This window comes from Acidiphilium rubrum, from assembly GCF_900156265.1.
Taxonomy (GTDB): Bacteria; Pseudomonadota; Alphaproteobacteria; order Acetobacterales; family Acetobacteraceae; genus Acidiphilium; species Acidiphilium rubrum.
The window spans coordinates 1-57671 of sequence record NZ_FTNE01000020.1 but is presented as its reverse complement, the minus strand read 5'-3'; the positions used below and the strand labels follow the sequence as shown (position 1 = coordinate 57671).

Genomic DNA, 57671 nt, shown 5'->3' with positions numbered 1-57671 from the left:
CGGGCAGATCGAGCAGAATGTCCAGCCGCTGGGCGATGGCGATCGGAAATCGCGATCCGCCGATCGGGAGCACCGCATGGCCATCGACCGCGACGACCGTGCCGTGCAGCGCGCCGAGGTCGATCCAGAACTGGCTCGATGACGCGCCGTTGATGACCCGCAGGCGGAGGCGGCCGCCGCGGTTGACCGGGATGATGGCGGGATCGGCCAGGGTGCGGTCGTTGGCGAGGAAGGCGTCGTAGCGGATATCGTTCGAATCCATCGACATGCCGCTCATGCCGCCGGACTGCATGCCGCTCATGCCGCTCATGCCGCTCATCGACATCGGTGACGCGGGCTGGGCCTCACTGGCGCGGCTCATCGCGTGGGCCGCGGCTTGCGTCTGGCCGGTCAGGCCGGCGAGCAATTCGTCCGGCGTCTTGAAGCTGAAATCGTGCAGCATCAGCACGATCTCCTGGCGGTCTTCACGCAGGGTCGCGGCGTCGTGCACGATCAGCGGTGCGGTCATCAGGCGCTGTTCCTGCATGCCCTGGTGCGAGTGCATCCAATACGTGCCGGCAATGGGATTATAGTCATATGATTTGACCGAATGCGGGGTCAGGGGCGGGGTTTGCGGCCAGGGAAATCCATCCTGCGTCCAGGGCGGCAACTGGCCGTGCCAATGGATGATGGTGGGTTCGTCGAGCGCGTTGGTCAGGGCGACGTGGAACGCTTCGCCGGGAGCGAGGCTGAGGCCGTTCTGCCCGGCGGCGTTGCTGAGGCGAAAGACTTTGGCGGCGCGGCCGTCGACCTCGATGATCCGGCTGCCGGCGGTCAGGCGCTGCGGCGCCGATGCGGGTCGCGATGCGGCGATCGCCGAGCGGTCGAGCAGCGGCAGCATCGCGATAGCGCCCCCGGCGGTGACCAGCGAACGGCGGGATAGAACGTGCGACATGGCGGCGTCTCCTGCGAGGGCGGGTGAAACAAATGCGCATGTAGCGGCTTCCTACAGTAGGAAGGTCAACCCCGCACGGGGATGCGGCGGGTTCAGCCGGTCAGCAGGGCGATGGTGTGGCATGCGATCATGGCTTCTTCGTCGGTCGGGATCACCCAGACCGCGAGTTTTGCGTGCGGCGCGCTGATGATCGGGCCGGCGCGGTCGTTGGCTGAAGGGTCGAGCGTGACGCCGAGGTGGCCGAGCTTGTCGCAGATCATGCGCCGGACCAGGGCGGCGTGTTCGCCGATGCCGGCGGTGAAGATCAGCGCATCAAGCCCGCCGAGCGCCACGGTGAGGCCGGCGATTTCGCGCGCGGCGCGGTGGCAGAACAGATCGACCGCGAGGCGGGCATCGGGCTGGTCGCTCGCCAGCAGCACGCGCATGTCCGAACTTGCGCCGGAGACGCCGAGCAGGCCGGCTTCGCTGTACAGGATGTGGCTGATCGCGTCCGGCGCCAGGGTTTCGTGCTGCGCCATGTAGAGCACCACACCGGGGTCGAGCGCGCCGGTGCGTGTGCCCATCATCAGCCCGTCGAGGGCGGTGAACCCCATGCTGGTATCGACCGAGCGGCCATTGTGCATGGCGCAGGCGCTGGCGCCGTTGCCGATATGTGCCGCGATCACCCGTCCGGCGGCGCGCGCGGGATCGAGCGCCGCGAAGCGTCCGGCGATGAACTCGTAGGACAGGCCGTGAAACCCGTAGCGCCGCACACCGGCTGCATGGTAGCGCGCCGGCAGCGGCAGGCGGGTCGCGACCGGCGGCATGGTGTGATGAAACCCGGTATCGAAACAGCCGATCTGCGGCAGGTTGGGGCGGATTGCGGTGATCGCGCGGACTGCCGCCAGATTATGCGGTTGATGCAGCGGGGCCAGCGGCGTCAGCCGGTCGAGTGCGGCAAGGGTGTGGGCGTCCAGCCGGACCGGGGCGACAAAATCGGTGCCGCCGTGGACGATGCGGTGCCCGACGCCGATCAGACGGTCGCCCTCGAGATGGGCTTCGGCCCAGTCGAGCAGCGGGGTCAGCAGATCTTCGTGCGAGAGGGTCGCGCCGTCCGGCCAGTGGCGATCGACCAGGCGTTTGCCGTCGTGATCGAAGCCCTGGAAATGCGGTGCCTCGCCGATTTGCTCGATCTGGCCGTGTGCGATGCGCGCGCCGCCGGTTTCGACGATCGCGAATTTGATGCTCGATGAACCCGCGTTCAGCACCAGGACCGCGTCAGCCATGGTCATGCGCCACCATCAGCAGGGCGACCGCGCAGGAGGCGAGGCGGGTGCGGCTGTCGTCCGCCCGGCTGGTCAGGATGATCGGCACGCGCGCGCCGGCGACGACGCCGGCGGCATCGGCGCCGGCGAGGAAGGTGAGTTGCTTGGCCATCATGTTGCCCGCCTCGAGATCCGGCGCCAGCAGGATGTCGGCCTGCCCGGCGACGGCGGAGATGATGTTCTTTTCCGCCGCGGCGCTACGGCTCACCGCATTGTCGAAGGCGAGCGGCCCATCGATCAGGCCGCCGGTGATCTGGCCGCGCTCGGCCATTTTGCAGAGGGCGGCGGCATCCAGCGTCGATGGCATGGCGGGGTTGATGGTTTCCACCGCGGCCAGCACGGCGAGTTTCGGGGTGTCGATGCCGAGCGCGCGGGCAAGGTCGATCGCGTTTTGCGCGATGCCCGCCTTGGTCGTGAGGTTCGGCGCGATGTTGATCGCCGCATCGGTCAGCAGCAGCGGGCGCGGATAGCCGGGCACGTCCATCACGTAAATATGCGACAGCACATGATCGGTACGCAAGCCGGTCTCGGCGTGCATCACCGCGTGCATCAGCTCGTCGGTGTGCAGCGCGCCTTTCATCAGCAGGCGGGCGGCGCCGTCGTGCACCAGTTGCACGGCGCGGGCGGCGGCGGCGTGGCTGTGGGGCGCATCCTCGATCCGCAGCCCGGTGAGGTCGAGGCCGGCGGCGGCGGCGGCGGCGCGGATCTTGCCTGCCGGCCCGACCAGAATCGGCACGATCAGCCCGGCGGCGGCGGCATCGAGCGCGGCGCGCAGGGTCACTTCGTCGCACGGATGCGCGATGGCGGTAGTGCAGGGGCCGCGCGCGCGGGCGAGGCCGAGCAGGGTGTTGAAGCGTTCATGCCGGGTCAGCCGCACATCGGGCAGCGCCATGGCGGGGCGGCTGATGGCTTCGGTGGGCGCCTGCACCAGCGCGGTGCCGCGCAGAACGACGACGTTGTTCTGATTGACCGCACTGCAATCGAGGGTGAGGCGGTGTTTTTCCGCCATGCGCTCGGTCACCGTGACGACCGCGGTGATCGTATCGCCCGGGGCGACCGGCGCGCGGAATTGCAGGCTTTGATCGAGATAGATCGTGCCAGGCCCCGGCAGGCGGGTGCCGAGTACCGCCGAGATCAGGCCGGCGGTCCACATGCCGTGGACGATGATGTGGTGGAACATGTCGGTGCGGGCATATTCCGCATCCATATGGGCGGGATTGATGTCCCCTGAAATGTAGGCGAACAGGGCGATGTCATCGAGGGTCAGGGTGCGGCTGATCGAGGCGGTATCGCCGATCGCGATATCGTCGAACACGCGGTTCTCGATCAGCGGGGTGCTGAGCGGCGCGCGTTGGAATTTCTGCATGGCGATATCCTCAGCGTTCGTGGATGTAGGTGCCGGGGGCGGCGCCGAGCGGTGGATAGCCTGCGGCGGCGCGCCCCAAAGGCGGCGGCGGCACCGGTGGTGCGGACCGGGCGTTGAGGAATTCGACCAGCATCGGCCACCACGAGCCATCCTGCACCGGCGCGTGCTGCTGCCAGTCCTGCGGCGCGCGATAGGGGTCGCCGGGGGCGCGGTGCTGGATGGCGAAGTGCCGGCGCGGATGGCCCGGTTCGCTGACGATGCCGGCGTTGTGGCCGCCCGAGGTCAGCACGAAGGTGAGAGGGCCGCGGTTGAGCAAATGCAATTTATACACCGATTGCCAGGGTGCGATGTGGTCGCGCTCGGTACCGACGACGAACAGCGGGGCGGTGATATCACCGATCGAGACCGGCCGGCCTCCGGCATTCAGCCGGCCTTCGGCGAGGTCGTTGTGCAGAAACAGATGGCGCAGATATTCGGCGTGCATCCGGTAGGGCATGCGTGTTGCGTCCTGATTCCAGGACATCAGGTCGTTCGGATGGTCTGCCTCGCCGATGAAATAGCGCCTGATCATGCGCGACCAGACCAGATCGTTCGATTGCAGCATCTGAAAGGCGCCGGCCATCTGTGCGGAATCGAGATAGCCCTGACGCCACATGATATCATCGAGGAAGGCGAGTTGGGCGTCGCTGATGAACAATTGCAACGCGCCGGCCTCGGTGAAATCGGTCTGTGCGGCGAACAGCGACAGCGAGGCGAGGCGCTGATCGCCATCGCGCGCCATGGCGGCGGCGGCGATGGCGAGCAGCGTGCCGCCGAGGCAATAGCCGGCGGCGTGGATGCGCGGCGCTGCGGTGATGGCGCTGACCGCATCGAGCGCGGCCATCACGCCATCGGCGCGGTAGTCATCGAGCCCGGTATCGCGGTCCGCCGCGGTCGGGTTGTGCCAGGAGATCATGAACACGGTGAAGCCCTGGCCGGTGAGGTAGCGTACCAGCGCGTTGTGCGGCGAGAGGTCGAGAATATAGTATTTCATGATCCAGGCCGGCACGATCAGCAGCGGTTCCGGCCGGACGGTTGCGGTGGTGGGCGCGTATTGGATCAGCTCGATCAGTCGGTTGCGATAGACGATGGTGCCGGGCGTGACCGCGACATCGCGCCCCGGTTGCAGCGGCAGATCGGTATCCGGGTGCAGGGCGTGGGCGACATCCTGCATCAGGTTTTTCATCCCGTTGCGCAGCGAGGCGCCGTTGCTGGCGCGGGCGGCCTCGGTCACGTCAGGGTTCAGCAGCGGCAGATTGCCGGGCGCCATCGCATCGAGTGTCTGGCGCGCCATGAAGCTCACCATGCGCTCATGCGCGGCATCGACGCCGGCGATGCCGGTGGTGGCGTCGTGCCACCAGCGTTCGGTGCGCAGGAACTGCTCCTGATAGAGCCGGTAGGGCATGTCCTGCCAGCGCGGATGGGAAAAGCGGCGATCGCCGGCGGTGGGTTCGGTCGGCGTCTCGGGCAGGCCGAGCGCGATGCGGCCGATCGCGGCGGCATCCTCGAACGCCTGGCGGGCGAGGTTCAGGCGCCGCGCCGGCTGGTTGGCGAGATGGACCGCCCAGTCGCGCATCGCGAGGGTGAGTGCGGCGGGGGACAGGCCGCCGGTGACCTTGGCTTGGGCGGCGTGGAGGGCACGGTCGAACGGGTCGGTGGTCGCGACCGGTTCGTTGGTGATCGGCGGCATGATTGGGCCCGGTGGGGCGGGATCTGGCCGGCGGGCGGTGGGTCTTGCGCGTTTGATGTCGGCACTCATGGCGCGGTCTCCTGATTGGCGTGGCTCACGCCATGATGTGTTGGCCGCCATCGACCGGAATGATGGTGCCGGTGATGCGGGCGGCGGCGTCGCTGGCGAGGAAGGCGGCGAGCGCGCCGACATCCTCGATGGTCGCGAGGTGATGTTCGGGTGCGTCGCGCGCCGCGCGCTCCAGCAGTTCATCGAACCGGTCGATGCCGCTGGCCGCGCGCGTCGCGATCGGGCCGGGTGAAAGCGCGTTGACCCGGATGCGCCGGGGGCCAAGTTCGGCGGCGAGGGCGCGCACGCTCGATTCCAGCGCGGCCTTGACCGGTCCCATCAGATTGTAATGCGCCACCACGCGCTCCGCGCCGTAGAAGCTGACGCTGAGCAACGCGCCGCCGTCCTGCATCAGCGGTTCGGCGAGACGCGCGCAGCGGATGAAGGAATGACAGGATACATCCATCGCCATCGCGAAGCCGCCCGCCGAACAATCGGTGACGCGCGCGTGCAGATCGTCGCGCGGCGCGAAGGCGATGGCGTGCAGCAGGAAATCGAGCCGGCCGTATTCCGCGCGGATGGCGGCGAACACCGCTTCGAGCGCACCGGCTTCCCGCACATCGCACGCCAGCAGCAGCTTGCAAGGCAGTGTTGCGGTGACCGATGCGACATAGGGCCGCGCGGTTTCATTCAGGCAGGTGGCGGCGAGTTGCGCGCCCGCTTGCGCGAAGCGCCGTGCGCACCCTGCCGCGATCGAGTGCTCGTTCGCGATGCCGAGGACCAACCCGATCTTGCCGGTGAGGTCGATGATCGGGCGATGCAAATCAGACGGTTCGGATGATGCGGCCATGATGTCCTCCTGGCGGGGTGCAGGAGGCGTTGTGTGCGCGGGATCGGCCTCTGTCGTTGATCCAGGTCAAACCCCGTGGTGTTGGGGTGGGATTCAGCCCGCGGGCGGCTTGGTGATTGCGGCGCCGGCCTGTTCGAGCGCTGCGAAGCCGCCGCCGCTGACATGGGCGATGTGATGCAGCCCGATGTCGTGCAGGGTTTTCGCAGCGAGTGCGGCACGGCCGCCGGAGGCACAGAATAAAACGAGGCGTTTACCGCTGGTGAGCGCGGGTTCGTGCATCGGGCTGGCCGGGTCGGCCTTGAATTCGAGCAGGGCGCGCGGGGCGTTGACGGCACCGGTGATGCCGCCGGTCTTGGCGAGTTCGGCCGGATCGCGCACATCGATGAAGGCGACGCTGGGATCGCCGATCAGCTTCACCGCTTCGGCGGGGGTGAGACGGTCCGTTGCGCGCGCGGCTTCGGCGACGTGCTGGCTTGAACTGTATGACATTGTTGCCTCCTGCTAAAAACTTGCCTTTCATATCGGACGTCACCGGTACGATGACAATAGTGAAATGATCGGCCGCAGTCCTGCCGCGCGGATTTTGCGCGGCCGGAGCGGATTGACTGGATCAATCGTCGCGTTTGATTTGGATCAATGACCCGCGCCGGGCTTGCGCCTTTGATGCGCCGGTCGGGACCAGCGGATACGGCCACCGATTTTCGATCATCGCGGGACGACTGCGGCCGTAAGGCCAGAGAGATCGCGGATGATTTCCTCCAACATCGGGGTCAGATATGAAAGCGCTCATCTATCACGGTCCAGGCAAGCAATCGCTCGACGATCATGAAAAACCGGCCATTACCGCGCCGACCGACGCGATCGTGAAAATCAGCAAGACGACGATCTGCGGCACCGATTTGCACATCATGAAGGGCGATGTACCGACCTGCACGCCGGGACGAATTTTGGGGCATGAGGGTGTCGGCGTGATCGAGACGGTGGGGGCAGGGGTTTCGGCGTTCAAGCCGGGCGACCATGTGCTGATTTCCTGCATCAGCGCCTGCGGCCGGTGCGCCTATTGCCGCAAATCGATGTATTCGCATTGCACCACCGGCGGCTGGATTCTCGGCAACAGCATCGATGGCACGCAGGCCGAATTCGTGCGGATTCCCTACGCCGACAACAGCCTGTATCACATCCCCGCCGGCGCGGATGAAGAGGCGCTGGTGATGCTGAGCGACATTCTGCCGACCGGGTTCGAATGCGGCGTGCTGAACGGGCGGGTGCAGCCGGGCAGCGTGGTTGCCATTGTCGGCGCCGGGCCGATTGGTCTGGCCGCATTGTTGACCGCGCAATTCTACGCGCCGGCCGAGATCATCATGGTCGATCTCGATGACAATCGCCTCGAAATCGCCAAGCGCTTCGGTGCCACCGCGACGGTGAACAGCGGCGATGGCAAGGCTGTAGAGACGATCATGCGCATGACCGATGGGCGGGGCGTGGATACCGCGATCGAGGCGGTCGGCATTCCGGCCACGTTCGAACTGTGCGAGAGCCTCGTGGCACCGGGCGGCGTGATTGCGAATATCGGCGTGCACGGCACCAAGGTCGATCTGCATCTGGAACATTTATGGGATCGCAACGTCACGATCACCACCAGGCTGGTCGACACCGTCAGCACGCCGATGCTGCTCAACGTGCTGCGCGCCAACAAGATCGATCCGAAACGCCTGATCACACATCATTTCGCACTCGATCAGATTATCGAAGCGTATGAAACCTTCGGCCATGCAGCCAAATCGCACGCGCTGAAGGTCATCATCACCGCGTGAGCCATAGCTGGCTTTGCGCATAACAACCAAAAAGGACCAATTCCATGGGCTATCAAAGCGTCAATCCGTTCGACGGCAAGCTGTTGCAGACCTTCGTCGAACTCTCCGATGCGCAGCTTGAAGCAAAAATCGCGACCGCGACGGCGTGTTTCGAAAGCTGGAAGCACAAATCCTACGCCGAGCGCGCGGTGATCGTGAACAAGGCCGCCGCCATCATGCATGACCGGGCCGATGAGCTTGCCCACATCATGACGCTCGAAATGGGCAAGCGGATCAACGAGGCGCGCGGCGAGGTGGAGTTCAGCTCCAACATTCTCGCCTATTACGCCAAGAACGCCGCGAAGTTTCTGGCCCCCGAGGAGCTTCACCCGGTGATCGGCGATGCGCATATGGAGAGCACGCCGATCGGCGTGATCTTTGGCGTGGAGCCCTGGAACTTTCCGTATTATCAGCTGGCACGGGTCGCCGGGCCGCATCTGATGGCGGGCAATGTGCTGATGGTCAAACATGCCGGCTGCGTGCCGCAATGCGCGATCGCGTTCGAGAAAATCTGGATCGAGGCGGGCGGGCCGGTTGGGCTCTATACCAATCTGCTGATCACGCACGAGCAGACCGAAACCGTGATCGATGATCCGCGCATCAAGGGCGTGGCGCTGACCGGCAGCGTGGCCGCGGGACGCTCGATTGCAGCACGCGCCGGGCAGAATCTGAAGCCGTCATCGATGGAGTTGGGCGGCAGCGATGCGTTCATCGTGCTCGACGATGCCGATCTGGATCATACCGTGAAATGGGCGGTGTGGGGGCGCATGTATAACGGCGGGCAGACCTGCTGTGCGGCCAAGCGGTTCATCGTGGTCGAGGCGCTGGCCGACAAGTTTCTGGAACGGTTCAAGGCCGCACTGGGTGCATTGAAAGCCGGTGATCCGCTCGATGAGGCGACCACGCTGGGTCCGCTGTCGACCGAGGCGGCGCTGGTGCAGCTGCTCGAACAGGTCAAGGTCGCGGTGGCGCATGGTGCCAAGGTGGTGCTGGGCGGCAAGCGCATCGATCGTCCCGGTTCGTTCATGCAGCCGACCATCCTGACCGATGTGAAGCCCGGCAACCCGGCGTTTCGTGATGAGTTCTTTGGCCCGGTCGCAATGTTCTTCCGCGTCAAGAACGAGGACGAGGCGATTGCGCTGGCCAATGATTCCGATTTCGGGCTCGGTGGCTCGGTCTTCACCAAGGACATCGCGCGCGGCAAGCGGGTGGCCAGCCGGGTCGAGACCGGCATGATGTTCATAAATAACATCTCCTGGTCCGATGCCGAACTGCCGTTCGGCGGCATCAAAGACTCCGGCTATGGCCGGGAGTTGGGCGACATGGGCATTCAGGAATTCGTCAATAAAAAACTGGTCCGTTATGCCGCTGTCGAGGCACCGGTTTGACGCAGAGCCTCGTGTAACAGATCAGCTACAATAAAGGGATTACTATGTACGTCAACGTCGCCGTCTTGAAGGAAACCCAGGCCCATGAGCGGCGCGTTGCCCTGGTCCCTGTGCTGACCGAAAAACTCACCAAACTTGGGGCCAGGCTGCACATGCAGTCTGGCGCCGGTGACGCGAGCGGGCTGGATGATTCTGGGTTCGACGATGTCGTTATCATGACCGATCGAACCGCAATGGTCGGTGCCGCCGATGTGGTGCTGGCGGTGCAGGCGCCGGCGGTTGCCGTGGTCGATGCGATGCAGGAGGGCGCGATCCTGATCTGCTTCATCGATCCGGCGCATGATGCGGTATTGCTCGAACGCTTGCTGGCGCGGCGCATCACCTGTTTCGCCATGGCATCGATCCCGCGCGTCACCCGCGCGCAGGCGATGGATGCGCTGTCGAGCCAGGCGGCGCTGGCGGGGTATTACGCGGTTCTGCTGGGTGCGACGCACTTGCCGCGCGTATTGCCAAAGGTGACGACGGCGGGCGGCACGATCGGGCCGGCCAAGGTGCTGGTGATGGGGCTGGGGGTTGCGGGGCTCGAAGCGGTCGCGACCGCGCATCGGCTCGGTGCGATGGTTGAGGGGTATGACGTGCGGCCGGATACCGCCGGGCAGATTGCCTCGCTGGGGGCTAGTTTCGTGGCCACCGGCGTCGATGCGACGGGCAAGGGCGGCTATGCGCGCGCGCTGACCCCGGCCGAAACCACCAAGATCGATGCGGTGCTGACCACGCATATCCAGCAGGCGGATCTGATCATCACCACCGCCGCCATCCCCGGCCATCGCTCGCCGCGGCTGATCAGCAAGGCGCAGGTGGCGGGCATGAAAATGGGTTCCGTCATCGTCGATCTCTCGGCCGAGGGCGGTGGCAATTGCGAAGCGAGCGTGCCGGGCGAGACGGTGCGGGTTGGTGGCGTGAGCATTGCGGCGCCGCTCAACGTGCCGTCCCGCCTGCCGGCGGATGCCAGCGCGCTCTATGCGCGCAACGTGTTCAACCTGCTCGCGCTGATGCTCAAGGACAATGTCATCACGATCGACTGGCAGGACGACATTCTGGCGCACACCGCCATCACCCACGCCGGCAAAAGGGTCACGCCGAAGGCGACAACCCCGCAGAAAGCGGCATGAAAGCGAGATTGTCATGATCCATATCGATAGTTTCACCGGGCTCTATATTTTCATGCTGGCGGGGTTTGCCGGCTGGATCATCATCGGCCGGGTGCCGGCGATTTTGCATACGCCGCTGATGTCGGGCTCGAATTTCGTCCACGGCATCGTGGTGATCGGCGGCATCATCGTGCTGCTCGATGCGACGACGCTGACCGAACGCATCATCGGCTTCATCGCCGTGCTGCTGGGCGCGGGCAATGCCGCCGGTGGCTATGCGGTGACCGACCGGATGCTGGCGATGTTTCAGACCAGCGCGCATCCGGCGCATGCGAAACGACCGGCGCACAAGCGCGCTGCCCCTCACAAGAAAGTCTGAGCCATGATCGATCAGGTTTCACAATTATTGGTCGGTGCGGTCGATCTGGTGGCGGCATTTCTGCTGCTGTACGGGCTGCACCGGATGGCCTCGCCGGTCACCGCACCGTCGGGGATTTTCGTTGCCGGCATCGGCATGGCGGTTGCGATTCTGGTGACGTTTCTCGACATCGTCGGCGTCAGTGCCGCGGCGCGCCCGTTCCTGCCGGTCAATATCGGGCTGGCACTGATCGCGCTGGTGATCGGCGGCGGGGTTTCGTGGTGGGGTGGCCGCAAGGTGGCAATGACCGCGATGCCGCAGATGGTCGCGATTTACAACGGCATGGGCGGCGGTGCGGCGGGGTCGATTGCGGCAGTTGAATTGTTCGCCCGTCACACCACCGGCATCGTGCCGCTGGTGGTGACGTTGCTGGGCGCATTGATCGGCGCGGTTTCGTTTGCGGGATCGATCATCGCCTGGGCGAAATTGCAGAGCATTCTGAACAAGCCGCTGCGTCTACCGTTCATGCGCTACATCAACTTGTTCTTGTTTCTGCTGAGCCTGGCAGCGGGTGTGATGATCGCGGTGCTCAGTCAGAGCGGCGCAGTTTCGCCCGATTTCATCTATGGGTTCTTCATTCTGGCCATGCTGTTCGGCATCATGCTGACGCTGCCGATCGGCGGTGCCGACATGCCGGTGGTAATTTCGATCTATAATGCGTTCACCGGGTTGGCGGTGGGGCTCGAAGGATTCGTGCTGCAGAATCCGGCCCTGATGATTGCCGGCATGGTGGTGGGTGCGGCCGGCCTGATGCTGACGATTCTGATGGCGCGGGCGATGAATCGTTCGATCGCCAATGTGCTGTTCTCCAATTTCGGCGATGCGCCAACCCATGCCCATGGCGCGATCAAGGGCGAAATGAAGCCGACCGCGCCGGCCGATGCCGGCACGTTCATGCGCTACGCCAAAAGCGTGATCATCGTGCCCGGCTATGGTCTGGCCGCGGCGCAAGGCCAACAGAAATTATTCGAATTCGTCAAACTGCTGCAGGCCGACGGGGTTTCGGTGAAATTCGCCATCCATCCGGTCGCCGGCCGCATGCCGGGTCAGATGGATGTGCTGCTCGCCGAAGCCGGCGTGCCGTACGACATGATTTTCCAACTCGATGACATCAACACCGAATTCGCCGAGACCGATGTGTCGCTGGTCATCGGCGCCAACGACGTCGTCAATCCAGCGGCGCGCACCGATAAATCCTCGCCGATCTTTGGCATGCCGATCCTGAATGCGGACAAGGCCAAGCAGGTCTACGTCATCAAGCGCGGCCAGGGCAAAGGCTATGCCGGTATTCAAAACGCGCTGTTCTACGCTGAGAATTGCAACATGGTCTATGGCGACGCCGCAGCGGTGCTCGCCACCATGATCGAGGCCGTGCGCGGCCTCGGCACCAAGGCGGCAGCGTAATCACACCCTTCAACAGGAGATAATTATGGCAACCACAATGCATTCCGCCGTGGTCGAAGCCTTCGGTAAACCGCTGGTGCTGCGCGAATGGGCGATCCCCACGCCCGGCCCGGGCCAGATCGTGGTCAAGACCGAGGCCTGCGGCGTCTGTCACACCGATCTGCACGCCGCCCATGGCGATTGGCCGCTGAAGCCGAAACTGCCGTTCATTCCCGGCCATGAAGGCATCGGCATCGTTTCGGCGGTTGGCGCGGGGGTCACGATTGTCAAAGCGGGCGATCGGGTCGGCGTGCCATGGCTCTATTCTGCGTGCGGTCACTGCGAATATTGTCTGACCGCGTGGGAGACGGTGTGCGCCGAAGCGGAGTTCGGCGGCTATACGAAAAACGGTGGTTTCGCCGAATACATTCTCGCCGACCCTGATTACGTCGCGCATATCCCGTCCGGGCTCGATGCGCTTGCGGCAGCACCGATCATCTGCGCCGGCATCACCACCTATAAGGGGCTGAAGGAAACCGGCGCGCGGCCGGGCGAATGGGTCGCCATTTCCGGGGCCGGCGGCCTCGGGCATCTGGCGATTCAATACGCCAAGGTGATGGGGTTGATGGTCTGCGCGGTCGATATCGACGATCGCAAACTGGCCCAGGCCACCACGCTCGGCGCCGATTGCGTGGTCAACGCGAAATCGGGCGATCCGGCCGCCGCGGTCAAGAAACTGACGGACGGCGGCGCCCATGGCGTGTTGATCACCGCGCCCTCGCTGATCGCCTTCAACCAGGGTGTGGCGATGACTCGCAAGCACGGCATCTGCGTACTGGTCGGCCTGCCGCCAGGCGAATTTCCGATCCCGCTGTTCGATGTGGTGGCCAATTGCATCACGATCCGCGGCTCCTTCGTGGGCACCAGGCACGACATGGCCGAAGCGCTGGCTTTCGCCGCCCAGGGCAAGGTGAAAGCCGATATCGAACCGCAACCGCTCTCGGCGATCAACGAGGTGTTGCAGCGCCTTGAGCATGGCGATGTACCGGCGCGGGTGGTGATCGACTTCGCGCATACCTAAGTCCCGGCTGCGTTATTCGACGACGAACGGAGAGATCATGCCCGATATCCATCAACGCGCACCTTTATCACCAGATCTGCTGCGGCGGATGGATGGCTATTGGCGGGCGGCAAATTACCTGTCGGTTGGGCAGATCTATCTGAAGGACAATCCGCTGCTCGATGTGCCGCTGACGCTTGCGCACATCAAGCCGCGGCTGTTGGGTCATTGGGGCACCACGCCGGGGCTCAATTTCATCTATGTTCATCTCAATCGGATGATCACCGAACGCGATCTCGACATGATCTATATTGCCGGCCCCGGTCATGGCGGACCCGGGGTGGTGGCGCAGACCTATCTGGAAGGCTCCTATACCGAGCGCTACCCGGATATCGAGCGCAGCCGCAGCGGGCTGCATCGCTTGTTCCGGCAATTTTCCTGGCCCTATGGCATTCCCAGCCACGTCTCGCCGGGCACGCCGGGTTCGATTCACGAAGGCGGTGAACTGGGGTATTCGCTTGCCCATGCCTATGGCGCGGCGTTCGATAATCCGGGGTTGATCGTCAGCTGCGTGATCGGTGATGGCGAGGCCGAAACCGGCGCGCTGGCGACCAGCTGGCATTCGAATAAATTTCTCAACCCGGTGCGCGATGGCGCGGTGCTGCCGATTCTTCATTTGAATGGCTTCAAGATTGCCAACCCGACCGTGCTCGCGCGCATCACGCCCGATGAACTGGACGCTCTGCTGCGCGGCTATGGCTATGATCCGCATGTCGTCGCCGGCGACGATCCAACGCTGATGCATCAGGCGATGGCGGCGACGCTCGATATCGTGTTCGACAAGATCCGCGCGATCCAGACCCGGGCTCGTACGGGCAGCGACACCGCCACGCCGGAGCGGCCGCGCTGGCCGATGATCGTGCTGCGCAGCCCGAAGGGCTGGACCGGGCCGAAATTCGTCGATGGCAAACCGGTCGAAGGCACCTGGCGCGCGCATCAGGTGCCGCTCGCGGATTTCAAAAATCCTGATCATCTCAGGCAACTCGATGAATGGATGCGCAGCTACCGACCGGGCGAATTATTCGATGCGCAAGGCAAGCTGCGCGATGAATACGCATCGCTCGCCCCCACCGGCCATCGCCGCATGGGGTCCAACCCGCACGCGAACGGCGGTGAGGTATTGGTCCCGCTGGTGATGCCGCATCTCTCTGATCATGCCGTGGATGTGCCCACGCCGGGTTCTGCCACCGCCGAGGCGACCAGGGTGCTTGGTGGGTTTTTGCGCGAGGTGATGAAGCTCAATCTCGCGGCCGCGAATTTTCGGCTGTTCGGGCCTGACGAGACCGCCTCGAACCGGTTGGATGCTGTCTATCAGGTCAGCGGCAAGGAATGGATGGCGGCCGCCATCGCGACCGACACCGATCTGAGCGCCCAGGGCCGGGTGATGGAGATTCTGAGCGAGCACATGTGCGAAGGCTGGCTCGAAGCCTATCTGCTCACCGGCCGGCACGGATTATTCTCCTGCTACGAAGCGTTCATTCACATCATCGATTCCATGTTCAACCAGCATGCGAAATGGCTCAAGGTCAGCCGCACCATCGCCTGGCGCAAACCGATCGCTTCCTTGAATTATCTGCTCACCTCGCATGTCTGGCGGCAGGACCATAACGGGTTCTCGCATCAGGACCCTGGTTTCATCGATCATGTCGCCAACAAGAAGGCGGATGTCGTGCGGATCTATCTGCCGCCGGATGCCAATTGCCTGCTCTCGGTCGCCGATCATTGCTTGCGGAGTCGTAAATATATCAATCTGATCATCGCGGGCAAACAGCCGGAGTTTCAGTGGCTCACGATGGAGCAGGCGGTGCGCCACTGCACCGCCGGTGCGAGCATCTGGGACTGGGCGAGCGATACCGCGGGGGAGCCCGATGTGGTGATGGCCTGCGCCGGCGATGTGCCGACGCTGGAGATCATGGCGGCCGTGACGTTGCTGCGCGATTATGTGCCGGATATTCGCATCCGCGTGGTCAATGTGGTCGATCTGATGGCGCTGCAACCGCAATCGGCGCATCCGCACGGGTTGGACGACCGGGATTTCGATGATCTGTTCACCACCGACAGGCCGGTGATCTTCGCGTTCCACGGCTATCCCGCGATGATCCATAAACTTGTCTACCGGCGGCATAATCACGATAATTTCCACGTGCGCGGCTATCAGGAGGAGGGCACCACGACCACGCCGTTCGACATGGTGGTGTTGAACAACCTCGATCGCTATCAGCTGGCGCTCGATGCGATCATGCGCATCCCGCGCCTGCACGGCGCGGTCGAGGCCGCGACGGCGCGGTACTGGACCACGATGGAACGCCACCGGCTCTATATCGGCGAGCACGGCGAGGATATGCCGGAAGTGCGCGACTGGCGGTGGGCGCGATGATGGGATGATCCGGCGCCGCGCGTTCCGATAATGCGACGCCGGACAATGCCGTGCAGCCCAACGCTCCCGGCGTTTGACCCCGCCGTGCGCCGACCCTAAACCCAACCCATGACCGATCAAGACATCAAATCCCCCACCAGCTGGCCGTTCCGTGAGGCGGAGCGCGTCGCCCAACGCCTCGCCCGCTCAGGGAAAACCCATGCGCTGTTCGAAACCGGCTACGGCCCCTCTGGCCTGCCGCATATCGGCACGTTCATGGAGGTTGCCCGGACCTCGTGGATTCGCCTCGCCTTCACCAAACTGACCGGTCTGCCCTCGAACCTGCTCGCGTTTTCCGATGATATGGACGCGCTGCGCAAGGTGCCCGGCAACGTGCCCCAGCAGGAGATGCTGCAAGCCTATATCGGCCAGCCGCTCACCCGCGTGCCGGATCCGTTCGGCACCCATGCGAGCTTCGGCGCCCACAACAACGCAAGGCTGCGCAGCTTTCTCGATGGTTTCGGCTTCGAATACGAATTCGCCTCCTCGACCGAATACTACACCACCGGCCGGTTCAACGATGCGTTGCGCGTGGTCGCGGCGCGGCACGATATCATTCGCGACATCATCCGCCCCACGCTCGGGCCGGAGCGGCGCGCGACCTATTCGCCCATTCTGCCGCTGCACCCGCGCACCGGCGTGGTCATGCAGGTCGCGATCGATGCGGTCGATGTCGATGCCGGCAGCGTCACCTGGCGCGATCCGGAGACCGGCGCCGTGTTCGAAACCTCGATCTACGATGGTGCCGCCAAGCTGCAATGGAAGGCAGATTGGGCGATGCGGTGGTACGCGCTCGGGGTCGACTACGAAATGTCGGGCAAGGATCTGATCGATTCCGTGCGGCTCTCCAGCGCCATCGTGCGCGCGATGGATGCCGAGCCGCCGGAAACCTTCACCTATGAACTGTTCCTCGACGACAAGGGGCAGAAAATCAGCAAGTCGAAGGGCAACGGCCTCTCGGTCGAAGAGTGGCTGAACTATGCCCCGGCCGAAAGCCTCGGCCAGTTCATGTTCGCCTCGCCACAGCGCGCCAAGCGCCTGTTTTTTGACGTGATCCCCCGCGCGACCGATGATTACCTGACCAGCGTCGATGCGCTGTGCGCCGGTACCGGCACCGCGGAGGATAATCCCGCCTGGTTCATCCACGGCGGCGTCATCCCCAATTCATCCGGCAGCCCGGTGCCGTTCGGCATGCTGCTCAACCTCGCCTCGGTGGTGAACGCCGAAACGCCGGACATGCTGTGGGGCTTCATCCGCGCCTACCGGCCGGACGCAAACCCGGAAGCCTCGCCGTTTCTGGCCCGGCTGGTCGATTTCGCGGTGAAATACTACCAGGATTTCGTCAAGCCGACCAAGCGCTACCGCGCCGCAACCGAGCTCGAACGGGCGGCGCTGCACGATCTGGCCACGGCTCTTGCCACCACGCCGGCCGATGCCGATGCGCTGCAAACCCTGCTCTACGATGTCGGCAAGCGGCATGCCTTCGCTTCCCTGAAGGACTGGTTCGGCTGCCTTTATCAGGTCCTGCTCGGCCAGTCCGAAGGTCCGCGCTTCGGCGGCTTCATCGCGCTTTACGGCGTTGGCCCGACCATCAGCCTGATCGAACAAGCTCTGGCGCGCGAGCAGGCTGCCGCCGACTGATCACGCGCTCGAAGATCGCGCGCTGCCCGGCGCTGATCTCGCGCCAGCCATGCGCCTCGGCATAGGCGCGGGTCGCGGCCCTGGCCGGCGGATCGGCCAGCAATGATTGCAACGCCGCGGCAAGGGCAGCCGGCGTGAAATCCGCAGCGACCAGCCCGGCGGCGCGCGCGCGCACCACCTCGTCATTGCCGGCGGCTGGTGAGGCCACCACCGGCGTGCCGCATGCCATGGCTTCGAGCAGCACGTTCGCCCACCCCTCCCGGCTCGAGGCGAGCACCAGGCAATCCGCCCCGCTGTAATACAACAGCAGCCGCGGCTGCGGCATCGCGCCGACCAGCCGCACCCGTGCGGCAAGGCCGCGTGACTTGGCCAGTTGGGTCAACCGCTCGCGCTCCGGCCCATCACCCGCAATCACCAGGTCATGTCCGGCGAGCACGGTATCGGCGATTGCGGCAAACGCCTCGATCACCCGATCATGTCCCTTGCGTGGGATCAGATGCCCGACCGACAGAATATAGGGGTTTTCCAGCCCGATCGCGGCACGCGCCGCCGCGCGGTCGAGCGGGGTGAACAGCGTGATATCCACCCCATTGCGCAGCGTGGTAATGTTTGCCGCGTCGGCACCCAGCGCCGCCACCCCCCGGCCGAGCGCTTCGCTGACCGTGATCAGCGCATCCGCCTGGCGGATCGCCGCACCGATCAGCCGGCGCGGCCGGGCGAAATCCGGCCATTGCGTTACATCCGACCCGCGCGCCGTCAGCACCAGCGGCAGCGAAAATTCCCGCGCCAGCCAAGCGGCGGCGACGCCATCGGGATAGAGGTAATGCGCATCGATCGCATCCGGCTGATATCCCTCGGCGATCAACCGGCGCAGCGCGGCCCTGAGCGTCCAGTACAGGGTATGCGGCGTCAGCGCCTGGCCGACGCGGGGGATCGCGACATAGCGCGGATGCCGCACATCGATGCCGAACCGCGTCTCGCGCGCCGGTGCCGCGGCGTGGCGCGCCCAGTCGCCCAACCGCGCCACGCGGATCGGCATCCAGGCCACCGGCGCGAGCACGACGCTTTCGACCGCCTCATCGGCCAGCAGATGCCGCAGCCTGGTTTCGACGAACACGCCGTGCGAGGGCATCGCCAGATTCGGAAACAGCGTGGAGATCGTGACGAGCCGGAGCGTCATCGCCTCCGGTCGCCGACCGCGCGGTCCCGCCAGGATGCGCCGGTACGGCGCGGCGCGGTCTTGGCCGGCTCAACGGCGGGCGGCGTTGCATCCTCCGCCCAGTCGAACGGCGACCATTTGCGCTTGGCACCGGGCGCGCCGCGGCCTTCCTGCGCGACCCAATAGGCGAGCCAGACGATCGCAAACAAACCGGCGAGAAAAAAGAGACCTTCCATGTCCGACTATCCCTGCACGCCGCGCCGGCCGCGCCATGCGGGCTCGATCGCGCCCGGCACCGCCGGTTGTAGCACGCGGCCGCTCGATCGCACTTCATTGCGTGCCGGCACCCCCTGCACGATCACCCCGAGCGCGCCGACCATAATCAGCAGCGTGTAGAACAGGCTATAGTAGCCGAGTGACAGGAACGAGCCGCCGACCAGGAACGCGATCATCGACACCTCGATCATCCGGCATAATTCATCGATCCACCGCAAGGAGGGATCCCCCCTGGTTCGCCAGCGGATGCGATGCAGCTTGATCACGCTCACCACATTCAGGGCGATGAAAATGAACAGCAGCGGAAAACCGCCCTGGCTGACGATTTGAAACCAGATACTGTGGGTCGCGCGCTGGTTAGCGTCAGGATAATAGCGATGAATCACCGTGGGTGTGGCAGTCGCCTTGAATCCCGCGCCAACCAGCGGATTGGCAAGCGCGATGCCGAACGCCTGGCGCCACACGGTCAGCCGGTCGTTGGCGGAATCCGAATGGTGAAAATGCTGGATGCTGTGCATCCGCGCCACCCATTGCGCCGGCATGAAACTGATGGCGACGGCGAGCCCGATCGCGATCAGAACGCCGGATTTTATTCGACCTTTGCTGTTCCACCACAGAAAGGCGCTCATTGCGAACAGGGCGAGCAGGCCGCCGCGCGAATAGGTGCCGACCACCGCGATCACGGTCAGCAGCATCGCGATCGTCAAGCCGATCCGCACGATACGATGGGCAGAAATGACCCGTAGATAATTCATCAGCGGCAGCACCGTCAGCAGCCCGACCGCCAACTGGTTGTTGTCGCTCAGAATGCTGTTCGGCGGGCCGTAGACATGATCATTGCCACCGCTCAGCAGCGTGAACAGCCCGCCCTTGACGCCATAATAGCCGATCGCCAGCACGATCAGCCACACGAGCACGTGGATCCGCATGCGCGTCGTCATCAGCGCGCCGACCAGCAGCAGAAATCCCAGCGACTTCAGCAGATCGGTATAGACCGGCAGCACGATCGTGCTCGGCGCCTGGGCAAAGATGGTGCTGATGGTCGCCTGCAGCAGGAAGGCGATCACCAGAATCGTCACACCGTTGAACGAAAACTTCTTCGGCTCATGGTTGATGACGCAACCCACCACAGTTGCCAGCGCCACGATCAGCGCGACCGGCAGGGCGCCGGTGATGCCGTAGGTTTCCTGCTGCGGGCTCATGAAGGTGAAGCATTCATAGCCAACGACGCCGGCCATCGGCTTCATCAGCGCCAGAACAGTCAGCGCCGCCAGAAACGCCAGCAGGATCAGGCTATGGAGCATGTGGCGTGGCCCGTCCGATCGTCAGCTCAGGATTTCGTGAGGCTGGCATCGAGCTTCTCCGCCGCCGTCCGGTCCGGGAACGGTGCCTTGTCGGCCAACACCGGCTTGAGCACGGCGGCTGCTTTGGTCTTGTCGCCGGATTCGGCCAGCACCGTGGCGTAATGATAGGCGACGCTGGGATCGTTCGGCATCCCCTGATGGGCCTGATCCAGCAGCACCAGCGCCTGGGCTGTGTTGTTCGCCTGCTTGGCAAGAATCCAGCCGAGCGTATCGGCGATCTGCGGCGTCGGGCTGATCGCATAGGCGCGGGCGGCCAGACCGGCGGCAGCTTTGTCCTTCTGCTTGCCGGCGATCCACGCGAGGTTGTTCAGCGCCAGCACATCGTTGGGTGCTTTGTTCAGCGCGCTCTGATAATGCGCCGCAGCGCCCGGCAGGTCGTTGGCCGCCAGCGCGACCTGCCCGGCGGCATTTTCCAGCGCCGGCGACGGGCCATAGGTCTTGATCGCGGCATCGAGCGTCGCCCTTGCCGCCTGCGGATCGCCGCTGATCGCCTGCGCTTCGGCGAGGTTAAGCGCAATCTGGGCGGAGGGATGCGATTGTGCCGCCGCCTGCAGCGCCGCAACCGCCTGCTTGGGCTGGTGATTGGCGAGATAGAGCTTGCCGGGCAACACCAACGCCGCCGGCTGATGCGCAGGGTCCGCCGCCAGCTTGTTGGCGGTCGCGAGTGCCGCCGTCATGCCGCCCTGTTTGAACGCCAGCCCGACCTTGGTTTGCAGCAGCGTCGGGTTGGTTGGTGCCAGGTTGAGCCCTTCGGCGAGAACCGCATCGGCGCCGGACGGATCTTTGGAACTGACATCGAGCCGGATCAGCGCCAGCCTGGCGGCCAGGTTTTGCGGATTCTGTTTGATCAGCGCGGCCAGATCGGTCTTGGCACCAGGCACATCCTTGCGCGCGAGCGCCACCTGCGCCTGGGCGGCCAGGATCGTCGGGTTGTTCTGCAGCTTCGGATCGACGCCATCGAGCAGCGCCTTCGCCTGATCGAGTTTTTTCAGGCGGATATCGAGGCTCGCGATATCGGCGATAAACACCGGATTATCGGGGGCCGCCTTGTGCGCAGCCTGCAGAACCGTATTGGTCTTGGCAAAATCGTTGGTGCTCGCGAGCAGCGATGCCAGGGCCGAGACCGCCGCCTGATTGGTCGGGTCGGCCTTCACCGCCTTGGTCGTCATGGCGATCGCCTCGGCCTGATGGCCCTGCAGCAGGGCGATGTGGGCGAGGCCGAGCATCGCGCCGACATTGCCCGGCTGCGCCTTCAGCGTGGTCTGATAATCCGCCTGTGCCGCCGGCAGGTCGAACGCGGCAAGATGCAGTTCCGCCGCCAGCATCGCGCCGGCGGACGGGCCTTTCAGATGATCGAGCTGCGCGATCGCCGCGGTTGCAACCGGTTGATTGCCGCTGGCGATCGCCGCCTGGGCAAGTGCTGCCTGCAAAATTGGATCGGATGGGCTGAGCGCCACCGCCTTCTGAAAGGCTGCCGTCGCGCCATGCACATCGCCGATCGCCAGATCGATCTGACCGAGATGTGCCAGCGGCTCGGGACTTTTGGGCGCCAGGCTGGCCGCCAAAGTCAGGTCGGTCTTGGCCTGCGCGATGTTGCCGATCGCCTGTTCCGCAGCGGCATGCAGCATCGTCATGCCGAAATCCTGCTTCGCTGCCGCACCTGCGGCCTCGATCGTCGAGAGGGCGACATGCGGATGATGATTTTTCAGCGCCAGTGCCGCGAGCAGGCGCCGCCCCGCCGGATCGCCCGGCACATGCGCCACGTAATGCGCCGCATCCTGCTGCGCCGCGCCGAACTCACCGAGATGCAGCAGCGTTTCCGCCTGCAGGAAATAGGCACCTGGCAGCTCCGCCATGATCGGCGACAGGCGTTGCAGAACGGCTTGGGCCTGTTTCCATTTCTGGTGGCTGACATAGAGACCGGCCTGCAGGTAGAGTGCGCCGACCGAACCGGGGGCGAGTTTCAGAACCGTGGAAATCTCCGTCTGCGCCTGCGCGGGCTCCCCGGTGGCGATCAGCGCGTTCGCCAGGGTCAGCCGGGCAGTGAGGTCGCTCGGGTCCTTGGCCAGCAGCGCATTGAGCGCAGCGATGGCGTCTTTCGGCTGGCCGCCCGCAAGCGCTGCGCGCGCTTCCGCGAGCACCACCTGGTGATCGTTCGGGTCGAGCGCCTTGGCGTGCGCAAGGTCGTCGGCCGCGGCCTTGGTATCGCCATGGCTGAGCGCCGCCGTTTGCAGCGCCAGCCAGACCGCGGGCAGTTTGTCGTCGAAATTCTTCGCCTTGGCGAGGTCGGCGGTCGCGCGATCCGGCTGTTGCAGCGCCTGTTCGGCGGCGGCGCGGCCGAGTTCGATGCGGGCACCGGCATCGCCGGTCGCCGTGCCGAGCGGGAAATCATGCAGCAGATCGATGTAGCGCCGCTGCGCCAGGTAGGAATCGAGCAACAGGGTCAGCGCGCGGTTGGGCTGATAGTGCGCGGCGCGCGCAGCGCGTGCCTCACGTTCGGCCGACACCGGACTGCCGAGTGTGAGATCGAGCTTCGCCAGCATGAAATTGGCCGGGCCATCGGTGGTGTGGTTGCGCAGGTAATTGCGCAGCACCAGCATGGCGTCGCGCGGCTTGCCTTGCGCCATATAGCCCTGCGCGCGCGAGACCGGATCGGCATGGGCGAGGCTGATGGCCGAGAAGGCCAGCGGCGTTGCGAGGATAAGACTGCGATAGAGATGTTTCATTGGGCTTCTGATTCCGTAATCGGTTCGGATTGGTCGTTCGAATATCCGGCTTTGACGAGATCGGCGATGCCGAGCGACTCGATGAGTGCGTAGAGCGTCGGCCGGCTGACGCCGAGCCGCCGGGCGGCCGTGGCGATCGAGCCCTGCGAATGCGCGATGGCGATGTGGATCGCCTCACGCTCGGCGCGCTGGCGGGCGGTTCGTAAATCGATCACCGCGGCATCGGCCGGCGCGAGTTCAAGGTCGGCCGGTTCGACAAAGCGCCCCTCGGCCATGATCGCACCGCGCCGGATGCGATTTTCCAGCTCGCGGATATTGCCCGGCCAGGGATGCGCCGCGAGGGCCGCGACCGCCTCCTCCGATAGGCCAATGACGCGCCGGCCGGATTCCCGGGCGAACCGGGCGAGGAAGTAGCGCCCGAGCAGCACGGCATCCCCCGGCCGCTCGCGCAGCGGCGGAATGCGCACCGAGACGATGTTGAGCCGGTAGAACAGATCCATCCGGAATTGCTGGGTTTCAACCCTTTGTTCCAGGTTCTGGTTGGTCGCCGACACGATGCGCGCATCAACCGGGATCGATTTCCGCCCACCGACCCGCTCGATCACGTGTTCCTGCAGGAAGCGCAGCAGCTTCACCTGCAGGCTCATCGGCAGGTCGCCGATTTCATCGAGGAACAGCGTGCCTTTCTGCGCGAGCTCAACGCGGCCCAGGGTCTGGCGCACCGCGCCGGTGAAGGCACCGCGCTCATGGCCGAACAACTCGCTTTCCAGCAGATGCTCGGGAATCGCGCCGCAGTTGATCGCGATGAACGGGCCGCCGGCGCGCGGGCTGAGGTCGTGCAGGGCGCGCGCGAGCACCTCCTTGCCGGTCCCGCTGTCGCCCAGCAGCAGCACCGGCACATCGGTCTGCGCGAGTTTTTCGATGTCGCGGCAGATTTTCAGCATCGAATCCGCCGCGGTGATCACGCTCTTGATCGGGCTGGACCCGGCGATGGCACCGAGCGCGCGGTTCTCCGCCTCCAGATCGAACAGGCGGAACGCGCGCTCGACGATCAGCCGGAGCACATCGATATCGACCGGTTTTTCATAAAAATCATGCGCGCCGTGGCCGATCGCGTGGATCGCGTTGCGCTTGGCGCCGTTGCCGGTCGCAACGATCACCTTCATGTCCGGGCAGATTGCCAGCAGATCATGCAGCGTCGCGAAACCCTCGGTCACGCCATCCGGGTCCGGCGGCAGACCGAGGTCGATCACCGCGACCGCCGGCCGCTCGCGTTCGAGCACCTCCATCGCCTCTGCGCGGGAATTCGCGGTCAGCACGGTGCGGCCGGGAAACGCCCAGCGGTATTGCCGGCAGAGCCCGTCGTCGTCTTCGACGACCAGAAGTTTGTCGCGGTCCGGAGCGGTCATGCGAGCAGGAGTTTCACATTGTGAGCGGCCGGGTCAAGGATGGGAAAGGTCAATCTGATCACGGTGCCGATACCGACGGTGCTGGAAACCGTGAAGGTGCCGCCGGCGGCGTGTACGAGTTCGCGCGCCTGAAAGGCGCCCAGCCCGAAGCCGTTGGCTTTTGACGAGGTGAAGGGGCGAAACAACTGATCGCGGATGAAGCTGTCGGACATGCCGACGCCCCGATCCGTAATTGTGATCGCGAGGGTCGTGGCCGCGTGCTCGACCTGGACGGACACGATTTCGCCGGCGGCCGAGGCTTCGATCGCGTTGTCGATCAAATGGTTCATCACCGCATCGAAGGCGGCGGGCTCCATCGCGATGTCGCCGCTGCGGTCATCGATGTCCAGCACCACGCCGACCGCGCCCTTCGACCACGCGGCCGTCCCGAGGCCGCGCAGCCGGCCGGCCGCATCAAGGCGCATCGGCGGCTGGATTTCCGGCGATTTCAGCCGCGTCAGCATCGACTGGATTTTGCCGACCGAGCCGCGCAGGGTCGCCATCATGTCGTCGCGAAATTCGGGATCGTCCATATGATGATCGGCGTTCGAGACCAGCAGCGCGAGCTGATTGGCGACGTTCTTGATATCATGCGCGACGAAGGCAAAGCGCTGCCCGGCGGCGGCAAACCGCCTGGCCTCGGCCAAAGCCTCGGCGGCGCGGCGCTCGGCCAGCATCAGGGAAATCTCTCGTGCAATGACTCGCAGCAGCGCCAGGGATTCATCGCCCAGCGGGGCGGCAACCCGTGGTGCGCCGAGCAGAACCATGCCGAGCGGCACCGAGGAGCGCGGGTCGGGCAGCGACACCGCGAGCCAGCAGGCCGGCTCGGTATCGATCGTGATCGGTGGTGCTGCGGTATCGAGCCGGCAGAAACCGTCGCGCGCGAGGGCTGCGGCCAGCGGATGGGCTTGATCGATCGGCGTGTAGGGGCTGCGCATGTTCCATTCGCCGGCGTTCGTCAGCGTCAACGCCTCAGATGCGGCATCGCGCAGCAGCAGTACGCCGGAAGGGCTGTCGATCGTATCGGCCAGCGCCTTGATGACCCGCTGCGGCAGCCCGCCCTGCTCGACTGCCGCGAGAGTTTCGATGCACCGGAGCCATTCGCGCCGGTAATCGTAGCGCTGTGCAAAGAAATTGGTAACGATCGTATGACGCAGCTTGGAGCGGGCGGAACCGGAACTCGCAAGCACCGAAACCAGCACGATGCCGGTGAACACCAGCGCGATTTCAAGCACCGAGCCCCAGTCGTTGCCATAGCGCCGCAACAGGCTGCCGGTAATGCCGAGCCCGACCAGGAACGAGCCACCCAGGATCAGGCTGCTGGTGTAAAACGCGGCACCGTGCGACATCTGCACCTTGTTGCGCCAGCGGCGCATCCGCCGTTCAGTGCCAATGAACAGCGGCAGCACGATGATATACACGATGGCCTGCGCCTGGATCAGGCTGGCCGACAGGCGCTTGTGGATGATGGCATCGCCGTAGAGCAGGAAGGTAAACAGCGCCATTGTCGCGATCGCGATGAGCGGCAGGTTGATGTGCCAGCGAATATCTTCATCGGCGTTGCGAAAGATGTTTTCGATCAGGATCAGCGTGACCAGGGCGAAAAATAACCGCGCCTCAATCACGAGCCCATCGATTTGAAACGAGGCGGTCAGGCCGCCGAACGCGGCAACCGCGGCACTGGCGACGCCAAACCCGATCATGATGCGGATGGCGGCGCGCATCCGCGAATCCGGCGCTGCGGTGAAGCGCCGCTCGAGTGCGCCGAGCGCGCCGATCCACCCGGCAGCCTGCAGGAACCAGGCAGCGTCCTGCAACACGGGCGCGATCAGGAAGCTGATCGCCCAGAGCGCGGTCAGGCCGGCCGCGATCGTGACACCCTTGGTGCGCCGCCAGGCGAACAGGCCGGCGCCAAGGATCGCGTACGTGATCGCAACGCAGACGTAGACGATTGCAATGATCGTCATAGCTGAACCATCGCCCGCCGCGGGGTCAGCGAGCGCCTTCTCGCAAGAGGATGACGCGAATCGTCGCGACGCAAATCCGGAAATCCATCATAAGACTGCGATGCTTAATATAGTATAAATCATACGCCAATTTTCTGCGCGCATCCTCGACCGAGGCACCATAGGGGTAGTTCACCTGCGCCCAGCCGGTAATGCCCGGCTTGGCGACGCTGCGATCGCGGTAGTGCGGGATTTGCGCTGCCAGATTATCGACAAAATGCGGCCGCTCGGGGCGGGGGCCGATCACGCTCATCTCGCCCTTCAGGACATTGAACAATTGGGGCAGCTCGTCGATCCGCAGCAGCCTGATGATCGCCCCGACCCGCGTCACGCGCGAGTCCCGCTTCGTTGCCCAGACCGGGGCACCAGCCAGTTCGGCATCGACCTTCATGCTGCGGAATTTCACGATTTCGAACGGTTGGCCGAACAGCCCGACCCTCGTCTGGCGGTAGAACACCGGGCCTTTGCTGTCGAGCTTGATTGCCAGGGCGGTCACCAGCAGCACCGGGGCCGTCAGCACCATAATGATCAAGCTCAAAACAACATCGAAGCCACGCTCGATGATCCGGCGCGCAATGCCGCCGCCCAGCGTGTTGCCATAGGCCAGCCAGCCGTTCGACAGCAGATCGATATCGATCGATTTGGACGACATTTCACGGAATTCGATCTCGTTCAGCACGCGGATGCCGACGGTACGGCATTTGATCAGCGTCTGGTCATCGACCAGAGACCGAAATTCGGACGGAACGACAATGGTCGTCACGCCCTGGCGCTTGAGTTCCTGGGCGTCCGCGTTGCGGAAGTTTTCGCAGGTGATCGAGGTGATCTGACTGGGCGCCGAACCAGGCTGCTCCGTCCTGATGTCACCGAATGATACAATTGCCGAATTTGCTGAGTTCATGGCGTTGCGAAGCGTCCCCGAATAAAAATCACGATTCAAAAATACAAAATAGACTTCAAAAATGTTTTTCGCGTTAACTTCCCATCAAGAGCAACGACAACTTCATTCCAGGCTAGACAATTAGCGACCGATTAAGGCGAAAACAGGGACCTCGTAGCGACGTCCGTTCGAAACCCGACAAAGAATACTCAGAGCTGACCCGCGGCAACCAAGGCAAAGCAAAACCTATGTCTTATAAATCTTTATTTCTAGACAATTGTCTAAAATTGTTACGCATCTCAAATTCTAAAATAATACTTCGATGGTTTTGAAGTCGTTACTAACGGTCGTCATTGGTTAACAAATCATCGCGTCGACGTCAATTGCGGGTGGCAGATAGTGAAAAATTTGTCTTTGACACCTGCCCAGGAAGCGCATATTGTAGAAAATTATTGAACTGATATTTTAAATTGATATCGAGCTGATTTTGAAATTGCCTCAAATTTAAGACGTTTATGAGGTTGCGTTTTTCGCGGTGTTAACGCATCTCGTCATCGGTTATGCTAATATCCTGCTTACGAGGCCGCTGTCTTCCCAGGGCGCCGATTTTTGTACGCATTCAGTTGAGAGAATTTGATGAAATACACACGTATAAAGGGTGGTCCGTTGTCAGGGTTGCAAATGCGTCCGCGGTCAGCCGATCAAGATCACGGTTATCTTAACAATTCTGTCATTCCAACCGCTCTCAAACCCCCGCGGCCCAGCCGCATGTGGCGCGGACCGATGGTGATCGCGCTGAGCGTTCTCTCGTTGTCGGCCTGTACCGCACCGGATAGCGGGTCTGTCCGACCGCCAGCCACTTCGACGGCCGCTTTACCCTACCGGATCGGACCGGCAGATACGTTGAGCGTGTTCGTGTATGGTGCGCCTGATCTGAGTGTCCACGGCATACCGGTTCGTCCGGATGGCCGCATCGCCATCCCGCTGGTCCCCTCGATTGTCGCCGCGGGTAAGACGCCACAGGAACTCGGCGTCGAAATTACACATAAACTGTCGAAATTCGTGCGGGACCCTAATGTCACCGTCATTGTCGACAGTTTTCACGGTATGATGGGGTCGGAAATCAGGGTAATCGGCGGCGGCTCCAAGCCGATCGCCGTGCCCTATGTCGATCATATCACCATGCTGGATCTGGTGACCGACATGGGCGGTCTGCCGAAATTCGCCGCCGGCAACGACGCCTATGTGATCCGCCGCACACCGCAGGGCGATCGGAAAATTCCGGTCAGGCTCGGGGCGCTGATCAACCAGGGCGACATGTCGCAGGATATCCCGCTCATGCCGGGCGATATTCTGGTCATTCCGCAAACGATGTTCTGAGGCCGACCGATGGATGAAGTCATTGCTCTTGGGATGCGCGTTGCCGGTGGGGCATGGCGCAAACGCTGGCTCGGCATCGCGCTGGCCTGGGTGATCTGCCTGATCGGCTGGGCCGGCGTGATGACGCTGCCGCCGAAATACGAATCGAGCGCTCAGCTTTACGTTGCGGCCGATCCGGTGCTGACGCCGCTGCTCGAAGGCATCGCGATCAACGGCAACACGCGCGAGGAGTTCAGCCTGCTGCAGCGGACCTTGCTGAGCGACCCCAACCTCAACACACTGCTCGACAAGACCGGTCTCGGCCTCAATGCTCAGGGCCCCGGCGCGCGCGAAGCCATGATCCGGGGGTTGCGCAGCCAAATCGAGATCGTGCCGCAGACCGATAATCTGTTCACCATCCACTACCAGAGCCCCAATCCGAAAAAAGCCTTCGAAGTGGTGCAGGGGCTGGTCAATATCTATGTCGAGCGCGCATCGGTCCGTAACCAGGGCGACATTGACAATGCCCGGACGTTCCTGGACTCCCAGATCACCTATTTCCATACCCAGCTGAAGCAGCTCGAACAGCGACGGGCCTCGTTCCAGGCGAAATATCTGCAGTTGCTGCCGGGTGCGAACGGTGTGTCGGCGTTCGAGCAGGAACAGGCGAAAGTTCGCCAGTTGAACGGCGCGCTCGAAGACGCGGTTGCCGAGCGCAGCATCGTCGAAAAGCAACTGGCAAGCACGAAGCCGCTGCTGACAGGCGCGCAGGCGCTGTCGAGCGGCGGCGGCGGGGCAGGGCTCGCCGCGGCGGAATCGCGGCTGGCAGAACTCAAGCAACAATATACCGATGCCTATCCTGGCGTCATCGCCGCACAGCGTCAGGTCGATGCCTTGAAGCGGATGGCAAGCGGTGGTCCTGCGGTGGGCGGCGTTGCGACGCCGGCCATCGCCAACCCGGTCTATGAGCAACTGCGCCTTGAACTGTTGAAGATCGACACAGCCTTGTTCTCGCTGCGCCGTCAGATAAAATCCTCGACCGCCGAGCGTGATCGTTTGTCGGCGCTGGCGCAGTCGCAACCGGGCATCGAAGCGAAATACATCAATCTCGATCGCAACTATTCGGTGCTTCAGAAGGAATACCACAGCCTGATCGAGCGGCGCGAGGCGATGCGCATCGGTGCGGCCGCCAATGTCGATGCCAACCGCATTCAATTGCAGGTGATCAACCCGCCGCAGGTGCCGCGCCTGCCGGTCGGCCCGAACCGGCCGTTGCTGCTGAGTGCCGTGCTCGTGCTCGGTGTCGGCGCGGGTGTCGCGGTCGCGGCGCTGCTGGCCGAACTCGAAGGGCGCTACGAAACGCTCGATGATCTCAAAAAGCTCGGCTTACCGGTGATCGGCGGCATCTCCGACATTCGCAAGCGGGCCAGTCATCTGGGCCCGATCCTGCGGGTCGCCGGTGCCATGGCGCTGTTGTTCGTTATTTTCAGTGGATTCATGATTGGAACCGTTCTCATGCAGAGGTTCGCATGATCAATAGCAAAACGCCGCGCCACCTTGCCGAGCGCGTCGCGGCCGAGCTGCTGCCGGACGCGATCGCGGGGCTCGATCGTGCCGCGGCTCGGGTCGGTCCCCCGCCGGTCGCCCCCAAGGACCGCGAGGCGACATTGCGGCCGGTGGAACTCGTGCCGCCCCGCATCGAAGCGCAGGTGCCGGTGCAGCGCCAGGAGCGTCTGTTGGTGCCCGGTGGCCAAGCCGTTGGGCCGAAGGGTGAAATCATCTCACGTCAATCGATGGAGGACGCCGGCATGGTGGTCGCTCGCGGCCGCCGCGATCAGGCGGGTGAAGAATTCCGGATCGTGCGCCAGCACATTCTGCAGTCGATCGGTGCGATGGGCGGCAAGGCGGACGGTCCAGGTGCCGTCTGTCCGAATGTCGTGATGGTGACCAGCGCGAAACACGGCGAGGGCAAGAGTTTCACGGCACTCAACCTCGCGAATATTCTTGCCGAAGGCGGCGATCGCCCCGTGGTGCTGATCGATGCCGATATCGGCGGCAATTCGCTGTCGCGCCATTTCGGCCTGGAATCCCGGCCGGGACTGCTGGACCTCGCGGTATCGCCGCGCCAACTGGCCAACGCGCTGGCCATTCCCACCGAGCCCGATAATCTGACGTTCATCCCGATCGGCGGCGGCGCCGATGGCGACGAGCGGAGCGATCTCTCCTCGCGCCAACCGGTGCGCGCCCTGGTGGAGCGGCTGGCGACCCAGTTTCGCGACAGCATATTGGTCATCGACAGCCCGGCCTGCCTGTCCAACAGCGACCCGATGGAACTAGCCGCGATCGTCGGCCAGATCGTCCTGGTGGTCGAGGCCGGGCAGACACGGCGCAAGGATGTCGAAGGGGCGCTCGATCTGATCGATGCCTGCCCGAATATCAGCCTGGTACTCAACCGCATGACCCAGCGCGGCCGCGGCAGTTTTGCATTGTGATGCCGAGCGGCCGATGCCCCGTATCGATCGGCGCGGTCTGTCGTCGGTCTTTCGGATCGGTTTGACTGGTCCATCGCGTCGTTTCGTGCTCCTGTACTTAAGGTTGCAAAAGAAAAGGTTTGGGGATGCGAGCAGGTCGGAATTTAGCGAGCGTTTCATGGATGGCTTTGGCGGCCGGTGTCGCCATCGCCGGACCCTGCGGGCTGGCCCGCGCCGATGGCGGGACCGGTAGCGGCGCTGTTGCGTCATCCTCGAGCGACGCCACCGCGGCATCGCCCACCCAGAGCGGCTCGACTGCCTTGAACCCCGCGGCTTCGGGGCTGGAAACGCTCGGCGGTGCGCCACCGTTCGGCAGCGCGGTGCGGCTTGGCAATGTCGGTACCTTGTCGAACGCACCCGGATCGGGCGCGTTCGGGAGCGGGTCCGGCGGCTTGGGCGGCGGCGCGGCACCGGCACCGTTTCTGACGATCGTGCCCTCGATCGGCGCATCCGAGCAGTTCGTGACCGGCGGGAACTACGGCGGGAACGGCCGCAACGGCCATGAATTCGTCACCTCGATCAATCCTGGCCTGCTGATCAACGGCGCAACGCCACGCACGACATTCACGCTCGACTACAATCCAAGCATTCAGTTCTATTCCAATCAGCCGCAATCCAACGGCATCAATCAATCGCTCGACGGCGTGATCGATGCGACGCTGCTGCCCCGCTCATTGACGGTCGAGGCACGCGCCTATGCGACGGATCAGGCGACATCGGGCGGGTTATCGCCCGGTGGCACCTCGATCTACAACAATAACAACACCACGTTGACGCAGAGCTATTCGGTTACACCCTCGTTCAACGATGTGTTTCGCCTGGGCACGCTCAACCTGTTTTATTCGGCGCAGTACACCCGCCAGTCCGGCGCTTCGGCCTATCTGCCCGGGGCCAATCAGCCGTATTTTCGGAGCAATAATCTGTTCGCGCAGACCGAAGCCGGCAGTTTCACCACGATCCCGTTTTTCCAGCGGTTCGACGATACACCCAGTTTTTCCGCGACCGAGGATGACGGCACCGGCGTGCTCAGCGGCGCGCATCAATATTTCATCGCCGACAAGCTGCGCTACGCTCTCACCCCTTACGTGGTGCTGTCGGCCTCCGGCGGCTACGAGGATATCGCCTATTCCGGCATCCCGCCGACCCTGATCCGCGATGCGACCTGGAGCATCGGCACCACCATCCGCTTTCCGGAGGGCGGCGTGCTGAAGGCGCGGTATCAGCATATGTACGGCTTCAATTCGCCTTACATCCGGTTCGATTACCAATTGACCGCGCGCACCACGCTGGCGGCGTCCTATTCGGAAGTGCTGTCGACCCAGCAACAGGGTGTCGGCCTCGGCGTCGCGTCGAGCAGCGTCAACAGCGTCGGCCTGCCGGTCGGCGGCCTCAGCGGCCAGCCGGTGCTGCTGACCAACCAGTCCCTCAGCGTGCAATCCGGCCTGACAAAGAACAAGCAGCTCTCCGCGTCGCTCACCACGCAATTCGCGCGCGATGTCGTTTCGGTCTCGTTCCAGGCCTATCAGGATACGCTGGTCGCGACATCGCCGGGGCTCGCGGGCTTCTCGCAGAAGAGCGCCTCGATCTCGCTGTCGGAATCGCACGAATTGTCGGAACGGTTGAACGCGCTGTTCTACCTCAACTACGGACGCACCTCGTCCCCCGCGCTCGGCGCGTCCACCACATCCACCTACGGCGCCAGTGCCGCACTCACCTACCGCGTGTCGCCCACGCTCTATGCCAATACGCAGATCAGCGTGACCAACCAGGGCTATAACAGCTTTGGCGGCGGTGGCGTCGGCTATTCCGGCTACGGCAACAACGGCGTGGAGACAATCTTCACCGTCGGCATCCAGAAAACCTTCTGAAAGGGGCACCGTGTTTCTCGAACACCTCGGCCTGGCGGACATGCCCTTCCGGCTCACACCGGATGATCGGTATTACTATGCCAGCAGCGAACACAGCCGTGCGCTGTCGCATCTGCTGTTCGGCCTGGCGCAAAGCGAGGGGTTCGTGGTCATCACCGGCGAGGTCGGCGCCGGCAAGACCACGCTGGTCGAGCGGCTGACGGCGCAGCTGAACGAAGCGACCTACCGGCTGGCCAGCATCACGACCACGCAGATCAACGCCGAAGACATCTTGCGCCTGATCGCCGCGGATTTCGGCCTGTCGGCGGCCGGTGACAAGGCGACCTTGCTGCTCCGCCTGAAGGAACGCTGGCGCGCGGACCGGTTGCGCGGCCGCCGCGCCCTGATCGTGGTCGATGAGGCGCAGGGTCTCGCCCCGGCGACGCTCGAAGAACTGCGCATGCTGTCGAACATGGCCGAGCGCGGCCAGGCGCTGGTGCAAATCGTGCTCCTCGGCCAGCCGCAGTTCCGCGACCTGCTCGCCCACCCCGATCTCGATCAGTTGCGCCAGCGCGTTCTGGCCTCCTACCACCTCGGCCCGCTCACCCGCGAGGATACCGAGGCCTATATCCTGCACCGCTTCACCGCCGCCGGCGGCAAGGCCGAGGGTTTTTTCGACGCCGGCGCGCTCGATGCGATTTTCGATGCGACCGGCGGCCTGCCGCGGCGGATCAACCGGTTGTGCAGCCGCATCCTGCTGAACGCCGCCCTCGAACACTACCCGGTAATCACCGCCGACATCGTCGGCCCGATCGCGCGCGAGCTGGAAACCGACCTCGAAGGCCGGCCCGCCGCCATCCCACCCGTAACCGCCGGCGAGACCGGCCGCGATCAGGGTGACCAGGTGGTCGATCGCCTGTTCCAGGTCATCAAATCCCGCAATGAGCCCTGAACCCACGATGACGGCGCCCGCGACCATCGCCAATGCCCTGACCATCGACGTCGAGGATTATTTCCAGGTCCAGGCCTATGCCGGCGCGATCGATCGCGCCGATTGGGACAAAATCCCCCGCCGCGTCGAAGCCAACACCGATCTGATCCTCACCGCCCTGGCGCGGCACGGCACGCGCGCGACGTTCTTCACACTCGGCTGGGTCGCCGAACGCCACCCCGCGCTGATCCGCCGCATCGCCGCCGCCGGCCACGAGCTCGCCAGCCACGGCTACGGCCACCAACTGGTCACCGACCTCACGCCGCAGCAGTTCCGCGACGATCTCACGCGCGCGAAAGCGATCCTGGAAGACATCGGCGGCGTCGCCGTCGCCGGCTACCGCGCACCGACGTTTTCGATCGGGCCGCGCAACCCCTGGGCGTGGGATGTGCTGGCCGAAACCGGCCATACCTACAGCTCCAGCGTGTTTCCGGTCCGTCACGACCTGTACGGCGCGCCCTCGGCGCCGCGCGGCCCCTACCAGCCGGCGGCGTGCAACCTGGTCGAAATCCCGATGACCACGGTGCAATGGCTCGGCCGCAACCTGCCCTGCGCCGGCGGTGGCTATTTCCGGCTGCTGCCCTACGCCGCCTACCGGTTCGGCGTGCGCCACCTGCACCGGCGTGAGGGCAGACCCGCGATTTTCTACTCCCACCCCTGGGAGTTCGACCCCGCGCAACCCAGCGTGCCGGCCGCGAAATGGTCGTCGCGCTTCCGCCACCGGGTCAATCTGGCACGCATGCCCGCACGGCTCGACGATCTGCTGGCCGATTTCACCTGGGACCGGATGGATCGCGTCTTCGCCGATGTCATCGCCCGCGCCGCCGCATGAGCATCACCTGCCGCGTCATGACCGATGACGATCGCACCCGCTGGGACGATTTCGTGCTGGCGCATCCCGCCGGGCATTTTTTCCACCGCGCCGCCTGGCAGGACGTCATCAAAACCGCATTCGGCCAGCGCCCCTATTTCATGCTGGCCGAACGCGCCGGCGCGATCTGCGGCCTGCTGCCGCTGGTGCACATGAAATCCCGCCTGTTCCACCGCAACACGCTGGTCTCGACCCCGTTCTGCGTCTACGGCGGCCCGATCGGCTCGGATGATGCAGTAATCGAAGCCCTGATCGAGGCGGCAACCGCCCTGATGCGCCAGATCGGCGCGGATTCGCTCGAACTCCGCACCATCCACGATCCGGTCCAGCGCCCCGGCTGGCAGCCCGGGCCGCCGATCTACGACACATTCCGCCGCGCCCTGCCGCCCGATGAAGAGGTCTGCCTGAAATTGATCCCGCGCAAGCAGCGCGCGGTGGTCCGCAAAGGCATCGAACTGGGCCTGACCAGCCGGATCGACCGGGACTGGCGGCGCTTTTTCGGCCTCTACGCCGAGAGCGTGCATAATCTCGGCACGCCGGTCTTCCCCGCCCGCTATTTCCGCCTGCTGCTCGACTGTTTCGGCACCGATGCCGAGGTGCTGACCGTCTATGACGGCGATACCGCCTTATGCGCCGTGCTGTCGTTCGCCTACAAAGGCGAAATCTCGCCCTATTACGCCGGCGGCGGCACGGCGGCGCGCGGCAAGGGCGGCCATGACTTCATGTATTGGCAGGTCATGCGCCGCGCCATCGCGCTCGGGCTCGGCACATTCGATTTCGGCCGCAGCAAGCGCGACACCGGGCCGCATAAATTCAAGACCAACTGGGGCTTCACGCCGACCCCGCTCGGCTATCAATTCCTGCTCCAGCCCGGCGCCACCCTGCCCGACACCAATCCGCTCAGCCCGAAATACCAGCGCAAGATCGAACTCTGGAAGCGCCTGCCCCGCCCGGTCGCCAACGCGCTCGGCCCGTTCATCGTGCGCGGCCTGGGCTGAACCATGCGCGACCTGCTCTATCTCTGCCACCGGATTCCCTACCCGCCCGACAAGGGCGACAAGATCCGCGCCTTTCACATGATCGAGCATCTGCGTGCCAACTTCCGCATCCATCTCGGCTGCTTCATCGATGATCCGGCCGATGCGGTGCACATCCCATCCCTGCGCGCCCGCGTCGCCAGCCTCGCCTGCATCCCCCTCGACCCAAGCCGCGCCCGCCTGCGCGCCCTGGCCCGCTGCCGCCCCGGCGCGCCGCTGCTGACCGGCTATTTCCACGACAAGCACCTGGCCAACTGGGTTCGCCGCACCGCGCGCGATCACAAAATCGAACGGGTCATTGCCTACTCCGCCGCAATGGCGCCCTATGCTGATCTCGTTGCCAACACGCCGCATCTGCTGGACATGGTCGATATCGATTCCGAAAAATTCGCCGCCTACGGCCGCACCTCCCGCTGGCCGCAGCGCCTGGTCTGGGCGCGCGAAGGCCGCACCCTGCTCGCCTTCGAGCGCGCCTGCGTCCAACGCTTCGACCGCACCCTGTTCGTCTCGCAAGCCGAGCGCGATCATTTCGCAACCCTCGCGCCCGAATCCGCCCGCCTCACCATGGCGATCGGCAACGGCGTCGACCTCGATTATTTCGCCCCCGCGCCAAATTACCAACGGCCGTTCCCCGCCAACCGAAAAACCCTGCTGTTCACCGGCGCGATGGATTACCGCCCCAACATCGAAGCGGTCGTCTGGTTCGCCACCGAAATCCTGCCGAAACTCGCCGCGCTGAACCCGTTGCTCGTCATCGTCGGCTCCAACCCCGCCCCCGCGGTCCGCGCGCTCGAGCGGGCAGGGGCGGTGCAGGTCACCGGCCGCGTGCCGGACACCAGGCCCTACCTCGCCCATGCCGATCTCGTGATCGCCCCGCTCCTCATCGGCCGCGGCGTGCAGAACAAGGTGCTCGAAGCCATGGCGATGGCCCGCCCCGTGCTCGCAACCCACGCCGCCTTCACCGGCATCGATGCCGTGCCCGGCCACGACCTCCTGGTCGCCGACACGCCCGATGCCTGGATCGCGCACGCCACCGCCGTCCTCACCGGCCGCCACGCGGCGATGGGCGAAGCCGCCCGCACAGCCGTGCAGGCGCACCATTCCTGGGCACAAACCCTCGCCCCGCTCGATGCCCTGCTCGGCGCAACCCAACCATCCCCACAAAAGATCCCCGCATGAGCGCCACCACCACCCGCACAGGTCAACGCCACATACCGCAACGCTATCGCGGCGCGCTCACCGTGCTCGCCGCCGCCCTCCTGCTGATGGCCCTGGTCTTCCACGCCGAAATCGCCGCCGCGGTGCAGGTCTGGGCGGCATCCACCGCCTATAACCATTGCTTCCTGATCCTGCCGATCGCCATCTGGCTCGCGTGGGACCGTCGGGGCCGCCTCCGCGGTCTCACCCCCGCGCCAAACGCCCGCGCCATCGGCCTCGCCATCCCCTGCGCCCTCCTCTGGCTCGCGGCCGATCGCCTGGGCGTGATGGAAGGCCGCCAGCTCGCCGCCATGGGCATGGTCCAGGCGCTCATCCTCGGCGTGCTCGGCTGGCGCGTCTACCGCGCCATGATCGCCCCCTTGCTCTATCTGGTGTTCCTCATCCCGTTCGGCGGCTTCCTGGTCCCCGCCCTCCAGCAATTCACCACCGATTTCGTCGATATCGGGCTGAACCTGCTCGGCATCGCCTACTACCGCCACGGCTACACGATCGAGATCGCCCAGGGCGCCTTCCACATCGCCGAAGCCTGCGCCGGCCTGCGCTTCCTGATCGCCGCCATCGCCTTCAGCGTGCTCTACGCTTTGCTGATCTTCCGCTCGACCGGACGGCGCCTCACCTTCATCATCATCAGCGTCGCGGTGCCGGTGGTGGCGAACGGATTTCGCGCCCTCGGCATCGTGCTGCTCGGCCATCTGCTCGGCAGCGCCAAGGCGGGTGCCACCGACCACGTGCTGTACGGCTACATATTCTTCTCGATCGTGCTGTTCATCCTGATCCTGCTCGGCCTGCCCTTCCGCCAGGACAGCGCACGCCCCGGTGCGGGCACCGCCTCGGTCGAAGGCGAACCACCCCCCGCACTCGCAAGCACCATCCGCCCCGCACTGGCAATCCCAGCCGCCGCAATCATTGTGGTCGGCCTCGCAACCTTCGTCAGCGCCGCAGCCGCCGCCACCCCCATCACCCTGCCGCCCACCCCCGCCGGCTGCACCAGCCTACCCGGCACCGAACCCCTGCCAGCCGGCGGCCGCGCCATCCACCTCGCCTGCGCCAATGCCATCACCGCCACCATCGCGATCTTCCCACCCCGCACCGACCCGAAACCCGTGTTCGACGCACGGCGCGCCCTGAGCCTGCAAGACACCCGCGAAGCCTTCATCAGCACCATCCACATCCCAGGCGCCGACCCGCCGGACTGGACCCTGGTCACCACCAAAGGCGGCCACCACACAACCGCCAGCGCCCTCTTCATCGACGGCCACGGCACCAACGGCAATCTGCGCACACGGTTGAAACTGGCCTGGACGGATTTGTTCGGCCACCCGACGCAGCCGATGGCGGTGGTGTTGGAGGTGGATGGTGGCGCGGCGGATGCCAAAACACGCCTGTCGCGCTTCATATCGGCGCAATCTCCGAACGAACTGATGTTGCGGGCGGCTGGCTCGATTAAATCCGGAGGGGCAAGTGTCCAAGACTCGCACAACTGAGGAATGGCGCTACATCCTGGGCAACGGCCATTGGGAGGCGTTCAATATGGCTGAGATCGAGGTTGCCGCCGCGCCATGGGCAAAAGCCCTGGCCGGCGTTGAACGCGCGTGGCTGTGCTGGAATGTAGATCCGGCCTGGTGCCTGATACAGCAGAAACTGGTGCGCGAAGTCGGTTGGACCCCGGTCGTCGGATACGATCCGCGCGTCGGCCCCCCGCCACTGGTTGAAGGGGCGATCTGCATCGATTTCAATGCTCATTTCAAACTGCCTACGATGTGGATGCATTTTCCGATGGAGTTCGTCTTTCTCTTTTGTGATCGATTGGCATTCTGGCATTCCGATTTACTGGTGCGGCGCGACGTGATGCGCACATTGGCCGATCAGTTCGCGGCCCTGCCGGATGGCGCAACCGCGGCGGTCGCCCCGAAAGAAGGGAATCTGGCTTTTCTCTATCCCAAGGCCCGTCGCTATTGGGAATTGGTTGGATGTACCACCAGGGCAGCAAGCCGCAGCCAGTTCGAAAATGCTGCCGGCTGGTGGATGGATATTTGGAAGCACCCATCGTGCTCGGCAGATATGGCTGCCGCACGGAACGGGTATTACTATGATCATGGAACCGGCATTCGGTATTGGCATAAGAAATGTCGGGGAGATGTTCGTCTGATCGCGGAAAAAATGGTTTCAGAAGGCCATTGTACACGGATCGGTAATAACAATTATGTCATTCAATCTCCGGATAACTCTCATCGAGACCTGTCGCTTGACCTTGCAGGCAACTTTGATCTTATGCACGTCTTGCAGAGAGTACGTTTAAACGACTTAGGTTAGTTTAATTGTAGCAAATTTAATGTTTCGCCTTAGGATCAAAATATGACGCTCGGCGTAGTCATACCATACTTTCAGCGTACTCCTGGTTTGCTAGCGCGGGCCGTCCGTTCCGCGCTTGATCAGACCGGCCTCGAAACGCTGCTAATTGTTGTTGTGGACGATGGTTCGCCGCATCCGGCCAAGCTCGAGCTTGGGACGTTCTCTGAAGCGGAGCGCAGAAACATCGTATTGATTGAGCAAAGCAATGCAGGCGTCTCTGCGGCCCGAAATCGCGCGCTCGACGCCATGCCCGACAGGATCAACGCGATCGCATTTCTTGACCCGGATGACGCTTGGCACCCTGGACATCTGGAAAATGCAAACATTGCTCTTGATAGCGGGGCAGATTTCTATTTCGCAGATTTTACGCGGCCGGGAGTAAAACAAACGAGGTTTGAACGTAGCAATATTCAGTTTGATCAGCACGTTTCGATAGACATCGGTACTAATCTCTACAAATACAATAAAAAGTTTAGAAGAGATCTAATTCAAGAGACGATCGTTGGGACATCGACTGTAGTTCTGCCACGTAGATCGCTGGGTAGCGCACGATTTAGAACGGATCTGACAGCATCAGAGGATCTTCTGACGTGGTTTTGCACGACGACTGAACGCTCACAGGTAATCTTCTCTTCACGGTGTGAGGCTGAATATGGGGAAGGTGTCGGGTTAATAGCGAAGTCGGTTTGGGGGACGAAGCGCTCGTTGCGCGTCGCCCTCGATCAATCGATTATGTTGAAGATAGTGTCGGAAGATGCTGAAATAGATGATGAGTTAAGAAGTTGGATCGCGCTGTCACGTCGGGACTGTCGTATGAATTTTGTTCGAACAATGCTACATCGATTACGTCGGCTCCAACCGGTCGATTTTGATGCAACAAGGCGTTTTGTCAAATTTGATCCGGAAATCTCTGTGGATCTTTTTCGCGCTCTCGTGGGCCGAAGCGAGTGATGACAGAGCGGTTTGTTGAGGTCTTTGTCAAGGCGAGCCTGTGCGAGATATTTGCGTCTGCCCTGTAATGCAATATGCACCGATGGTATCGATATCTGTCGTCATTCCCTCATATAACCGCGTGGAGTTGGTCCCCGAAACGCTCGACCGCATTTTCGCGCAAACGATACACGCGGCTGAAATCTTTGTGGTGGATGACGGTTCGACCGACTCGACCGAGACGGTCCTCGCAGGCTATGCTGGTCGCATCCGGGTAATCCGCATTCCGAACGCGGGCGACTTGGTCGCCCGTAACACCGGTTTGCGCGCGGCGACCGGCGATCTCGTCGCATTCTGCGACAGCGATGATCTCTGGCAACCGGACCATCTCGCGGCGATGGCGCAATTCTGGTCAAGCGGGCAGGGGCCGGTCGCGGCCTATGCCGATTTTCAGGAGGTACGTGACGGCCAGTGGTCCGGCACGTCCAAATTCGCCAGCGCCCCGGCCGGATACTGGGCCGGCATGACGCCGATCGATTCCACCCATGTCCTGTTCGACCGTCCGATCGTCAGTGATCTCCTGCAATTCCAGCCCTTCTTCCCATCCTGCATGGTGGTTGACCGCGAACGGTTCCTGGCCCTCGGCGGGTGGGACGAAGGGGTCAGCCGCATGGTCGGTTGCGATTTCGCAACCACATTGCGAATCGCCGAACACCCGCCCATCGGCGTCCTGCGCCAGCCAACCGTCGGCATCCGCAAACACGCCGGCAATTTTTCCGGCGACGTCCAGCGCATGAACCTCGGTGACGCCGATGTGCTCGATTATGTTCTGGCCTCGCGCCCGTCGCTTGCCTCATCCGCCGCGGAAATTCGGCGCTCCATCGTCCAACGCCGTCTGGCGGCATTCGATACCGCCTTCGCACGCGGCGATTTCAACGCCGTACACGCCATTTTGAAAATCCTGCCGGCGACGGCGCTCACCCCAAGGAATCGCGTGAAGACCCTGGTATCAAACCTGCCTGCGCCAATCCGTAGCCTGGCATGGTCGGTCTTGACCCGCGGCACTTGATGCCGGCTGATATTCTTGACAGATGAAGGCCCCCGGTCGAGTTCAATGACATGAATTTTCGTCATCTTCGCTACCACGCAACACGCCGGTCCCTATCGCCGAAACTCGGCTTCGTGCACATGCCGAAAGCAGGTGGAACCGGGTTGATTAGGGATATCGAGGCAATCCTTCGCCCCTTGGCCGTAACCGGTGGGATCGATTGTTCCCAGACAGGCTCGTTCACCGCGTTCTCAACCATGCCCTCGGCGTTCCGTGGGAGTATTTTTGTCGATCCGATGGAGATACCCGCCGACGCCGATGTGATCGCCGGCCATTTCGCGCGCCAGACGATCGAATCCCGCTTCCCCGGCTCAAACCTGATCACGATCTTGCGTGAGCCACGCGCACGCCTGCTGTCCCATTGGTTCTATCTCGGAAACTACACCGATGATGTTCTCGCACTCTACGGCGATTGGGGGCAAACCATGGCCTTGGCGCGGTGCAATCTCCCAGAGTTTATCAGCGCGCCGGCCATCGCGTGCCATACCGATAATTTGATGACGCGTATGCTGCTCTGGCCGCACGATCGCGTTCCACCGGCCGATTTCATCGCGCCACAGGACGACGCCATGCTGATCACGGCCGCCCGCGCCGCAATCGATCGTTTCGCATTCGCCGATGTACTCGAAAACCCGGCCATGCATGATCGGCTGATCCGGTTTTTACGACAAACCTATGGGCAAACGATTTGGAGCCGCCTCGAGCGCTTGATTTATGCCCGGCGCGCAGCACCGCGCAACGAAGCAGCACCTCCAAAACCGGGTGCCCGGCAGCCGATGGCCGATGAGCTCACCGACCAATGTCTCTCCCTGCTCGATCAGCGGTCCCGGCTCGACCGTCATCTCTGGCGTCACGTCGCTGCGCGCGTCCTGCCGCAGGCCGATCTCGATGCGCTTGCCGAAACATCCTATCGGCGCACGGTCGATCGGTTCGATCGGCTGATCGCAGCCTCGCAACAGGCGCGGATAGACGATGCGGCATAGCCGCACACCAGCGTTCTGCCCTGCAACCAGTCCATGAGCCAGGACCGTCTGGTCGTCATCATCCTGCATTATCGCGGGCTTGCGGACACTGCGGCCTGCTTGGCATCCGTCGTGCCGCAGCGTCACGCCGATCTCGCGATCCTGCTGGTCGACAACGCCAGCGGCGACGATCTTTCGGCACTGCAAGCGCAATACGGCACCCAAATCGATGTGCTGCGCCTTTCGGAAAACCGCGGATGGGCCGGCGGCAACAACGCCGGCATCGCCTGGGCCCGCCGCGAACAAGCCTGCATCGTCTGCCTGCTCAACAACGATACCATTGTGCCGCCCGGCGCGTTCGATCGCCTCGCCGTCGCGGCAAAGCTGTGCGGCCCCTGCCTGATGCACCCGGCAATCGACTACGCCGACCCCAGCGAAGGCGTCCAGCTTGACCCATCGACCCGGCCCGACGCCGCGCTATTCCCCTGCCAGCCGCCCGATGACGCAAAAGTGTTTAGGCTCGATTACGCATACGGCGCGTGTCTTTTGATCCCGATGGCGGTGTTTGACCGGATCGGCACGTTCGATGAACGCTTTTTCCTGCAACTGGAGGAGGCCGATTTTTTTGATCGCGCCCGGAGCGCGGGAATCCCCTCGCTCTGCCTGCCATCGGTGCGGATCGTCCACGCCGAATCGCGCAGCTTCGGCGGCCGCGATACGCCGGATAAAACCTACTACATCACCCGCAACCGCCTGTTATTGGCCGAAAAATCGCGGCCTCGCTGGCGAGCGTATCGTGCCGCCCTGCGTTTGATTCTGTGGCGCGCGGATGAACGGGCGAACGGCTCGGTGCTCCGTTGGATTCTGTCCAGCCAGCCTCAGGCGAGGGCGATGCGGCAAGGATTTCGCGACTATTGCCTCCGCCGCTTCGGTCGTCGAGCCGGTCCATTTTGAGGATTCCGCGTCGCAAGGCACTGAGTCCAGCCTGATCGAGGTTGGTGCGGGGCACCCGCATCGGTCGACAACGCCGCAACAACTTTATGATGTTTGCGTGACGAACGAGGCCAAAAAATCCGAAATCCGGAAACCATTCTTTAACACTCCCTCCGCAATAATCCTTCCAGAGACAAAAACGGTCTCCTTGTTTCAACGAGGATTGTACCTTTTTCGCACATTGTCTCAAAAATCGCAGGTATCAGAGGTTGCGTTTTTTAGACAATGTCGCGTACAGTGACGCCGCGCACGATTTCTACAGCGGCGTAAAGCAACTGGGGGTTGCTTTCCTCGTGTTAAGCTGATTTTGCGCCCTTCAACCTTGGGAGCTTTCATGTCAACCACGCTTACACCAACCGGTTTTACGGCCGCCCCTGTTGTGCCCCAGCCGAACGGCGCGGGACAGATCGTCGGGCTCAACCTCCAGAACACCTCGATCACCGCACTCGCCGCTCAGCCGACCACGTTCGGCGAAACCTTCAAAGCCGGTGCGGTGCAACGCACCGACCAACTCACCGCCACCATCAACGGCAAGGCCTACGCCGTGCAGATGGACGCCAAGACCTTCAACCCGGATGGCTCGGTCGCCATGGCGGTGCTGACGGTCGATGCACCGGCCTTGCCCGCCAACTCCACCACCGGGGTCATGCTCTCGATCGGCGGCACGCCGAACCCCGGCCTCTCCGCCCCGGCGGCGAACCTGGCGAGCGCATTGAAGGGTTATTCCCTCACCGCGAAGCTAGTTATCGCGGCCAACGCCGGCGGTGCCACCGGCACGCAGACGATCAACATAGCCCAGGACGTCTTGAACGCGCTGAACGCCGGCACCGCGACCAAATGGCTGAACGGCCCCCTGGCGCAGGAAGCGATCGTCAGCATTCCGGTCTCAGGCTCGCTGCGGATCGAGGCGGACGTCACCGCCTACGCGAACGGCACCATCTCGGCGAACCTCCAGTTCAACAACGACGTTGCGATGTCTGCCAATGGCGGCACCATCACCTACTCGACCACCATCGCGCAGAACGGTACAATCATCGCCTCGCAACCCAGCCTGACGCAGTACCAATATCAGGATTGGAGCACCATGGTCGGCACCGCGCCGGCGGCCGGCGCGCTGAATGTTCAGCACGATGTCGCGTATCTGGAGGCGACGGGGGCGGTTCAGAATTACGATACGCAATATGGCGTTTCCAGTAGCCTCATCGCCGGCGGCAACGACAACGAGGCATCTCAGATTGCGGCACCGGGCTGGAACGCGCCGCTGGGGACGGATGGTATTACCCAGTACATGCCCGGGGTTGGGGGCAGGGGTGATATCGGGCCGACCACCGGTGCCAACGCGACCTGGCTGATCACACAGAACGCCACAGCCGCAACCTACGCACTCGGCCAGGCACAGGAAGCCGGATCGGTACCGTGGCATTTCTACGACCCGACCAGCGGCGGCACCTTCCTGACGACGGGAACGCCCGGGCAAGTCAACATCTGGACCGATCCGCGCGGCAATCCGGGGCTGACCCAGAACGTCAGCAACAACACCGGATGGTCGACCGACCAGGCACATATGCCAGACCTGTCGTACGATGCATACGTCCAAACCGGTAATGTGCAATATCTCGAACAATTGAACGCCGAAGCGTCGTTCGCCGAAGTCAATCAATGGAACCCGACGCGACAGGTGACCACGCCGCAGGGAACCTCCTACACCGACATCATCGTCAACGGCGAGCAAGTCCGCGGTGCGGCATGGAGCCTGCGGGCGCTGCAGGAAGCCGCCTACGCCAACCCAGCCACTTCCGCCGATGGCCAATATTTCACCCAGGCGACCAACGACAATTACGCCTATCTTAACGCAATGATCCCGACCTGGACGCAGCAGCAGGGACAGGCTTTCGGCTACCTGCCAGGAAATTATGGAAATTCCGGCGAAATGGCGCCGTGGCAGCAGGACTATCTCGCCTCCACCGTGATTCAGGGCGCTGAGTTCGGTATGGCCGGTGCTTTGACATTCCTGAAATGGGAATCGAATTATCTGGTCGGCCGCTTCTTCGCCGAGACCCAGGGTTTCAGCCCGCTCGATGCGTTCGCCTACAATGTCCAAATATTTTCGCCGAACGGACACTACAGCTCAAATACTTATTATACGACCTGGTCACAGATCGAGCAGGGAACCATGGCTTATGGTCAGTCCAATGTCGTCGGCAACGGGTCCTTGCAATCGACCACATGGGCCCATGCCCGAGGCGACTACGGTGCCCTCGCCCTCCAAACCCTCGCCGGCATCATCACCGTCAGCACCAGTTCCGTCGCCAACGCCGCAACCATGGGCGCATACCAATACCAGGCCATGCAAGCCTTCGGCTGGCTCCTCGCCAGCGGCGCACCCTACATCAGCCCCAACTCAACCGCATCCACCACCCCCCAATTCTCCATCGACCCCCGCCTCGCCAACGGCCAACTCCTCTCCTTCGGCAACGTCACCATCTCCACCGACACCACGCCCACCCTGCTCACCCCGGTCGACCCCACCAAAAACGCCCTGCTCTACGCCGGTTCCGGCGCGGATACACTGATCGGCGGCACCGGCATCAACCTCCTGTTCGGCGGCTCCGGCGCCGACACCATCATCGGCGGCCCCAACGGCAACGACATTTTCGCCGGCTCCGGCAACGAAACCATCGAAGCCGGCGGCGGCGCCACCTTCATCCAGGCCAGCACCACCGCCTTGCTTACCCCCGGCACCGGCCAGGATCTGTTCGTCATCAACCAACAGGCCAGCGGCGCCGTCACCATCTCCGGCTTCAACCCCCAATACGACCATCTCGATCTGGTCGATGCCGCCGGCGCCCCCGTCAGCATCGCCAACATCATAACCAGCGCCACAACCATCAGCGGCGGCGTCGTCCTGCACATCTCGTCCACCGAAACCCTCACCATCGAAACCATCGGCACCCCCAGCATCACCAGCGCCTGGTTCAACGAACAAACGGTCACCACCGTCGCGGGTGCCACTGGCGGCTCCACCACCACCAGCGGCAGCGGCTCGACCAGCGGCGGCGTCGTCCCCACGCCACCACCCGCACCCCCACCGCCGCCGCCGCCCGCACCGGTCGTCACCAGCGTCGTCGGCGGCGCCTCGATCTCCGGTGACGCCTCGATCACCGCTGCCAGCCAGCAGACCACAATCATCGGCGGCGCCGGCGCCTCGACCATCCAGGTCGGCACCGTCGGGCTCGACTCCATCATCGGCGGCGCCGGCTCCATCGCCCTCACCGGCGGCAGTGCGGAGATGTTTTTCCAAGCCGGCAGCGGTGCCACCGTGATCGATCAGCGCAACACCACCGGCAATGCCGAAATCATCACCGGCACCGGCAACGCCACGATCAATACCGGCACCGGTTACAATTACATCGATGTCACCAATTCCAACAGCGCAACCACCCTCGTCATCAACGGCTATTCCTTCGCCCGAAACCCGATCAATTACACCGGTTTCGCTAACAACGAGTATCTGCGCTCCGCTTCGTTCAACGCATCCGGCGGCGTGCTCACCCTGGTCGATGGCCAGACCATCCAGCTGAACTACGCCGATACGGTGGCGAGCGCCTCCATGGTCTCCAGCGGGTCCGGCACGTCCCAACCCCAGATCGTCACCTTGAACCAGGCCGACCAAACCTTCACCGGCGGCGCAGCGCCCGTCATCCTGTCGGATCAGGGCGGCAACAGCACCATCACCGGCGGCACCGGCGGCCTCTCCCTCACCGATTCGGCCGGGCACGACCGCATCACAACCGCAGCGAACGCAACCGACCGGCTCAACCTCGCCGGCAGCGATACCGTCATGAGCACCGGCAACGACATGATCACAATGGCCGGCGGCGGGGTGGTCACCGCCAGTGGCAGCCAGTTGAGCTTCGTCGGCGGCACCCAGGCGAGCACCGTCTTCGGCGGGGCCGGCGCGCTCACCGCATCGAGCCATGCCGGCGGGATCGACCTGATCGGCGGGGCCGGACCCACAACCCTCAGCGAAGGCCGCGGTGCGGATGTCGTCTCGGCCGGTGCGGGCAACATGACACTGACCGGCAGCACCGGCACCCTCACCTTCGTGGCCGGGTCGGGCAACGCGATCATCGATCAGGTCTCCGGCAGCGCGCAGATTATCCCCGGTGCCGGCAATATCACGGTCAACGCCGGATCAGGCTTCGATTACTTCAACTTCTCCAGCGTTTCGGGCGGCGGCAGCGTCGTCATCAATGGTTTCAATGCGACGAGGGACAATTTCAAATATGCCGGCGTCAGCGTCCAGTCATCCACGTTCGGCAAAACCGTGGATCACCTGACCCTGACCGACGGCACCAAAATCACGATGAATCTCACATAACATCGGCGCTGTGGTGCTGAATTGCGCGCAGCATCACAGCCCAGCCTCAGTGAAATCCACCGTGCCCACCGGCATGCCCGCCGCCATGAGAGCCGCCGCCAGGCGGCGCACCGCCCGGCCGTCCCCCCGGCGGTCCACCATGAAACGCGCCATGAAACCCGCCGGGCCCGCCGTCATGGTCGCCCGGCGGACCATGAAAACCGCCCCCGCCGCCATGAAAGTCACCGTCCGGCCGGCCAAAGTGCCCATGGTCCCGGTCGTGGTCCCATCCGCCCCCGCGCCAGCCCCCACCACCGATCACCACGCCGATCCCGCCAAATCCATAGGGGTAGCCATCGCCATACCCGTAGCCATAGGGCACGCCATAACCGGGGTAGCCATAAGCGGGATAACCGAAACCGGGATAGCCGAAGCCCGAATAGCCGAAGCCCGAATAGCCGAACCCGCCATCATACGGATACGCCGGATACGATCCGCCGAACCCGACTACAGGGGCAGGCGTGCAGGCCGGCGCGACGCTCGGTTGCCCGCCCGCCGGTGCCGCCTGCGTCCCGGTCGCCGGCGCGCCGGGGTCAGGCGGCGGCGGCCCGGGCGGACAATAACCGCCGGGTGGCACATACGCGCAGCCAGCCAAGGCCAGAAACCCAGCCAAAGCCACGCAACGGGCCGATGATCGCAGGATGTTCATAACGTAACTCACTTCAACGCCTTGTCTGATGAAGTGGATCGCCCGCCGCGCGGTGCAAGTCTGCGCTCCCCTCGTGTGCGCCCAGCACGGTCGGACGCGCGCCCCAGCCCCAGGGTTTGAATTCACCTCCGCCCCACGCCACATAAGCGTCCACTGAGGGAGACAAGCCGTGCCCAAGCTGCCGCCCCCGCCGGCCCTGCTGGCAATCGCATCGATCCTCACCCTGGCCGGTTGCGCCCCGGCCGATCCGCCGCCCACCCCCACCGCCCTCTGCGCCGCCTTCGGCTACACAGCGGGCACGACCTCCTATGCAGCCTGCGTCCAGCGCCGCCGTCACGATGCCATTGAGCGCGCGCACCAGGAGCAGGTCATGCGTCGCCTGATGTCAGGCGCCCCATAAAAAACCTGATGTCAGGCGCCCCATAAAAAACCTGATGTCAGGCGCGCCATAACCACCGGCCGACCTCACCGCGCCGGCACCACCAGCAGCGGCACCGCATCCGCCGCGATCATCGCCCAAAAACCCTCGCCAATCTCCCACCGATCAACCACATCGACCCGCCACGGCAGATCGGAGTCCGAAAACGCCGCGCGCAGCGCCGCCGCCCTGTCCAGGCTAAAACCTCGGCCGGCATCGATGATCAGGTCGAGATCAGAAAAGCGCCGCGCCCGCCCCGTCGCGCGGGATCCGAACACAGCAACGCTGCTCCCCCCCCGGCAGATGGCCTTGCAAAATGGCGGCGACGATCGCGAACTGCTCAGGCGTCAGCGCGATCGACCCCACATCCATCACCCGAGTCGAAGGCTCAGCGTATCGACCAGATGCTGCGCCTCGCTCAGAAATTCCGGAATGCCCGCAACAACCCGGCCTCGCCGCCCGCGCGGATCAGATCGGCAAACCCCATCTGGTCCAGCTCATCAGGCGAGGCCGCGGCCTCACGCAAAAACCGCCGCAGCGTGCGATGGCAAAGCTCATAGGTGAACGCGAATCGCTGGATCAGACCGTCACGGATCTGCTCGTCCGCGGTGTCGCGCTCATAGCCCGCCAATCCTTCGCGGAGTCGCGCGGTTGCGTTGGTTAGTGGGGTGAGGTCGAGGGCCATGGCGCCAACAAATAATTCCAGGAAAATCTTCTTTTTTGTGAACAAAAAAGAAGCAAAAAAACTTCATGAACGGGGCCCGTGCCGCTTCAACCGCCCGTGCCCCAGGGTCAAAAAGTTTTTTGCTTCTTTTTTCCAAAAAAGAAGCCTTCCTTCCGACCGCCTCAAGCACTCCCAGCCCGATCCTCCGCCCCGATCCCCAATTGCTTCAATTTCCGATGCAGCGCGCTCCGCTCCATCCCCACGAAATTCGCGGTCCGGCTGATATTCCCGCCAAACCGCAGCAATTGCGCCTGCAAATACTGCGTCTCGAACACATCCCGCGCCTCGCGCAGCGGCAATGCCATGATATCCGCCAGCGGATCGATCGCCAGCGCCCGCGGCGCATGCGCCCCGATTTCCCCCGGCAGATGATCCGCCCGAAACGCCTCGCCGGCCTCGCCCGGGTGCATGATCATCAGCCAGTCCATCACGTTTCGCAGCTGGCGCACATTGCCTGGCCAGTCATGCACCTGCAACGCCGCCAGCGCCTCGGATGACAGCACGCGCGGCGGCAACCCCGAGGTTTCAGCCGCCCGTTTGAGAAACAGTGCGGCGAGTTCGGGAATATCCTCGCGCCGCTCGCGCAGGCTCGGCACCCGCAGCGGCACCACCGCAAGCCGGTAATACAAATCCTGGCGGAACCGCCCGGCCGCGATCGCCGCCTGCAAATCCCGCGCCGAACTCGCAATGATCCGCAAATCCACCTTCACCCGCGTGCTGCCGCCGATCCGCTCGAAACTCTGGTCCTGCAGCACCCGCACGATCTTGCCCTGGGTTTCCAGCGGCATATCGGCAATCTCATCGAGCAGCAGCGTCCCGCCATGCGCGCGCTCCAGCACGCCGGCCCGGCGCGGCTGCGCGTTCGGATCGGCGCCGGCCTCGGTGCCGAACAATTCCACCTCGACGCGTTCCGGGGCGAGGATCGCGCAATTCAGCACCACGAACGGCCCATCCGCGCGCTTGGACTGGGCATGGATCATCCGCGCCACCACCTCCTTGCCCGCGCCAGCCGCACCCGACAGCAGCACCCGCGAACCGGTCGGTGCCACTTTCTCGATCGCGTGGCGCAGCCCGGTAATCGCGGCGCTGGAGCCGGTCAGCTCGGAATTCGCCCCCACCCGCAGCCGCAACTCGGCATTTTCCGACGCGAGTTTCGCCGCCTCCAGCGCGCGCTGGATGATCAGCAGCAGCCGGTCCGATTTGAACGGTTTTTCGATGAAATCATACGCGCCGAACTGAATCGCGTTCACCGCCATTTCGATCGTGCCGTGGCCCGAAATCATCACCACCGGCACTTCGGGCGCCTCGGCCTTCATGATCTGCAGAATCCCGATCCCATCGAGCGGCGAGTTCTGCAGCCAGACATCGAGCACCACCATCGACGGTTTCCGGTCGCGGAACGCGGCCACCGCATCGTCCGACGTTCCCGCATTGCGCGTGGTGTAGCCCTCGTCGCGCAGAATCGCGTCGATCAGCAACCTGATATCCGGCTCGTCGTCGATGATGAGTATTTCGGACATTGTCCCCCTAATCGGCTTTCAAACTCAGCGTTACGACCGAACCGGGCAATCCGTCCCGGTCCGACAGTTCCAGACCACCCTGGTGATCTTCCATGATCTTGCGCACAATGGCGAGACCCAGGCCGGTGCCCTTCGGCTTGTGGGTAATATAGGGCTCGACCAGCCGCGCACGATCCTGCGTGGGCAGGCCTACGCCATCATCGATCACGGCGATCTGGTGCGCGTCTTCACCGGGCGTAATCCGCAAGGTCACATGACCGTGTACGGTGCCCCGCTCGACGTTATCGGCGCGCATCGCAATCGCATCGGCGGCGTTCTGCAGCAGATTGGTCAGCGCCTGGCCGATCAGCCGCGCATCGCAGCGCGCCCGTGGCGCCGGCTCGGGGCATTCCACCACCCATTCGATGCCGGGATGTGCGCTGCGCTGCAAAATCACCGCCTCGCGCCCAATCCGTCCCAGATCCTCGGATTTGATGATCGGCTGCGGCATCCGCGCGAACGCCGAAAACTCATCGACCATCCGCCCGATGTCACCGACATGCCGCACGATGGTATCCGCGCATTGCGCGAAACTCTCGGGGTCGGAGGTGATCTCGCGGGTGAACCGCCGCTTCAGCCGCTCGGCCGAAAGCTGGATCGGGGTGAGGGGGTTCTTGATTTCATGCGCGATCCGCCGCGCCACATCCGCCCAGGCCGCCTTGCGCTGGGCCGCCTGCAGTTCGGTGATGTCGTCGAACGTGACAACAAAGCCGGTCGCCCGCTCACCCTTCAGATCCGCCCCGATCCGCACCAGAAACATCTGCTTGGCGTTGGCCGCACCGTAGTCGATCTCGCCGGTCGCGGGCTTTTCCGGCGTCGCGCGCGCCTGTTCGAGCAATGGCGCGAAATCCGGCAGCAAATCCACCAGCGGCGTACCCAGATGCGCCAGCAGATCGATGCCGAGCAACACCGAAGCCGCCCGATTCGGCAGTTCGATCCGCCCGCGCGGATCAAGCCCGATCACCCCGGCCGAAACCCCGGCCAGCACCGTCTCGGTAAACCGCCGCCGCTCATCGATCTGGCCATAGGCGTTCATCAACTCGGCGCGCTGCTCGGCGATTTGCCCGGTCATCCGGTTGAACGCGCGCGACAACCCCGCAACGTCATCGCCCGAATCGCCTTCGGGCACCCGCACCAGATAATCACCCGCCCGCACCCGCTCCGCCGCCTCGATCAGATACGAAATCGGCCGCGCGATCTGATTGGCGAACACCAGCCCGATCAGCGACGCGCCGGACAGCACCAGCAACGCCACGGTCGCGAAAATCAGCGCGAAAAACAACTCGAACTGTGCCCGGTGATGCTCCAGCCGGTTGTATTCCGCCAGTGCCTGCCGCGTCCGATCGACATGCGCCAGAATGCTCGGATCGAGCGGCCGCTCGACCATCAGCATCAGCGTCGGCGTCGCCTCGAGCTCGACCACGGCACTTTCCAGCGTCGAATCCGGCGTGCTCCACACCGCGATCTGATGCTTCTCCGCCTCCGCCACCACCTCGGCCGGCGGCAAGGTCACCCCCGCGCCGGCAAACAGCCCGGCGGAGGCCACCACCTTGTCGGTCAACGGCTCGAAAATCGCCGATTGCGTCAGCCCGTGCAACTCGGTCTGCGCCACCAGCACGTTCAGGAACCCCTGATTGAAAAAGTTCTGGGGATCACCGTAGAAAATCGGCCCGTTCTGGTTGAGATCGTTGGCGATCGCCAGCGCATCGAGCCGGATGCTGTTCTTCTTCGCATCCAGATACCCCACCGCCACCTGCTGGCTCTCCGCCAGGGCGGTGCGCACCCGCTGATTGAACCAGGCCTGGATGCCCAGATTGAAGAACACGGCCGCAAAAATCGCGACCAATATCGCCGGCACCGCCGCCACGCCGCCGAACAGCAGCACCAGCCGCACATGCAGCCGCGCCCCCGCCGCGCCGCGCCGGCTCTCCATCACCACCCGCGTCACCCGCGCCACCAGCACGGTGATCAACAGCAGCAGGATCGAAATATCGCCGATCGCGAGCCCGAACGCCGCCCCCGAATGCAACTCCAGTTTGATGCCGCCCGCCAGATAGGCAAAACTGCCAATGCCCAGCGTCAGCGCCAGCGTGGCCAGCACCAGCGTCGAAACCCGCCCCAGCAGCACGTTCAACAGCCGCGCCCGCACCGGCGCATCGGCCGGCTCCGCCCGGTTGGTCATCTGGTCCAAACCAAAAACCCTTTCAGCCGACCCGCCGCGTCACCCCGATCTCGTGCTCGCGGATCTTCTTGCGCAGCGTGTTCCGGTTCAACCCCAGCATCGCGGCCGCCCTGATCTGATTGCCCCGCGTCTCACCCAGCACCAGCCTGATCAACGGCTCCTCGAACGCGGCCAGCACCCGGTCATACAGCACCCCATCCTCGCCCTTGTCGCGCGCCTCGCCCATCAGCCGCGCCACATGCCGCTCGATCGCGCGCTCCACCGCCTGCGGCGTATCCGGCGTCGCATCGCCGGCGTGCGGCGCCGCCTGATCATGGCTGACCCGCTCGGCCAGCTCCGCCTCGACGATCTCTTCCGTGATCACCGATTGCGGCACCAGGGCCGAAAACCGCCGCATCAGATTTTCCAGCTCGCGCACATTGCCCGGCCACCGATACCCCGCAAGCCGCAGCATCGCCTCGGGCGCCAGCGTCTTCGCCGGCAACCCCTCCGCCTGCGCGCGCCCCAGAAAATGCTGCGCCAGCAACGCAATATCCCCCGCCCGCTCGCGCAACGGCGGCAGGCGGATCGGCACCACGTTCAACCGATAGAACAAATCCTCCCGAAATTGCCCCGAGCGGATCAACACCCGCAAATCCCGATGCGTCGCCGCCACGATCCGCGCATTCGCCCGGATCGGCTGGCGCCCGCCCACCGTGGTGAACTCGCCCTCCTGCAACACCCGCAGCAGCCGCGTCTGCGCCTCGGGCGGCATATCGCCGATCTCATCAAGAAACAGCGTCCCGCCCGCCGCCTGCTCGAACCGCCCGATATGCCGGTTGGTCGCCCCGGTGAACGCACCCCGCTCATGGCCGAACAACTCGCTCTCGATCAACTCGCGCGGAATCGCCGCCATGTTGATCGCAACGAACGGCCCCTGCCGCCGGCGCCCATAATCATGCAGCGCCCGCGCCACCAACTCCTTGCCCGAACCCGATTCCCCAGTGATCATCACGGTCAGATCGGTGGTGGTCAGCCGCGCGATCACCCGATAGATCTCCTGCATCGAGCCCGAACGCCCGATCAACGGCAGATTATCCTCCGGCGCCTTCGAAGCCTCCACCGGCGCAGCCAGCGCCGGCTGCTTCAACGCCCGATCCACAATGCTCAGCAACTCACCCAAATCAAACGGCTTAGGCAGATACTCGAACGCCCCCCGCTGGGTCGACTGCACCGCGGTCAGAATGGTCGATTGCGCCGACATCACCAGCACCGGCAATTCCGGCCGGATCCGCTTGATCCGCGGCACCAGGTCAAGCCCGTTCTCATCGGGCATCAGCACATCGGTGATCACCAGATCACCCTCGCCATCCTCCACCCACCGCCACAGCGTCGCCGCCGAGGATGTCGTCCGCACCTGATACCCCGAACGCCCGAGCGCCTGGGTCAACACCGTGCGGATCGAACGATCATCATCGGCAATCAGAATCGTCGGCAAAGTCGTCATCAATGCTCACCCTCGCCGCGATCCTCGAACTGCGGCAGATGAATCCGAAATTCCGTGCGCCCCGGCCTGCTCTCCACGTTGATCAACCCTCCATGGTCCGCAACAATTTTCGCCACCAGCGCCAGCCCCAGCCCGGACCCCGCCGCCTTGGTGCTCACGAACGGCTCGAACAGATGCCGCCTGATATCCTCGGGAATCCCCGCGCCATTGTCGCGCACCGCAATGAAGATCGGCAAATTCGGCTGCCCCCGCCCGCTCGAGGCCGCCAGCCGCACGCCATGCTGAAACCCGGTCGCCAGATAAATCTCCCCATCCGCCCGCTCGGTCTCCGCCACCGCCTCCGCCGCGTTCTTGATCAGATTGAGCAACACCTGCACCAACTGGTCCCGGTTCCCCAGCACCGACGGCAACGACGGATCATACGCCTCGACAAACCGGATCCGCGCCCCGAACCCGCTCTGCGCCAACCGCCGCACATGTTCGAGCACCCGATGCACATTGACCGCCTGCAAATCCATCTTCTTGTCGCCGAACACCTCGATCCGCTCGACCAGATCCTTGATCCGGTCCACCTCGTCCCGGATCAGCACCGCCAGCTCCCGGTCATCCGCCGCAGCGTTCGCCTCCAGCAACTGCGCCGCCCCCCGAATCCCCGACAGCGGATTTTTCACCTCATGCGCCAGCACCGCCGCCATCCCGGTAATGCTCCGCGCCGCATTCCGCGCCGACAATTGCTGATCCAGCGCGCGCGCCGCCGAACTGTCCTGCAACGTCACCACCAGATGCCCCGGCGCATCCGCAATCGGCGCCGCCTGCAACGAAATCCCCCGCCGCGCGAACCGCGGCCCCTCGATCGCCAGGTCATGCTCCGCAATCGGCGCCCCATCCCGCCGCGCCCGATCCAGCAGCATGAAAATCGGATGATCCGCCGGCAGAATATCGTGCAGCGGCTTGCCATACAAAAACGCCGAGGATGACCCGAACAACTCCTCCGCCGCGTAATTCACGAACAGAAACCGATCATCCGCATCCAACTCGCACACCGCCAGCGGCAACGCCGCCAGCAACCGCGCCGTCTCGACCGGCGCCTCAGCCCGCTTCAGCGCCGCCGCCCGCCGCCGAAACGCGCCGCGTAATCCACTCATGCGGCATCCTGTAATGAGTCATCCCCAGCCGCCTCACCCTGCACCGCCCGCTCATAAAACCGTGCCACCAAATCCTCCACCGCCGCCGCCTCATCCAGCCGCATCACCGTCGCCCGAAACTCCGCCGCGCCATACAACCCGCGCGAATACCACCCGAGATGCTTCCGCGCCGCCCGCAACCCCGCCAACTCGCCATAATGCGCCCGCATCGCCCGATAATGCGCAATCAACACATCCCGCTGCGCTTCCAACCCCGGATCAGCCACCACCCGCCCGCTCATCAAATAAGCCGACACCTGGGCCAAAAACCACGGCCGCCCATAAGCCCCGCGCCCGATCATCACCCCATCCGCACCCGACCGCGCCAACGCCTCATCCGCCGCCGCCACACTCGTAATATCCCCATTGGCAATCACCGGAATCGACACCGCATCCTTCACCGACGCAATGAAATCCCAATCCGCCACACCCTCATAAAACTGCTGGCGCGTCCGCCCATGCACACTCACCAGCGCAATCCCGACATCCTGCGCAATCCGGGCGAGGGCAGGGGCGTTCAAACTCGCCCGATCCCACCCCATCCGCATCTTCAACGTCACCGGCACATCCACAGCCCGCGCCGTCGCCTCCAAAATCCGCGCCGCCCGCGCTTCATCACGCATCAGCGCCGACCCGGCCATCTGCCCAACCGCCACTTTTTTCACCGGACAGCCGAAATTGATATCAACAATATCGGCACCCCCCGCCACCGCAATCCGCGCCGCCTCCGCCATCGCCGCCGGATCACACCCCGCCAACTGCACCGAATTCGGCCCCGTCCCACCATCGACCGATGCCATCCGCAACGTCGCCGCATTTTCATGGATCATCGCCCACGACGCGATCATCTCCGAAACCACCAGCCCCGCACCCATCGACTTCACCAGGCGCCGAAACGGCAGATCACTCACGCCAGACATCGGTGCCAAAATAACCGGCACATCGATCACCACATCCCGCTCAGGCCGCCCATGCCCCGCCCGCAGCGTAATCGGCTTGAGTTTCGGCGTCATGCCCACATCGTTGCTCATGATTTAATCACTACTAGCCCGCATTATGCATGAAGGTCGGCGAGCATAGCGTAAACCGTTGATTCGTTGTAAGTATTTGTTGTTGAGACAAAACTTCACCACGACGGAACACCATGCTCGCCTCGGTTGCAAATACTCCAATTCTCCCTGGTCTGTCACCTGTCGCCGGCAAGTCGATCGAGGCCCGGTTCGACGGCGATCTGCTCTCCTCCGACGGGGGGTTGCTGGGGTTACGCGCCATCGAGCAACGGCTCGGCATCGCAAGTCGTTTGGCCGCATGCATCGATGATCCTCGTGCGCCTGGGCGTGTGATCCATGGGCTCGACGAAATCATCCGGTTTCGCATGCTGATGATCGCG

At 63.9% G+C, this 57671-nt stretch carries 46 protein-coding genes (1 of these 46 running past the window's edge); 25 read left to right on the top strand and 21 right to left on the bottom strand.

Annotated elements, in window-relative coordinates; genetic code table 11:
- The 6 genes from BW994_RS13870 to BW994_RS13845 form a co-directional block, all read right to left on the bottom strand.
- Positions 1 to 934, bottom strand: partial view of a multicopper oxidase family protein gene (locus BW994_RS13870; RefSeq protein WP_029312662.1) — the 5' portion only. It extends 557 nt beyond the left edge of the window; only the first 934 of its 1491 coding nucleotides appear in the window; the start codon lies at positions 932 to 934; the stop codon falls past the left edge of the window.
- A gap of 92 nt (positions 935 to 1026) precedes the next feature.
- On the bottom strand, positions 1027 to 2199 hold the full coding sequence (locus BW994_RS13865) for an acetate/propionate family kinase (RefSeq protein ID WP_029312661.1): 1173 nt from the start codon (positions 2197 to 2199) through the stop codon (positions 1027 to 1029).
- Complete coding sequence (locus BW994_RS13860; protein ID WP_029312660.1) at positions 2192 to 3604, bottom strand: bifunctional enoyl-CoA hydratase/phosphate acetyltransferase; 1413 nt, start codon at positions 3602 to 3604, stop codon at positions 2192 to 2194. The genes BW994_RS13865 and BW994_RS13860 overlap by 8 nt, the downstream gene beginning before the upstream one ends.
- Before the next feature lie 10 nt (positions 3605 to 3614).
- Positions 3615 to 5402: a PHA/PHB synthase family protein gene (locus BW994_RS13855; RefSeq protein WP_211252792.1), complete on the bottom strand. Its 1788-nt coding sequence runs from the start codon at positions 5400 to 5402 to the stop codon at positions 3615 to 3617.
- 25 nt (positions 5403 to 5427) lie between these two features.
- Positions 5428 to 6231 (bottom strand): enoyl-ACP reductase FabI, encoded by an 804-nt coding sequence (gene fabI / locus BW994_RS13850; RefSeq protein ID WP_051657460.1) that lies wholly within the window; start codon positions 6229 to 6231, stop codon positions 5428 to 5430.
- 93 nt (positions 6232 to 6324) lie between these two features.
- Positions 6325 to 6720 (bottom strand): rhodanese-like domain-containing protein, encoded by a 396-nt coding sequence (locus tag BW994_RS13845; RefSeq protein ID WP_029312657.1) that lies wholly within the window; start codon positions 6718 to 6720, stop codon positions 6325 to 6327.
- Between the two features lie 287 nt (positions 6721 to 7007).
- Here BW994_RS13845 and BW994_RS13840 point away from each other — a divergent pair, with 287 nt between their 5' ends.
- The 8 genes from BW994_RS13840 (at position 7008) to BW994_RS13805 (ending at position 17601) form a co-directional block, all read left to right on the top strand.
- The gene (locus BW994_RS13840) at positions 7008 to 8045 is read left to right on the top strand and encodes a zinc-dependent alcohol dehydrogenase family protein (protein ID WP_029312656.1); all 1038 of its coding nucleotides are present in this window, start codon (positions 7008 to 7010) and stop codon (positions 8043 to 8045) included.
- A 44-nt stretch (positions 8046 to 8089) separates the two neighbouring features.
- A complete protein-coding gene (locus BW994_RS13835) occupies positions 8090 to 9472 on the top strand; it encodes an NAD-dependent succinate-semialdehyde dehydrogenase (protein WP_029312655.1) in 1383 nt (460 codons plus the stop codon).
- A gap of 44 nt (positions 9473 to 9516) precedes the next feature.
- Positions 9517 to 10644: an NAD(P) transhydrogenase subunit alpha gene (locus BW994_RS13830; protein WP_029312654.1), complete on the top strand. Its 1128-nt coding sequence runs from the start codon at positions 9517 to 9519 to the stop codon at positions 10642 to 10644.
- 13 nt (positions 10645 to 10657) lie between these two features.
- The gene (locus tag BW994_RS13825) at positions 10658 to 11002 is read left to right on the top strand and encodes a proton-translocating transhydrogenase family protein (protein WP_029312653.1); all 345 of its coding nucleotides are present in this window, start codon (positions 10658 to 10660) and stop codon (positions 11000 to 11002) included.
- A 3-nt stretch (positions 11003 to 11005) separates the two neighbouring features.
- Positions 11006 to 12445, top strand: coding sequence for an NAD(P)(+) transhydrogenase (Re/Si-specific) subunit beta (locus BW994_RS13820; protein WP_029312652.1), 1440 nt, complete (start codon positions 11006 to 11008; stop codon positions 12443 to 12445).
- Between the two features lie 25 nt (positions 12446 to 12470).
- Positions 12471 to 13505 carry an alcohol dehydrogenase AdhP gene (adhP, locus tag BW994_RS13815; RefSeq protein ID WP_029312651.1) on the top strand — a complete coding sequence of 345 codons (1035 nt, stop codon included), beginning with the start codon at positions 12471 to 12473 and terminating at the stop codon, positions 13503 to 13505.
- Between the two features lie 37 nt (positions 13506 to 13542).
- Positions 13543 to 15921 carry a phosphoketolase family protein gene (locus BW994_RS13810; RefSeq protein WP_029312650.1) on the top strand — a complete coding sequence of 793 codons (2379 nt, stop codon included), beginning with the start codon at positions 13543 to 13545 and terminating at the stop codon, positions 15919 to 15921.
- Between the two features lie 108 nt (positions 15922 to 16029).
- The gene (locus BW994_RS13805; RefSeq protein WP_029312649.1) at positions 16030 to 17601 is read left to right on the top strand and encodes a lysine--tRNA ligase; all 1572 of its coding nucleotides are present in this window, start codon (positions 16030 to 16032) and stop codon (positions 17599 to 17601) included.
- Here the strand turns inward: BW994_RS13805 and BW994_RS13800 are convergent.
- From BW994_RS13800 to BW994_RS13770, 7 genes are read right to left on the bottom strand one after another with little or no spacing between them, the layout of a single operon-like run.
- A complete protein-coding gene (locus BW994_RS13800) occupies positions 17552 to 18781 on the bottom strand; it encodes a glycosyltransferase (RefSeq protein WP_035229448.1) in 1230 nt (409 codons plus the stop codon). The two genes, BW994_RS13805 and BW994_RS13800, sit on opposite strands and share 50 nt — an antisense overlap.
- Entirely contained in the window at positions 18778 to 18996 is a 219-nt protein-coding gene (locus BW994_RS13795; RefSeq protein WP_029312647.1) for a hypothetical protein, read from the bottom strand. The genes BW994_RS13800 and BW994_RS13795 overlap by 4 nt, the downstream gene beginning before the upstream one ends.
- A gap of 6 nt (positions 18997 to 19002) precedes the next feature.
- Complete coding sequence (locus tag BW994_RS13790; protein ID WP_051657459.1) at positions 19003 to 20340, bottom strand: putative O-glycosylation ligase, exosortase A system-associated; 1338 nt, start codon at positions 20338 to 20340, stop codon at positions 19003 to 19005.
- Between the two features lie 26 nt (positions 20341 to 20366).
- Positions 20367 to 23126 (bottom strand): XrtA/PEP-CTERM system TPR-repeat protein PrsT, encoded by a 2760-nt coding sequence (gene prsT, locus BW994_RS13785; protein ID WP_029312645.1) that lies wholly within the window; start codon positions 23124 to 23126, stop codon positions 20367 to 20369.
- On the bottom strand, positions 23123 to 24535 hold the full coding sequence (gene prsR, locus BW994_RS13780) for a PEP-CTERM-box response regulator transcription factor (RefSeq protein ID WP_029312644.1): 1413 nt from the start codon (positions 24533 to 24535) through the stop codon (positions 23123 to 23125). The genes prsT and prsR overlap by 4 nt, the downstream gene beginning before the upstream one ends.
- A complete protein-coding gene (prsK, locus tag BW994_RS13775) occupies positions 24532 to 26541 on the bottom strand; it encodes an XrtA/PEP-CTERM system histidine kinase PrsK (RefSeq protein WP_051657458.1) in 2010 nt (669 codons plus the stop codon). The genes prsR and prsK overlap by 4 nt, the downstream gene beginning before the upstream one ends.
- A gap of 25 nt (positions 26542 to 26566) precedes the next feature.
- Positions 26567 to 27481 carry an exopolysaccharide biosynthesis polyprenyl glycosylphosphotransferase gene (locus tag BW994_RS13770; RefSeq protein WP_051657457.1) on the bottom strand — a complete coding sequence of 305 codons (915 nt, stop codon included), beginning with the start codon at positions 27479 to 27481 and terminating at the stop codon, positions 26567 to 26569.
- Positions 27482 to 28228: 747 nt separating this feature from the next.
- Between BW994_RS13770 and BW994_RS13765 the strand changes: the two genes are divergently transcribed.
- The 15 genes from BW994_RS13765 to BW994_RS20445 all read left to right on the top strand — a co-directional run bounded on the left by BW994_RS13765 (position 28229) and on the right by BW994_RS20445 (position 48040).
- On the top strand, positions 28229 to 28840 hold the full coding sequence (locus BW994_RS13765) for an XrtA/PEP-CTERM system exopolysaccharide export protein (protein ID WP_029313091.1): 612 nt from the start codon (positions 28229 to 28231) through the stop codon (positions 28838 to 28840).
- Between the two features lie 9 nt (positions 28841 to 28849).
- The gene (locus BW994_RS13760) at positions 28850 to 30352 is read left to right on the top strand and encodes an XrtA system polysaccharide chain length determinant (protein ID WP_029313092.1); all 1503 of its coding nucleotides are present in this window, start codon (positions 28850 to 28852) and stop codon (positions 30350 to 30352) included.
- Positions 30349 to 31311, top strand: coding sequence for a P-loop NTPase (locus tag BW994_RS13755; RefSeq protein WP_051657534.1), 963 nt, complete (start codon positions 30349 to 30351; stop codon positions 31309 to 31311). Before BW994_RS13760 ends, BW994_RS13755 begins: the two co-directional genes overlap by 4 nt.
- A gap of 161 nt (positions 31312 to 31472) precedes the next feature.
- Complete coding sequence (locus tag BW994_RS13750; protein ID WP_051657535.1) at positions 31473 to 33218, top strand: porin family protein; 1746 nt, start codon at positions 31473 to 31475, stop codon at positions 33216 to 33218.
- 10 nt (positions 33219 to 33228) lie between these two features.
- Positions 33229 to 34149 carry an ExeA family protein gene (locus BW994_RS13745; protein ID WP_051657536.1) on the top strand — a complete coding sequence of 307 codons (921 nt, stop codon included), beginning with the start codon at positions 33229 to 33231 and terminating at the stop codon, positions 34147 to 34149.
- Positions 34139 to 35020, top strand: a complete 882-nt coding sequence (locus tag BW994_RS13740) for an XrtA system polysaccharide deacetylase (RefSeq protein ID WP_245801580.1) — start codon at positions 34139 to 34141, stop codon at positions 35018 to 35020. The genes BW994_RS13745 and BW994_RS13740 overlap by 11 nt, the downstream gene beginning before the upstream one ends.
- Positions 35017 to 36057, top strand: coding sequence for a FemAB family XrtA/PEP-CTERM system-associated protein (locus BW994_RS13735; RefSeq protein ID WP_029313097.1), 1041 nt, complete (start codon positions 35017 to 35019; stop codon positions 36055 to 36057). Before BW994_RS13740 ends, BW994_RS13735 begins: the two co-directional genes overlap by 4 nt.
- Positions 36058 to 36060: 3 nt before the next feature.
- The gene (locus BW994_RS13730; RefSeq protein WP_035229948.1) at positions 36061 to 37275 is read left to right on the top strand and encodes a TIGR03087 family PEP-CTERM/XrtA system glycosyltransferase; all 1215 of its coding nucleotides are present in this window, start codon (positions 36061 to 36063) and stop codon (positions 37273 to 37275) included.
- Entirely contained in the window at positions 37272 to 38798 is a 1527-nt protein-coding gene (gene xrtA, locus BW994_RS13725) for an exosortase A (protein WP_051657537.1), read from the top strand. Before BW994_RS13730 ends, xrtA begins: the two co-directional genes overlap by 4 nt.
- Positions 38776 to 39627 (top strand): hypothetical protein, encoded by an 852-nt coding sequence (locus BW994_RS13720; RefSeq protein WP_029313100.1) that lies wholly within the window; start codon positions 38776 to 38778, stop codon positions 39625 to 39627. The genes xrtA and BW994_RS13720 overlap by 23 nt, the downstream gene beginning before the upstream one ends.
- A gap of 42 nt (positions 39628 to 39669) precedes the next feature.
- The gene (locus BW994_RS13715) at positions 39670 to 40617 is read left to right on the top strand and encodes a glycosyltransferase family A protein (protein WP_076454643.1); all 948 of its coding nucleotides are present in this window, start codon (positions 39670 to 39672) and stop codon (positions 40615 to 40617) included.
- Positions 40618 to 40699: 82 nt separating this feature from the next.
- Positions 40700 to 41665: a glycosyltransferase family 2 protein gene (locus BW994_RS13710; RefSeq protein ID WP_162176817.1), complete on the top strand. Its 966-nt coding sequence runs from the start codon at positions 40700 to 40702 to the stop codon at positions 41663 to 41665.
- Positions 41666 to 41940: 275 nt separating this feature from the next.
- A complete protein-coding gene (locus tag BW994_RS13705) occupies positions 41941 to 42687 on the top strand; it encodes a hypothetical protein (RefSeq protein ID WP_217696464.1) in 747 nt (248 codons plus the stop codon).
- Between the two features lie 33 nt (positions 42688 to 42720).
- Complete coding sequence (locus tag BW994_RS13700) at positions 42721 to 43620, top strand: glycosyltransferase family 2 protein (RefSeq protein WP_029313103.1); 900 nt, start codon at positions 42721 to 42723, stop codon at positions 43618 to 43620.
- Between the two features lie 373 nt (positions 43621 to 43993).
- Positions 43994 to 48040, top strand: coding sequence for a beta strand repeat-containing protein (locus BW994_RS20445; RefSeq protein ID WP_076454641.1), 4047 nt, complete (start codon positions 43994 to 43996; stop codon positions 48038 to 48040).
- 46 nt (positions 48041 to 48086) lie between these two features.
- On the opposite strand, the gene BW994_RS18915 is transcribed toward BW994_RS20445, so the two are convergent.
- Positions 48087 to 48740 (bottom strand): hypothetical protein, encoded by a 654-nt coding sequence (locus BW994_RS18915; protein ID WP_217696463.1) that lies wholly within the window; start codon positions 48738 to 48740, stop codon positions 48087 to 48089.
- Positions 48741 to 48897: 157 nt separating this feature from the next.
- Between BW994_RS18915 and BW994_RS13685 the strand changes: the two genes are divergently transcribed.
- Positions 48898 to 49128, top strand: coding sequence for a hypothetical protein (locus tag BW994_RS13685; protein ID WP_029313106.1), 231 nt, complete (start codon positions 48898 to 48900; stop codon positions 49126 to 49128).
- A 65-nt stretch (positions 49129 to 49193) separates the two neighbouring features.
- Here BW994_RS13685 and BW994_RS13680 read toward each other — a convergent pair whose 3' ends face one another.
- From BW994_RS13680 to dusB, 7 genes are all read right to left on the bottom strand, one after another.
- Positions 49194 to 49451 (bottom strand): nucleotidyltransferase family protein, encoded by a 258-nt coding sequence (locus BW994_RS13680; RefSeq protein ID WP_408736044.1) that lies wholly within the window; start codon positions 49449 to 49451, stop codon positions 49194 to 49196.
- A gap of 113 nt (positions 49452 to 49564) precedes the next feature.
- Positions 49565 to 49831 (bottom strand): nucleotidyltransferase substrate binding protein, encoded by a 267-nt coding sequence (locus tag BW994_RS13675; protein ID WP_029313107.1) that lies wholly within the window; start codon positions 49829 to 49831, stop codon positions 49565 to 49567.
- Positions 49832 to 49992: 161 nt separating this feature from the next.
- Positions 49993 to 51390: a nitrogen assimilation response regulator NtrX gene (gene ntrX / locus BW994_RS13670; RefSeq protein ID WP_029313108.1), complete on the bottom strand. Its 1398-nt coding sequence runs from the start codon at positions 51388 to 51390 to the stop codon at positions 49993 to 49995.
- A 7-nt stretch (positions 51391 to 51397) separates the two neighbouring features.
- On the bottom strand, positions 51398 to 53611 hold the full coding sequence (locus BW994_RS13665; RefSeq protein ID WP_029313109.1) for a sensor histidine kinase NtrY-like: 2214 nt from the start codon (positions 53609 to 53611) through the stop codon (positions 51398 to 51400).
- A gap of 22 nt (positions 53612 to 53633) precedes the next feature.
- The gene (ntrC, locus tag BW994_RS13660) at positions 53634 to 55097 is read right to left on the bottom strand and encodes a nitrogen regulation protein NR(I) (protein WP_029313110.1); all 1464 of its coding nucleotides are present in this window, start codon (positions 55095 to 55097) and stop codon (positions 53634 to 53636) included.
- Complete coding sequence (locus BW994_RS13655; protein WP_029313111.1) at positions 55097 to 56242, bottom strand: two-component system sensor histidine kinase NtrB; 1146 nt, start codon at positions 56240 to 56242, stop codon at positions 55097 to 55099. Before BW994_RS13655 ends, ntrC begins: the two co-directional genes overlap by 1 nt.
- Positions 56239 to 57312: a tRNA dihydrouridine synthase DusB gene (gene dusB, locus BW994_RS13650; protein ID WP_029313112.1), complete on the bottom strand. Its 1074-nt coding sequence runs from the start codon at positions 57310 to 57312 to the stop codon at positions 56239 to 56241. Before dusB ends, BW994_RS13655 begins: the two co-directional genes overlap by 4 nt.
- Before the next feature lie 113 nt (positions 57313 to 57425).
- Here dusB and BW994_RS13645 point away from each other — a divergent pair.
- A partial coding sequence (locus BW994_RS13645; protein ID WP_175612120.1) for a transposase occupies positions 57426 to 57671 on the top strand: 246 nt, incomplete at its 3' end.

What these genes read in the sequence shown, in the direction of transcription:
- BW994_RS13820 (WP_029312652.1), top strand. Translation starts at nt 11,006, where the DNA reads ATGATCGATCAGGTTTCACAATTATTGGTCGGTGCGGTCGATCTGGTG.
- BW994_RS13845 (WP_029312657.1), bottom strand. Translation starts at nt 6,720, where the DNA reads ATGTCATACAGTTCAAGCCAGCACGTCGCCGAAGCCGCGCGCGCAACG.
- BW994_RS13750 (WP_051657535.1), top strand. Translation starts at nt 31,473, where the DNA reads ATGGCTTTGGCGGCCGGTGTCGCCATCGCCGGACCCTGCGGGCTGGCC.
- xrtA (WP_051657537.1), top strand. Translation starts at nt 37,272, where the DNA reads ATGAGCGCCACCACCACCCGCACAGGTCAACGCCACATACCGCAACGC.
- BW994_RS13790 (WP_051657459.1), bottom strand. Translation starts at nt 20,340, where the DNA reads ATGCTCCATAGCCTGATCCTGCTGGCGTTTCTGGCGGCGCTGACTGTT.
- BW994_RS13825 (WP_029312653.1), top strand. Translation starts at nt 10,658, where the DNA reads ATGATCCATATCGATAGTTTCACCGGGCTCTATATTTTCATGCTGGCG.
- prsR (WP_029312644.1), bottom strand. Translation starts at nt 24,535, where the DNA reads ATGACCGCTCCGGACCGCGACAAACTTCTGGTCGTCGAAGACGACGAC.
- BW994_RS13800 (WP_035229448.1), bottom strand. Translation starts at nt 18,781, where the DNA reads ATGACGCTCCGGCTCGTCACGATCTCCACGCTGTTTCCGAATCTGGCG.
- BW994_RS13765 (WP_029313091.1), top strand. Translation starts at nt 28,229, where the DNA reads ATGTGGCGCGGACCGATGGTGATCGCGCTGAGCGTTCTCTCGTTGTCG.
- BW994_RS13700 (WP_029313103.1), top strand. Translation starts at nt 42,721, where the DNA reads ATGAGCCAGGACCGTCTGGTCGTCATCATCCTGCATTATCGCGGGCTT.
- BW994_RS13840 (WP_029312656.1), top strand. Translation starts at nt 7,008, where the DNA reads ATGAAAGCGCTCATCTATCACGGTCCAGGCAAGCAATCGCTCGACGAT.
- BW994_RS13705 (WP_217696464.1), top strand. Translation starts at nt 41,941, where the DNA reads ATGGAGATACCCGCCGACGCCGATGTGATCGCCGGCCATTTCGCGCGC.
- BW994_RS13810 (WP_029312650.1), top strand. Translation starts at nt 13,543, where the DNA reads ATGCCCGATATCCATCAACGCGCACCTTTATCACCAGATCTGCTGCGG.
- BW994_RS13770 (WP_051657457.1), bottom strand. Translation starts at nt 27,481, where the DNA reads ATGAACTCAGCAAATTCGGCAATTGTATCATTCGGTGACATCAGGACG.
- ntrC (WP_029313110.1), bottom strand. Translation starts at nt 55,097, where the DNA reads ATGACGACTTTGCCGACGATTCTGATTGCCGATGATGATCGTTCGATC.
- BW994_RS13860 (WP_029312660.1), bottom strand. Translation starts at nt 3,604, where the DNA reads ATGCAGAAATTCCAACGCGCGCCGCTCAGCACCCCGCTGATCGAGAAC.
- BW994_RS13740 (WP_245801580.1), top strand. Translation starts at nt 34,139, where the DNA reads ATGAGCCCTGAACCCACGATGACGGCGCCCGCGACCATCGCCAATGCC.
- BW994_RS20445 (WP_076454641.1), top strand. Translation starts at nt 43,994, where the DNA reads ATGTCAACCACGCTTACACCAACCGGTTTTACGGCCGCCCCTGTTGTG.
- BW994_RS13710 (WP_162176817.1), top strand. Translation starts at nt 40,700, where the DNA reads ATGGTATCGATATCTGTCGTCATTCCCTCATATAACCGCGTGGAGTTG.
- BW994_RS13730 (WP_035229948.1), top strand. Translation starts at nt 36,061, where the DNA reads ATGCGCGACCTGCTCTATCTCTGCCACCGGATTCCCTACCCGCCCGAC.
- BW994_RS13835 (WP_029312655.1), top strand. Translation starts at nt 8,090, where the DNA reads ATGGGCTATCAAAGCGTCAATCCGTTCGACGGCAAGCTGTTGCAGACC.
- BW994_RS13865 (WP_029312661.1), bottom strand. Translation starts at nt 2,199, where the DNA reads ATGGCTGACGCGGTCCTGGTGCTGAACGCGGGTTCATCGAGCATCAAA.
- BW994_RS13805 (WP_029312649.1), top strand. Translation starts at nt 16,030, where the DNA reads ATGACCGATCAAGACATCAAATCCCCCACCAGCTGGCCGTTCCGTGAG.
- ntrX (WP_029313108.1), bottom strand. Translation starts at nt 51,390, where the DNA reads ATGTCCGAAATACTCATCATCGACGACGAGCCGGATATCAGGTTGCTG.
- BW994_RS13760 (WP_029313092.1), top strand. Translation starts at nt 28,850, where the DNA reads ATGGATGAAGTCATTGCTCTTGGGATGCGCGTTGCCGGTGGGGCATGG.
- BW994_RS13675 (WP_029313107.1), bottom strand. Translation starts at nt 49,831, where the DNA reads ATGGCCCTCGACCTCACCCCACTAACCAACGCAACCGCGCGACTCCGC.
- adhP (WP_029312651.1), top strand. Translation starts at nt 12,471, where the DNA reads ATGGCAACCACAATGCATTCCGCCGTGGTCGAAGCCTTCGGTAAACCG.
- BW994_RS13715 (WP_076454643.1), top strand. Translation starts at nt 39,670, where the DNA reads ATGACGCTCGGCGTAGTCATACCATACTTTCAGCGTACTCCTGGTTTG.
- BW994_RS13830 (WP_029312654.1), top strand. Translation starts at nt 9,517, where the DNA reads ATGTACGTCAACGTCGCCGTCTTGAAGGAAACCCAGGCCCATGAGCGG.
- BW994_RS13655 (WP_029313111.1), bottom strand. Translation starts at nt 56,242, where the DNA reads ATGAGTGGATTACGCGGCGCGTTTCGGCGGCGGGCGGCGGCGCTGAAG.
- BW994_RS13665 (WP_029313109.1), bottom strand. Translation starts at nt 53,611, where the DNA reads ATGACCAACCGGGCGGAGCCGGCCGATGCGCCGGTGCGGGCGCGGCTG.
- prsT (WP_029312645.1), bottom strand. Translation starts at nt 23,126, where the DNA reads ATGAAACATCTCTATCGCAGTCTTATCCTCGCAACGCCGCTGGCCTTC.
- BW994_RS13855 (WP_211252792.1), bottom strand. Translation starts at nt 5,402, where the DNA reads ATGAGTGCCGACATCAAACGCGCAAGACCCACCGCCCGCCGGCCAGAT.
- BW994_RS13755 (WP_051657534.1), top strand. Translation starts at nt 30,349, where the DNA reads ATGATCAATAGCAAAACGCCGCGCCACCTTGCCGAGCGCGTCGCGGCC.
- BW994_RS13735 (WP_029313097.1), top strand. Translation starts at nt 35,017, where the DNA reads ATGAGCATCACCTGCCGCGTCATGACCGATGACGATCGCACCCGCTGG.
- prsK (WP_051657458.1), bottom strand. Translation starts at nt 26,541, where the DNA reads ATGACGATCATTGCAATCGTCTACGTCTGCGTTGCGATCACGTACGCG.
- fabI (WP_051657460.1), bottom strand. Translation starts at nt 6,231, where the DNA reads ATGGCCGCATCATCCGAACCGTCTGATTTGCATCGCCCGATCATCGAC.
- BW994_RS13795 (WP_029312647.1), bottom strand. Translation starts at nt 18,996, where the DNA reads ATGGAAGGTCTCTTTTTTCTCGCCGGTTTGTTTGCGATCGTCTGGCTC.
- dusB (WP_029313112.1), bottom strand. Translation starts at nt 57,312, where the DNA reads ATGAGCAACGATGTGGGCATGACGCCGAAACTCAAGCCGATTACGCTG.